Source organism: Alphaproteobacteria bacterium, assembly GCA_018662925.1.
Lineage (GTDB): Bacteria > Pseudomonadota > Alphaproteobacteria > 16-39-46 > JABJFC01 > JABJFC01.
Map to the genome: position 1 here is coordinate 1 of JABJFC010000057.1, position 57,671 is coordinate 57,671.

Genomic DNA, 57,671 nt, shown 5'->3' on the forward strand with positions numbered 1-57,671 from the left:
ACAGAAGCAAAAGCTGAAGAGCCTAAAGCAGAAGCTAAAGCCGAAGAGCCTAAAGCAGAAGCAAAGGCCGAAGAGCCTAAGGCAGAAGCAAAAGCTGAAGAGTCTAAGACAGAAGCAAAAGCTGAAGAGCCTAAGGCTGAAAAAGCTGGGTCTTAAAGAAAGAGTTTGCGCGTAGCTATGTCCCCTTCATTGTCCAAACCTTCTGATCAAATTTGCCTTGGCATGATCACAGGCTGTTGTGGCTTGAAGGGGGAGTTGCGTCTCAAAAGCTTTACCGAAGATCCCAAGGATATCCTGTCCTATGGAGATTTGACCGATGCTTCGGGAGAACAAGTGTTTTCCCTTTCTTTTATACGGGCAACAAAGTCAGATATGATTGTTCAGATTCCCGGGGTTCAAGATCGGACAGGTGCTGAAGCTCTGAAGGGGGTTAAGCTATATGTTTCTCGTGATCGCCTTTCTGAACTCCAGGAGGAAGAGTACTTCCATGCGGACTTGGTTGGTTTGGAAGTGCATTCTGCTGATGGCTTGGTTTTGGGGGCGATTCAGGCGGTTCACAATTATGGTGCTGGGGACTTTTTGGAGTTTCAAAAAGAGGGGGAAACTTTCACAGTTCCCTTCACCAAAGAGGCTGTTCCAACGGTGCTTTTGAAAGATGGCCATGTGATCGTTGATCCCACCATGATTCTTTCAACCAAATCGGGAGAAAATCATGTGGAAAGTTGATGTTCTCACCATTTTTCCGGACATGTTTCCCGGGCCTTTGGCATATTCTTTGCTTGGAAAAGCCCTGGATAAGGGCCTTTGGGGCCTAGATGCGATCAATATTCGTGACTTTGCCACCGATGCACATCAATCGGTTGATGATACGGGTTATGGTGGTGGCCCAGGTATGATCATGCGGCCAGATGTTCTTGGACGCGCTTTAGAGAGTGTTGAACAGCGGAAAAACGGGCGTCCAATCATCTATTTATCCCCTCGTGGAAAGCCTTTATGTCAAAAAAAGGTAAAAAAACTTGCACAAGCCCCTGGACTCATCCTATTGTGTGGGCGATATGAAGGGGTTGATGAACGTGTGTTGGAAGCACACGGGGTAGAGGAGCTCAGCATTGGTGACTATATTCTAACCGGTGGAGAGATCGCGGCCCATGTTTTGATAGATTCCTGTGTTCGTTTGCTTCCAGGTGTGGTACATGAACAGGAATCGTTGGTAGATGAGAGTTTTGAAGGGGGACTTTTAGAGTATCCCCAGTACACACGTCCTCAAGAGTGGCAAGGGCGCAAAGTACCGGAGGTGCTTTTATCTGGGCACCATGCGCAGATTCGGAATTGGCGGCGGACTGTTGCAGAGAAATTGACTGAGGAAAGACGCCCAGATTTATGGGCCCAGTATGTAACACAAGAGATGGCGTAGGCACATCAAAGGTAAGATAAAGGTAAGACGATGAATATTATTGAAAAGCTTGATAAAGACCAGATTGCAAAGTTAACAGAGACCAAGAAGGTGCCTGATTTTTCTCCAGGAGATACGATCCGTGTTAACGTGACCGTTGTTGAAGGAAGTCGCAAAAGGGTACAGGCTTTCGAAGGTGTTTGTATTGCGCGAAAGAACTCAGGGATTAACTCATCCTTTACAGTTCGTAAGCTTTCTTACGGAGAAGGCGTTGAGCGCGTATTCCCACTTTACTCTCCTCTTATTACCATTGACGTGCTGCGTTGTGGTGACGTTCGCAGGGCCAAGCTTTATTATCTCCGTGGATTGACGGGTAAGAAAGCACGGATTAAAGAGCGCTCTAATTATACATTGCCAAAGACAGGAACAGCTTCAAAAAAAGACGCTCCAAAGGCAGACGCAAAGTCGGCTGCAGCTAAGCCAGCAGAAGTGAAAGCTGAAACACCTAAGAAGGAAGAAGCCAAGGCGGATGCTCCTAAGAAGGAAGAAGCCAAAGCTGACAAGCCGAAAAAGGAAGAGGCTGTAAAAGCAGCAGCTCCTAAGAAGGAAGAAGCTGCAGGTACGCCTAAAGAGGAATCTCCAAAGAAAGAAGCTTAACTTTTACGGGCACCAGCATTAGAGGGTTCCACCAGAAGGGCGAAGCCATAGATTTGGCTTTATCAAAAGAGGGAGCGTTTACGTAGATATATGTGCGGAATCTCTGGAGAGCTTAATTGGAAAAGTTGCCCGTCTGAGCAAATAGTCGAAGCAATGTCTAAGGCTCAGAGCCATCGTGGCCCAGATGCTGCGGGGGTTAAGGCTTTGGGTCCCATTGTAATAGCCCACAGACGACTGTCCATTCTCGATACATCAGAGTCAGCCAATCAACCCCTGTCAGATCAGACGGGGAGGTACTGGCTTACCTATAACGGTGAGATATATAACTTCAAATCTCTGCGGCGAGAGCTGCAACAAATGGGAAAGGTTTTTAGGACCGGAAGTGATACGGAAGTCGTTGTTGAAGCATGGTCTGTTTGGGGCGTCGATTGCTTACAAAAGTTTGTCGGTATGTTTTCTTTTGCCCTCTGGGACAATCAAGAGAAAGAGCTCTTCTTGGTTCGTGATCGGATGGGAGAAAAGCCCCTATTCTATGCGTATGCGACGCCCTCTGATTCCGAGTCCGGTATTATCTTTGCCTCGGAACTAAAGGCTCTTTTGCGGCATCCGCACATTCAGAGGAATATTTCTCAAACAGCCGTAAGTCAGTTCCTTTCCTACAGTTATATACTATCAGATCAATGCATTATCAAAGATGTTTATAAGCTGCCTCCTGCACATTATCTTCACGTCAAACAAGGAGCTCAGCCAAAACAGAGATCCTATTGGAATCTTTCAGAGTTTTATCTTAACAAACCAAATTGGAATTCGGAGTCCCAGGCCACCGAAAGGTTCAATGAACTATTGGAAGAAACTATTGGAGGGCAAACCATAAGCGACGTGCCTTTGGGAGCGTTTCTAAGTGGTGGCATTGACTCATCTACGGTTGTGCGGGCCATGTCTCAGCAAGGCAAGGCACACAATACCAAAACCTACAGCATTGGCTTTAAAGAACGCTCCTTTAGTGAAATAGAAGAAAGTAAGCTGGTCTCGGATTTCCTTGGAGTCGATCATCACACCCAATTCGTAGATGCAGATATGGCAAAGAGCTTGCCCAAAATAGTATACGCCATGGATGAACCCTTTGCAGATACATCCATGATCCCAACTTACTTTTTATCCCAATTTGCACGCAAAAACGTAACTGTAAGTCTCTCTGGAGATGGGGGAGATGAGTTATTTGCTGGATATGAAACCTATGTAGCAGACAAAATGTATAGAGTGGCGTCTCGATTTCCGAATGCTATGTTGAATTCAATGAGTTGGGCTGCCGATCGTTTCGTGCCCACTTCACTGTCCAAAGTGAGTTTCGATTATAAACTTAAACAGTTTTTAAAGGGGTGTAGCTTACCCTATGATCAGGCCCACTGTTTTTGGAGAACAATTTTTTCTGAGAGTGACAAAAAGAGACTCTATAAATCAGGGAAATCTCCTTTCTCGTCCTTTGGGGAACATTTTAAGGAAGTATCCAATTGCCATCCCCTTGATCAGGCACTTTATGTAGATACGAAGACTTGGCTAGTAGATGATATTCTTGTGAAGGTTGATCGTACGAGCATGGCCCATTCACTTGAATGTCGCGCGCCCTTTTTGGATCACAGAATTGTTCAATTTGCAGCGGGTTTGCCAGTGGAATGGAAGCTCCGAGGGTTTCAGAAAAAGTATCTTTTGAAGAAGAGTCAGGAAAACAAGCTTCCGTCAGAAGTCTTGTATAAAGCTAAAAAAGGGTTTAGCGCTCCTGTGGGGCACTGGCTTAAAGGGGACTTGAAAACCCTCGCCCAGGAAGTCCTATCTGACAGTGTTTTGACAAGTTGGTGTCACAAAGGGGAACTTGAGAATCTTTGGCGTCATCATATGGGTGGAAAGGCTGATAATAGCTATAAGATTTTTGGGTTAATGTGTCTGGGGCTGTGGCTAAAAGAATGGAAGCTGAGCCTTTAAGTAAGTCATGTATATATGACAGTGAGCGCTTTTGTTTTCCTACAAAAAGTAGACTTGTTGGAAAAAATTTAACGAAGTCTTTTTACCTCCCTATGAACTTAGCTTAAAGAATGCTATACAAATTTCGTGAGAAGAAATTGGGGAGATGTGTTAATGTCAAGTCAACCGATTCGAATAGGAACACGGGGTTCTCCGTTGGCCTTGGTACAAGCTGAATTTGTCAAAAAGAGTTTACTGAAGGCACATAAAGGCTTTGACCGCTCCATCGAGATTGTCCCTATTAAAACAAAAGGGGACTCACTTCTGAACAGCACTTTTGCAGAGCTCGGAGGGAAAGGAGTTTTTACAAAGGAGATTGAAGAGTCTCTTTTGGCAGGCGATATTCATATGGCGGTCCATAGTATGAAAGACATGCCGCCCAAATGTCCTCCTGGCCTTGAGGTTCCCTGTCTTTTGCCTAGGGAAGATCCCAGAGATGCCTTTGTTTCATTTCATTTTAACAATCTAGAAGATTTGCCAGAAGGAGCGCTTTTGGGAACGGCCTCCGTCCGGCGACAGGCACAAGCCTTGCATGTGAGGCCAGATTTAGAAATTACGCTTTTGCGGGGGAACGTAAATACTCGGCTGGAAAAGATCAAAAAAGGAGTGGCAGATGCCACAATAATGGCTTATGCGGGCTTGAAACGCTTAAAGATGGAAGAAAGTGCTCGGCATGTTTTCTCGACGGATGATTTTCTACCGGCCCCTAGTCAGGGGATCATTGGTGTGGAAATTAGAGAGGATGATGAAGAGATTCGGAAGCTATTGGAGCCCATAAATCACCCTCCTACGGAAGTGTGCTACCACACAGAGCGTACTTTTCTGGATGTAATGGAAGGAAATTGTCGTGTGCCCATTGGTGGGTATGCCCTCTTGCTAGATGATTCAACTATTAAGTTTCAGGGTTTAATAGCCCGCCCTGATGGGAGACTTTTGCTTCGCCATGAAGAGGAGGCACCCTTGAATCAGTGGGAAACTCTTGGAGAATCAGTAGGACGTGTTTTAAAGGAACAAATTTCTTATGGCCAAAGTACTCATCACGCGTCCTGAGCCTGACGCTTCTGCCTTAGCAGAAATTTTGCGAGGGAAAAGTTACTCACCTCTTTTGGAACCTTTGCTTACTATAGCTCCTGTTGAGGTCGGCGCTTTATGTCTTCAGGACGTACAGGCGGTCTTATTGACGAGCACTAATGGCCTTCGGGCATTCGCCTCCTTAACAACTGAAAGATACATATGGCTTTTCACAGTAGGTGAAAAAACGGCTGAAGAGGCTAAGAAGTTAGGTTTTTGCAATGTTATGAGTGCGGGGGGTAGTAGCGCATCCCTTATAGAGCTGACAGAAAAGTTTTTGGATCCTTGTGCGGGTCGCGTTCTACATATTTCTGGGGATGTGGTGCGTCAGGATATGGTTGGTCCGCTAAAGCAAAAGCGTTTCCAAATAGAACGTGTCATTGTTTATCAAACGCGTCAGCGGATCGGTTTCAACCCGGAAACTATTGAAGGTTTCAAGAATAATGCCATTGGTTCCGTTTTGTTATATTCACCGCGTACAGCAAGGATATTTATAGATTTACTGAAATATCATAGGCTTATTTCTTTTTGTGATAAGGTTCAGGTGTTTTGTTTAAGTGCGGAAGTCGCAAGAGAAGTGAGAAGTTGCCAATGGAAGAAAACTTTTGTAGCCTCAGCACCAGTACAAGCAGATCTTTTAAAGCTTTTAAATGAAAACCATAGGCAATGTGCTTAGGACAGAATTAGATGCAAGATAAGCGTAAAACGGAAGCGAAAAAAACCACTGAGAATGTGGCATCGCCAAAGAAAAGTGCAGGAATTCCTCAGAAGAAATCTCGAAGAGGATGGTTCTGGTGGGTCCTTTTTATAGTCGTTCTGGGGTTCGTGGGCGTCTATGGTTTTCAAAAGCGGGAAACTTTAACTTCCATATTTAGCGGAGAAAAATATAGTCAGCTATCTGAAAATCAGAAACTTTTGGAGAAACGACTCGATCGTCTAGAGGCGATGATTCAAAGTTTTGGTTCAGAAAAGAGAGAAGTTTCTAGCATTGCGGGAGATAATTTGCATCTTCAGACAGAATTATCGGCTTTTAATACGCGCATTGGTATTATTGAAAGCAAGTTATCTGATTTAGAAACTAGAGGGAATGTTGTTGGCGTTAAGTCCCATGAAGTGGTGGGTCTTAGGAATCAGGACAAGGTCTTTGCTTCCAAGCTATCAACCTTGGAAATGCACATCTCTGCTCTTGAAAAAGAAGCTGAAATGAGGCGAGTTGCTGTAAAGAAAATTCCTCAAATCTTTCAGGACCTGTTGTCTCTAAAGCGTGCTATTCTTTCTGGCACTCCCTTTAAAAAAGAATTGGCTGTTCTTAAAAAAACTTTAGGCAAAGACAGTAGCATTTTACCATTGGCGGATGCCCTTAGTAAGGATGCTGCGAGTGGGGTGCCCTCCGTGGCGCATTTGGTGGAAATGTTTCCCAATGTGGTGAATCAAATTTTGAAGGAAAGCAAATCTGAAGAGGTAGGAGTGCTGGCTAAACTTGAGGATTTCTTGCGAGATTTGGTAATCATTCGTAAAACGTCAAGTTCTCTAAATGAAGAGGATAAATCTTCCCTAGAGGCTGTTTTGAGTTTGGCAGAGAGTCGACTCAAATTGGGAGATTTGTACGGGGCTCTCAATACTTTGGATCGTTTACCAGTTGATACGAGTGAAGCTCTGATGAAATGGCTAGAAATGGCGAGAGCGCGTGTGAAAACTGAAGAAGGTCTCATGGCAATAGAAAGCATCATTCTTATTGAAGTTACGAGTGTTAAAGGGAGACTGTGATGCTTCGGGGCCTATTTCTTTTTTTTAAACTGGGTCTTATTGCTGCTGTTGCTGTCTGGATTGCTAGCAATCCCGGTATGGTTTCGGTCCAATGGCTGGGATATCAGATGGATACCTCTGTAGGCGTTCTTATCTCAGGAGTGTTGGCTTTGATGCTTGTCTTCGGCTTGTTCATTTGGCTGTTGAAGTCGCTCATAAAATTCCCTTCAACTGTTTCCTTGGCCTATAGGTCTCGTCAACTTAAGAAGGCTTTAGATGCTCTTGTTGAAGGAGGAATAGCTTTTATTGCAGGTGACGAAAAAGAAACATTGAAACAAGCCCAGCGCATGAATATTACGAGAGCCACGGCTATTTATGGGTTGTGGTTTCAGGCGCGACTCGCTGTTCGTGCCGGCAATAGAGAAGAGGCCATGGCTTTGTTCACGAGGATGGGGCAAATGCCAGAAGGAGAATTTATGAGCCTTCGTGGGTTTACAAAGCTTGCTCTTTTGGAAGGGAAGAAAGCGACTGCCCTTCAATATGCTGAAAAGGCTTATGCTATCTATCCAACTTCGCCGTGGGTTTTAAAGACTCTTTTCCATTTATATTTAGAAAAAAAATCTTTTGATAGGGCGGAGTTGATGTTAGATCAATGGAAGGCTCGCAAGGGAAAAGAGAAAGACTTGAAGAATGATTTAAAGTCCTCGCTTTATTTTGAAAAAGCCCAGCAGGAAAATATGTCATTGGATTCAAAACTTGATTTACTGGGGGCAGGGTTTGATTTAGCGCCTCAAAATGCCTCTCTTGCAGAGGCCTATGCAAAGTGTTTGCAAGACTCAAGTAAAAGCAAGAAGGCTCAAAAAGTTTTGGAAAAATGTTGGGAACTTTCGCAGGATTACAACGTAGCTCAGGCCTATATTTCCTTGGCCCCCGTCGGGCGGAGTATAGAACAGTACACATTGGCCCAAAAGCTTATGGCTCTTACGCCAGCGAGTAAATTTGCAAATATCATTATTGCCGAGGCAGCCTTGAAGGCTAAATTGTGGGGAGAAGCCCGCGCCCATTTGAAAAAAATACCCAGTGTTCAGGAAACGCCTTATATATACGAGCTTTGGGCGAAACTAGAAGAGGCTGAGAAAGAAAGTCCAGAAGTGGTGGCTAAATGGCGTGATCGAGCATTGAAAGGACTCTCTGATTTTACTGAGAAACGCCACAATTCAGAGGCTAGAAGGAGTGATGCCGGAAGATATTGCGGGTCTTTATCATGTATCATGGCTGATGACGTTCTTAGTTTCCCCTCTAATGAAAACGATAGTAAAGATGAAACGGAAGCTTCTTGAGCGGAGGATCCAGCGCTAAGAAGATGTTAGATCCAAGTTGCCAGCTAAAGTTGGACAACAATGAGTATTTCTAGTAACCAACATTTTTATTCTGGCATGTGACAAATTCTGGATCTCGCGATACCAAGTCACTCTATGCACCGGCTTAAGACGCCGGTTCGTCAAGAGTGCCTAGGTTCCGAGATGACGGGTGCTCTGCGTATCCATGCACTCTGAGACATCTGACCAAAAACCGTCTTCTCCCGGCCATTAGGTCCAAAAGTCGTCTTCCCTCGCCATTAGATCCAAAAACCGTCTTCCCGGCCATTAGGAATTCTTAGCAAGCCGGAGGCGCGCGTTAGAATTGCTTATGAGCGCGGGATCCAGATCATAGTAGATGGCTGAAAAGTGTCTCATAGTATTGCCTACATCTTTATACTTGCAACTTTTTTACCTGGATCCCGCGATGCCAACTTACTCTATGGCTCACCGGCTTAAGACGCCGGTTCGCCAAGAGTTCCTAGGCTCCGGGAAGACGGCCATTTGCGAGCGGTTAAGAAGTGGTTCTTTGGATTCTGGAAATGGGGGTTGGAATGATGTCAGAATATGTTTTCTTGGCTTCAGAATGTACAATATCAGCCTAGTTTCCGCTGTCCTTCAGTTTTTTCTCCCCAATGACCTTTCGAACCATTTCGGTGAGTTCTTTTAGGCCATAGGGCTTGGGAAGGAAAAATGTTTTTTCATCAGTCTGGATATTAGCACGTATATTTTCCTCGGCGTAACCAGATACAAAAATGATGCGAAGTTCGGGATATTGTTTGCGTATCTTTTTTGCCATGGTTGGACCATCCATTTGTGCCATCACCACGTCAGAAATAAGAAGATCGATTTTGTCTCCTTGCTTTTCAATTATTTTCAGACCAGTTTCAGGGTCACTTGCTTCGTGGACAGCATACCCTTTTTCACGGAGGGCGCGAGTGCTGAAGATTCGACAAGGTTCTTCGTCCTCTACGACGAGAACGACGCCAGTACCTCGTGGGGACTTTTTAGGGGTAGTGTTCTCGGATGGTTTTAGCAAGTCAGTCGAGGTGGGAAGGCTTCGGGGCAAATAAATATTAAAACTTGTCCCTTCATGACGGATACTTTCAACATCAACCTGGCCTCCCGATTGGGTGACAACACCATAGACGGTGGATAATCCTAGACCTGTGCCAGAGATTCGCTTCAGCTCTTGATCCTGAATTTTTTCTTTTGTGGTGAAGAATGGATCAAAGATCCGGCTTATATGCTCTTTTTGGATCCCACAACCCGTATCAGTCACCCGAATGAGAATATAATTTCCGGAAGAAAGCTCTCCAGAGGCCGTTTCCAGAGGTGTTTTTTGAACATGATTTTTAAAAGTGATGCTCAGTTTGCCACCCTTTGGCATGGCGTCCCGTGCATTTATTACCAAATTGAGGATGACTTGGTCATATTGGCTCTTATCCGCTTTCGTAAACCATATGTTGTCATCGTGAGTGATCGTAAATTTGATGGTTTCGTCGATCAGACGCTGAATAAGAGGAGACAGGTCCTTGGTGCATTGAACCGGATTGAGCACCTTAGGTTGCAACGTTTGTTGGCGCGAAAAGGCCAGCAATTGTCGCACGAGGGTCGCGGCTCGTTCGGAGTTTTCTTTAATATGCATAAGATCCGAATGATCCGAGCTGTTCTCTTCCTTGCGTTCTAACATTAAATCGGTGAACCCAATGATCCCCGTTAAAAGATTATTAAAGTCATGGGCAACGCCACCAGCAAGTTGTCCAATGGCCTGCATTTTTTGAGATTGAAAAAACTGAGTTTCCAGATGTTTTTTGTCGGAAATATCGATAATATAAACGAGATATGAATTCTGATGCTCAATACTTTTAGCAATCAGCTTTACATTGATTTCCTTGGGGCCTTGCAGACGTGCTTCAAGAGGAACAGGGGACTTGAGAACACTTTGCAGATGGGCTTTATCATCATTGTGGAAAACGGTAGAAAACAGTGATCCAACGAGAGATGTATTACTTTTCCCCACCATTTGACAAAAAGTTTCATTTACCTCTTGGATCTTATAGTCCTTGTCCAAAAACAAAATACCCATGGGAGCATTTTTGATCACATGTTCTTGGTTCAATGGAGAAAGTGGGATAGTTGCCTCGGAAGTTTTTGCCATTAGGTTAGCTCCTTTTACATCTTCTCTTGAGAATCCAATCCACTGAAATAGGGCCAGCGCCCTTTAAGATCAAAAGGCTCAGAATCATCATCCAGAAAAAGTGTAGCTGTAGGTCAAGGTAAGTGAATTGAATAACCACTGCCATGGCCAGCATGGGAAGCGCGGCTAGGCGCGTCATAAATCCGATGGTCAGGAGTATGGGGCAAGCCAGTTCAAAAGCGGTTGCCAGATACGCAGCTAGTTCATGGTTAAGCATTGGGACTTTATACTCATATTCAAACAACATGAGCGTACTTTGCCAGCTTTGGATCTTCACCTGGCCCGATTTCCAGAAAATATCGGCCATCCATAGACGAACCCAAAGGAGGAGCAGAGGGAAAAGCCACTTATCTAAACCGTGAGTGATACATTTATACTTAGAACAGGCACGTTCAAGAATCGATTTTGCCATAGTAACGAAGTCCCCTAGTTTGTTTTTATTGTAGCCTTAGAAAAAGTCCCCAACTTCAAGCATTCAACAAGAGCCCCCTGAATATCGAACGTGCGCTCGATTTCCAATACCTTATCACAAGTTTCCCCTAAAGTATTTCCTTTTGAAAGGTTATGTAGAAAGTTGTATTTTTCGGGCTCTATTGCGGCGAAAAAAGGCTTGTCATCCTCTAGACTTACGAGGAGAGTGCACCCAGATTCTTTGGAGAGATCTAGTTGGTTGTCAGAATCTTCTCGACACAGCTTCCATATGCGATCGATGGGGAAGGGCGACTCGAAAAGCCGAAAGGCGGGATGAATCTCAAATTGAAGCCTAGAATATTCTTCGGGCGAAATTTGTGTGAGCGATTCCGCAGTAATGGACGGCGTTTCTTCGGCATAAAAGACTTCGTTAAAGAGCCAATCTAGCTGGGCAGCATCAGAAAGGTATGTAATCTCCTTTGTGTGCTCAAAAGTTTTTAAAAAATCGGGGAAAGTATTCCCGAGCTTGTTGAGAGTGGGATGAACCATTGGGCCACTCTCAAGATAGGCACGGGCTGTTCCCTTAAAAAATTCTTCTCCGACCAGCTTTTCGATGGTTGGAAAAACACCTTTCAGACACTCGCTTAAGGAGACCATGGTATTGTTTCGGTAAACCTTCAAGCGGGCTTCTACAGAGATGCCATTCGTCTCAATATATTGGGAAAGAGTATTTACGGGTGCATTTTTCAAATCAGAATTGCGTTTCTGGAACACGAAATCTTTGAAGGAGTTTTGAATTTTACGCAGCGTGTTCACTGGTGTGTTCCTTCAAAGCTTTTTGAGCATGTTCATCGGCTTTATGAGCTTCGGCAACCAGGACAGGCAATTCTGGAATATCTAGATCCCATTCAATAAGTGTTGGCGTTGGGCCACATAATTTGAGCGTCTTTTCGTAAAGTTCCCAAACCTCTGGGAGAACAAAATCACTGTGTGTATCGATACGTAGGGTTGTACCTTGAATTTCTTGGCAAGAATGGCCTGCTAAATGGATTTCCCTAACATCTTTGTGGGAAAATGAATCGATATACTCGTCAGGATCGAAATCATGATTTTTTCCTGAGACATAGACGTTATTTACATCCAGTAAAAGTTTGCACCCGGTTTTATCCACGATTTCCTTCAGGAATTGCGGTTCTGCATAAGTATCTTGTTTGAAAGTCAAATAGCTGGAGGGATTTTCAATGAGGATTTCCTGTCCGAGAGCGTCTTGGGTTTCCGATACGTGGTTGCAAAAGAGAGTAAGCGTTTCATCCGTATAAGGGAGGGGGAGGAGATCGTTGAAATAAGTTCCGTCTACACTGCTCCAGGACAAATGTTCGGAAATTAGAAAAGGATCTAATCTTTGAACAAGAGACTTAAGTAGGGCTATGTGATCCTTCCGCAGTTCATCCGTCGTTCCTAAAGAAAGTCCGACACCATGGAGGCTAAAAGGATATATCTCTCTAAGTTTCCCCAGCTTTTTGAGATTTATGGGCCCCCCACAATTTTCTGAGTGAACCTCAAGAAATCCCACAGCTGGTTGTAACTCTGGGAAAATATCCAAATGTTGAAAACGTAAACCCACACCAGCTTTCGTTGATGTGGGTTCAATCGTTGTTTTCATACTTCTATATCAGAGAAAAAAATTATGATTTTTCTTTACCAGGTGTAAGCGAACCACCAACGATTCTTTCACAATTTCCTTCTATGACCATGAGAAAGTCATTTGGATCGCCAGCATCTTTATTTTGCCCAGCACAGCTATGTCCTGCTTCTTTACTACCACAGTCGCCTTGGAAAGCGATAGCAATACCGTAACATTTTTCCATCTTAGATTTGCTGTCTTTCGCGGCAGCATCATTACCACTAGCGAGCGTTAACGCCAAAGCACCTGCAACAGCAGACGTGAGGATTGTTGTCTTTTTTGAACTCATAAGAAACTCCCAATTTATTTTAATTCTTATTGTGTATTCCCTGTACCTAAGGAATCTATCATATTTTTCAATCGATTCAAAGTGCTGTCGCTCATTATTGGTTGCAAAAAGCCAACACGCTTCTTTTCCTGGGCTTGTCAAATGGGATGAATCAAGGTACACGAGGATGTCTTCCCCAGAGGGGTTGATTGGCAGGAAGGAAACGTTAACAATAAGGAGACTGCATGTCTGCTGTTGCCAAACAAAAGGAGTTAAATGACGTGTCCCAGGGACAAAAGGCTGATCCCTTTAATTTAAAGGAAGCTTATCGTCAAATGTTGTTGATTCGACGCTTCGAAGAGCGTTCGGCACAACTCTATGGGATGGGACTCATTGCTGGATTTTGTCATCTTTATATTGGCCAAGAGGCAGTCGTTGTAGGTCTTCAAATGTTGGCCCAAGAGCATGATAGTATTATTACAGCCTATCGGGATCATGGACATATGCTGGCATGCAATATGGATCCCAGAGGCGTAATGGCAGAACTAACGGGACGTGCTGATGGATACTCCAAGGGAAAAGGCGGCTCCATGCACATGTTTAGCCGGGAAAAGAATTTCTTTGGAGGGCATGGCATTGTGGGGGCCCAAGTACCTCTTGGATCTGGCTTAGCGTTTGCCCATAAATATAAAGAAGATGGCGGGATTTCATTTACGTATATGGGAGAAGGGGCTTCAAACCAAGGACAAGTATACGAGGCGTTCAACATGGCGGCTCTGTGGAAGTTGCCGGCCCTCTATGTCATTGAGAACAATCACTATTCTATGGGGACAAGCTCCAAAAGGCATACAGCCAATACAGAGTTCCATAAGCGAGGTTCTCATTTTGGGATTCCCGGAGCTCGCGTCGATGGGATGGATGTTTTTGCCGTTTATGAGGCGGGTAAAAGGGCTGTCGAACATGTGCGTTCTGGCAAAGGGCCATTTGTTCTTGAAGTAGATACTTACCGGTATAGAGGGCATTCCATGTCCGATCCAGCCCAGTATCGCTCTAAGGAAGAAGTGGAAAAAGTTCGTGGAGAACGGGACCCCATAGAAACATTCAAAGGGACGATCCTTGAGAAGAAACTTGTATCTGAGGCAGCACTCAAGAAAATAGACCAAGAGGTTAAAGAAATAATGCTAGAGGTTGTGGCTTTTGCAAAGGAAAGTCCTGAACCGGATCCCTCAGAGCTATATACGGATATATACGTAGAAGGGGAGGCAGAATAATGTCAGCACCTGAAACCATTACTGTTCGCCAAGCCTTGTGCGATGCTATGGCTGAAGAAATGCGCAGCGACGAAACGGTTTTCCTTATGGGAGAAGAAGTTGCCGAGTATAATGGCGCCTACAAAGTAAGTCAGGGACTCTTGGACGAATTTGGTGCCAAGCGGGTGGTTGATACGCCCATCACGGAGCATGGATTTACGGGACTTGGCGTTGGCGCGGCATTCGGTGGACTTAAGCCTATCGTTGAATTCATGACCTTTAACTTCTCCATGCAAGCCATCGACCAAATCATTAACTCTGCTGCCAAGACGCTTTACATGTCTGGTGGACAGATGGGATGCCCAATCGTCTTTCGCGGTCCCAATGGGGCTGCTTCCCGTGTTGGCGCACAGCACTCCCAATGTTTAGCAAGTTGGTACGCTCATTGTCCTGGACTGAAAGTTGTCTCTCCCTATAGTGCAGCGGATGCAAAGGGACTATTGAAGGCGTCCATCCGAGACCCTAATCCAGTGGTGTTTTTGGAAAACGAGCTCATGTATGGGCAATCGTTCGAAGTGTCTTCCGATGAGGATGTGCTTCCTCTAGGAAAAGCTCATATTGAGCGGGAAGGCACCGATGCTACGGTTGTTGCTTTTTCTATTTGTGTTGGATATGCGCTCCAGGCTGCAGAACAGTTGGCAGAGGAAGGGATAAGCGTTGAAGTCATTAATCTCCGTACCCTGAGGCCACTGGACACAGAAACCATTCTTGAGTCGGTCCAAAAGACTAACTGTCTCGTGAGCGTCGAAGAAGGCTTTCCTTATGCAGGCATTGGGTCAGAAATTTCATCAGTTATCATGGAAACGGCCTTTGATTATCTAGATGCCCCCGTTTTACGCGTTACTGGCGAAGATGTGCCCATGCCTTATGCGGCTAACTTGGAAAAACTAGCTCTTCCAAATGTAGAGAAAATAGTAGAAGCTGTGAAATCAGTAACATACCGATCTTAGTGCTGAAGGAGAAGCCCCTAAATGCCCATTGAAATTTTAATGCCTGCATTATCTCCAACCATGACGGAGGGAAACCTGATCAAATGGTTGAAGAAAGAAGGGGACACCGTTGGCCCTGGAGACACCATTGCAGAGATTGAGACGGATAAAGCCACCATGGAAGTTGAATCCGTGGATGAGGGGACTCTGGGCAAAATATTCGTGGCGGCGGGAACAGAGGCTGTCAAAGTGAATGAAGTGATCGGGCTTCTTTTAGAAGAAGGGGAAGACGCAAAGAGCCTCGAGAGCTATGCCCCTAAAAAGTCAGCAGCTCCCGCCAAGGATGAGGGCAAGGCGCCTACACCTGCCAAAGGAATTCCCGCTGGGACTGGCCCAAAGTTAGCAACAGCCCATGGTGACCGTATATTTGCGTCGCCTCTTGCAAGGCGCATTGCCCAGGAAAAGGGTGTGGATCTAAGAGTTATCACTGGAAGCGGTCCTCGTGGCCGCATTGTTAAAGCGGATGTGGAACGAGCTCCCGTTGGCGGTGGTGGCATGGTTGCTCAGACGGCCGTTGCTTATGACGGTACTGAATTCGAAGATGTGCCCCTAACCACCATGCGAAAAGTAATTGCATCGAGGTTGGTGGAGTCTAAGCAGCACGTGCCTCATTTCTATGTCACCATGGAATGCCAAATCGATGATTTGTTGAGGATGCGAAAGAGTTTAAATGAGGCACAGCAGGAAACCAAAGTTTCAGTCAATGATGCGATCATCAAGGCTTGTGCCATTGCTCTGCAAAGGGTGCCAGCGGCAAATGCCTCGTGGCTTGGCAATGCTATCCGTCAGTTTAAAACCTCAGATATATCTGTAGCTGTGGCTATAGAAGGGGGACTCATTACACCAATCGTGAAGTCTGCGGAAGACAAGGGCATTTTAGAGATTTCCAAGGAAGTGAAAGACCTTGCCGCGCGGGCGCGGGAAGGGACCCTAAAGCCAGAAGAGTTTCAAGGAGGTACCTTTAGCCTTTCCAACATGGGAATGTATGGTGTTAAAGAATTCTCGGCCATTATTAATCCTCCACAGGGATGCATACTGGCCGTAGGAGCCGGAGAGCAACGCCCTGTTGTTCGAGAGGGAAAGATAGAAGTGGCGACTGTGATGAACTGTACATTGTCGTCTGACCACCGGGTGGTGGATGGCACAACCGGGGCTGAGTTTATGGCAGCCTTCAAGAATCTCATTGAAAACCCATTGCTTATATTGGCGTAAGGAAAGCTCATGTCTAAGTTTGATTTAATTGTCGTAGGTGGTGGTCCCGCCGGTTATGTGGCTGCCATAAGAGGCGCCCAGTTGGGTCTTAAAGCAGCGGTTATTGAGAAAGAACATTTGGGCGGCATTTGCCTCAATTGGGGATGCATTCCAACGAAGGCTTTGTTGCGAACGGCAGAAGTGGCTCATTTGTTAGAGCATTCGGAAGATTTTGGATTTAAAGTTTCGGGCGTCAAGTTTGATTTGAAGAAAGCCGTGGAGCGCTCCCGGAACATTTCAAGTCAATTAGCAAAAGGCGTGGCCCATTTGCTGAAAAAAAATAAGGTGACGGTTATAGAGGGTGCTGCAAAACTCGCCGGCAAAGGAAAAATTGATGTCACCAAAAAGGATGGGAAAAAGGAAACGGTTGAAGCAAAGAATATTGTTTTAGCAACCGGTGCCCGTTCAAGGACTTTGCCGGGACTTGAGTCCGATGGGAAGCTTATATGGACTTATCGCGAAGCCATGGTGCCAGAGAGCATGCCAAAGTCTTTGTTAGTGATTGGTTCGGGGGCCATTGGCATCGAGTTTGCTAGCTTTTATCGATCTTTGGGTGTCGAAGTCACGGTGGTGGAAATGCTGGATCGCATTTTGCCCGTAGAAGATGAAGAAGTTTCCAAATTTGCGCAGAAGGCCTTTGAAAAGCAGGGCATTAATATCTTAACGAGTGCGACAACTCGTTCCCTTAAAAAGGGTAAGGATTCTGTAGAGGTGACCATCGACGTAAAGGGTAAGACCGAAGAGTTGACTGTAGATCGGGTTATTGTTGCCGTTGGTATCGTTGGCAATGTGGAGAATCTCGGTCTTGAAGAAGTTGGCGTGAAAGTTGAGAAGACCCATGTGGTGACCAATGAGTGGTGCCAAACGAAAGTGCCAGGTATTTATGCCATTGGTGATGTTGCAGGCCCCCCTTGGTTGGCTCACAAAGGAAGTCATGAAGGCGTTTTGTGTGTAGAAAAAATTGCAGGGACGCGTGGGGTTCATCCTCTAGATCCAACAAAGATTCCCGGTTGTACATATTCTATGCCGCAGGTTGCAAGTGTGGGCTATACTGAGGCGGCAGCGAAGAAGAAGGGCATGAAGATAAAAGTCGGGCGTTTTCCCTTTAATGCTAATGGTAAGGCCATTGCGTTGGGTGAAGCTGAAGGATTTATCAAGACCATTTTTGATGAAAAGACAGGAGAACTCCTGGGCGCTCACATGGTAGGAGCCGAGGTTACCGAGCTGATCCAAGGATTCGTCATTGCTCGAACCATGGAAGCTACGGAAGCCGATATCATGGCGACAGTTTTCCCTCATCCGACTCTTTCTGAGATGATGCACGAAGCCGTCCTAGATGCCTATGGCAAAGCGATTCACTATTAAACCAGAAATTGAGCAGCGGTGTCTCTGGGGTGTGATAATTCAATAAGTTACCCCAAATATCTCCTGTTGCTGGTAGAGACAAAATCACGAAAACTGTGTGGTAGTGTTTCAATTTTCATGAAATTAGCTCTTTATGAATCATGAAAAATACATCCCAAATGTGATAGACTATTTCCGCATAGGGAGTATCAAATGGCCATATCACGTAAGAAGCTATCTTTTCCAGGATCACAAGGGCATGCCTTGCAGGCGGTATTGGATCTTCCAGCAGAGTCTCCGCGGGCCTATGCGCTGTTTGCTCACTGTTTCACCTGTTCCAAGGATGTTCATGCGGCCAATCGCATTAGCGGTGCATTGGCAGAAAATGGTATTGCAGTATTGCGCTTTGACTTTACGGGTCTGGGGCAAAGTGAGGGAGCCTTTGAAGAGACTCACTTTACGTCCAATGTGGGGGATTTGATCGCTGCGGCAGATTTTCTGCGAAAGCAATATGAGGCCCCACAGATTCTCATTGGGCATAGTTTAGGGGGGGCAGCAGTCCTTTATGCCGCGAGTGAGATCCCAGAGTTAAAGGCCTTGGTGACTATTAATGCTCCTCGGGAGCCGCTTCATGTTAGTCACCACTTTAAGGAAACGCTGGAAGATATTCGGGAAAAGGGCGAAGCGGAAGTTTCTATTGGCGGGCGTCCCTTTCGGATGCGGAAATCCTTTATAGAGGATTTGGAAAAATACCAGGGTTTGGACTTTTTCAAAGGCAAGCATCCGGCACTTCTAATTTTTCACGCGCCAACGGATCAGACGGTCAGTATCGACAATGCAGCTGAGATTTTTGGTCTCGCAAAGCATCCCAAAAGCTTTGTGTCTCTAGATGGGGCTGATCATCTGTTGAGTCGTCGAGAAGATGCGGCCTACGTGGCGGATGTTTTACAGGCCTGGGTGAGTCGGTTTATAGGGGCTGAGTCTCAAGAATCTGCTTCAGTTGAGGATTCAGAGTCAGCTTCAGTTGAGGGGGTTATGGTCGAGTCCACGGAAAGCAAGTTCACTCAAGATATCTCAACGGGAAGGCATCATCTATTGGCCGATGAGCCGAAAAGCTTTGGCGGAAATGATTTGGGGCCGTCTCCCTATGATTATCTCTTGGCGGGACTGGGTGCTTGTACTTCCATGACCATCAGGCTTTATGCGGATCATAAGAAAATTCCTCTCAAAGGCGTGCGGGTTCACTTAAAAATTGATAAGATCCATGCTCAAGATTGCGAAGACTGTGAAACCAAAGAAGGTAAAATCGATCTAATAGAACGGACCGTTGTTTTGAAAGGTGATCTGACCGAGGAACAACGCCAAGGATGTTTGCGCATTGCAGACAAGTGCCCCGTTCATAAGACCTTAACCAGCGAAGTGAAGATTCAGACACGTCTGGAGGAAGAGTGAATATATTTCTTGAGTATAAGGAGGACCCTATTTCATCGTGAAACAATTCGTTTGTTTGGCGATCGGTATTTCCTTTTCAAGAAGGGCTAGACTTGTCTATCACTCTATATCTTGTCGCTTTTCCTTGACCGATCCTGGCTAGGCATTTCAGGGCAACTAACTTTTTGGTGCTTTCTTCTATGGTGCGAGCAGGAAAACCTAAAGCTTCTATGGCATCCTTTCGACTAAATTCGGAATCTCTGGTGGTTGCCCACTGCCATAAAGAGAGTTGCCTTTCCGAAAGGACATATTCGATATTATCACTCTCGATAAGTTCTAGAGCTTGCAGGCTTTGATTTCTAACAACATCTAGGAAGAATAATAGCCAAGGACCAATATCCTCAGTTTTACTTTTCCAAGTTCTTTGCGTCTTATTGAGAGCCAGATAATACTCTGCTTTGACTGACTCTATCACTCTTTCATGGGAAACGAGGGGTGTAAAAAGGTACCCCTGTTGCAAGAGCATGAGGTTTGTCAGTAATCTACTCGTTCTACCATTGCCATCTTGGAAAGGATGGATGGCTAAATATTCGAATATAAAGTTTGCTACTAGAATTAGGGGATGTTTCAGCTTTTTTTCAATAGCCCAGTTGTACCAATCGACCAGTTCATGCATCTCTTTTTTTACTAAGTATGGTGGGGTCGGATCAAAAATTACTCCCACAACATTTCCAGTATGATCCTTTGCTTCAACGCGGTTGGAGCCAAATTTGTACTCGCCTTTATGGCGGTCATCTTTTTCACTATGAATCAACATATCATGATGCAGCTTGAGTATGAATGACTCGCTAATTGAGAGGTCTTGATAGTTTTCAAGGACGAGCTCAAGACATTGCAGATATCCTGCAACTTCCTGCTCATCACGTGTTTTCAATTTTTTGATGCGCAAATTTTTGTATAGATTTTCCACTTCTATATCGGACAAGCGGTTGCCCTCAATTCGGTTGGAGGCACCTGTTGACGTTATAATCACTGAGTGCGTCAATCTTTGAATCGTTTGAGGGAGTAATTTTCCCGTAATGGCCCAACTATTCTTTACGGCGTCAATTTCTGCAATAGCGGCATACACCTTCTCGACGATAGAAGAATCTAAGTTTAACCTCACAGAAAGGCGAAATGTATCCCAGGTCATGTATTTACTCACATTTACTCTATGTGAGATTATGTGAGATTATGTGAGAAAAGTCAAAAACTTTTCACATTTACTCTATGTGAGATTATGTGAGTATATGTGAGAAAAACTTTAGATGATATATTTCTGAAAAGTTTGGGAGGTCTTTCTGGAGGATAATCCTTGCATTTTTGATGCCGAAGAGGGTAAACATGGGGGACTTCAGATTTACAAAGGATTTAGACTGTGACTGCACTTCGTAACATTGCCATTATTGCCCACGTGGACCATGGAAAAACAACACTTGTGGATGCCATGCTGCAACAGAGTGGGGCCTATAGAGAGAACCAAGCTGTTACTGAGCGGGCCATGGATTCTGGGGATCTTGAGAAAGAGCGTGGCATAACCATTCTGGCTAAGTGCACCTCATTAATTTGGGATAAGACCCGTATCAACATTGTAGATACACCAGGCCATGCCGACTTTGGGGGCGAGGTAGAGCGGATCCTGGATATGGTGGATGGCGTGCTTTTGCTGGTGGACAGTGTGGATGGTCCCATGCCGCAGACCAAGTTTGTGTTGACCAAGGCTTTGAAACTGGGTCTTAAGCCTATTGTTGTGATAAATAAATCCGATCGTCCGGATGCGCGTGTTGACGAAGTTCATTCTGAAATATTTGACCTCTTTTCAGCATTGGATGCGACGGAAGAGCAACTAGACTTTCCAGTTATTTTCGCTTCTGCTAAGGAGGGCTGGGCCGTTGATGATATGGCAGATGAAAAGAATGGTGTCGGGCCCTTGTTCGATATGATCCTAAAGTATGTTCCGCTTCCAAAAGAATCCGTTGAAGAGCCCTTTTCATTCTTAGTATCTATGATGGACTATGATTCCTATTTGGGACGAGTTTTTACAGGCCGGATCCACGGTGGAATTGCAAATATAAATATGCCTCTCAAGGCATTGAACTTAAAGGGTGAAGTGGTAGAAGAGGGTCGTTTAACAAAGCTTTTAGCTTTTAGGAACTTGGGTAGGGAACCCATAGAGCACGCGGAAGCGGGTGATATTATTTCTATCGCTGGACTAAAGAATGTAACGGTTACGGATACCCTGTGTGCCATGAGTGTTGAAAAACCGTTGCCTGCGTTGCCCATTGATCCTCCCACATTGATGATGACTTTTTCGGTTAACGATTCGCCCTTTGCGGGACGGGAAGGATCAAAGGTTACCTCACGTATGATTCGGGATCGTCTCTTCCAAGAGAAAGAAGGAAACGTCGCGATCCGCGTTAAGGAAAGCGAAGGCAAAGATTCATTCGAAGTTGCTGGTAGAGGGGAACTACAATTGGGTGTTCTGATTGAGACCATGCGACGTGAAGGTTTCGAGCTCTCCATTAGCCGTCCTCGTGTTCTCTTTATGGATGATCCTGATACGGGCGCCAAACTTGAGCCTATGGAAGAGGCTCAGATCGATGTGGATGATGAATTCACAGGTGTTGTCATTGAAAAGATGGGGCTTCGAAAAGCAGAGTTATTAGACATGGCACCCTCAGGGGGCGGAAAGACGCGCTTGAAATTTATCATTCCAACACGTGGACTCATTGGATATCAGAACGAATTTATGTCTGACACGCGGGGAACAGGCGTAATGAGCCGCCTTTTCAGTGGATTTGCGCCTTACAAGGGAGAGATAGGATCCCGTCGTAATGGGGTGCTGATTTCCACTGAAACTGGAAAGGCAGTGGCTTATGCTCTTTGGAAACTAGAAGATCGTGGATTCATGGTCATTGATTCGGGGATGGATGTTTATAAAGGAATGATCATTGGAGAAAACAGTCGTCCCAATGACTTAGAAGTGAATCCCATCAAAGAGAAACAACTTACTAACGTTCGAGCGTCAGGAAAAGATGATGCGATTCAGCTTACACCACCCCGTAAGATGACTCTGGAGCAGTCTATGTCTTATATTGGTGACGATGAGCTGATTGAGGTTACACCCAAGAACATCCGTTTAAGAAAACGTTATCTGGAGTCACATATTCGTAAGCGGGCTTCTAGGGAGCAATAAGCTTAATTCAACTAGAGCGACTCTCAATTTTTGAGTTTCATTTTTTGCAAAGTGGCATTGCTAATGCCATAAACGCAGTAAAATTGGCCTTTGCGACGCCATAAATGTAGTGATCATTTCATGTTTCCTAGGCATTTCGCGATGGTAATCCCTAGACTCAGCAATGTTAAGCGGCATTGTTAAACAGAAGACTAATGGCCTCAGATTCCACTATAGAGTTTAAATATCTTCAGCCGTTACAGGTACAAGCGTCCCAGAATCTGGGTCTTGCTCCAGTTCCTCAGGGGAGTCTGTTTCCATCTCAGCTTCTTCATCCAGTTCCTCGAGAACTGGATGTGGAAGAATCATGTCGGGTGCAGTTGGTTTGTTAGTCCAACGCAAGACCACGGCCTTTTGCTTAATATTATTTGTTGCTACCCCGCCCTTCCATATTTTATTTTCATTGGGAGGAAAATTCTGGTCAACGTCTTCAACTATAATGACATCACCTCCCATTTTTCCCGCATCATTTCGGAGTTTATTATGGCATGCCTTGATGTTTGCTTCGATATCTCTAGCGTTTAATCCTACCTCACAATGTACGTTTCCAATTTCCTCCAGATTATCTAAGTCATCTTCGCCGAGGCCCTCAATTTTTGAGATTTTCACAGATTCACCGTCGGAATTAAGGTCGTGCATTGGCGAATGTGAACAAGCGTTTATGACAAATAGGAGACTGATAAATAAAAGAAACCTGACGTTCATTGGATACATTCTTATACTCCCGTGCATGCTGTGCAATTCTTATAATTCTTTATCCTACATCTTACTATTTATGCAGAGAAACGCAAGGGAGATTTGGTTTTGAAATCTACGATAGGAAATTAAAATCATTGTGAACAAAATCATAGAAACAATGAAGGTTATCCTATATGATCGCGGCGAAGCCCAAGGAGGAGAGAATTGTGACCCATACGAAAGCTGTGGACACGCAGAGGACCATACAAAGAAAGCCAGATTGGATCCGTGTGAAAGCGCCCGTATCTGAGGAATATCACAATACTCGTAAGTTAATGCGTCAGCTAAACTTAAACACAGTTTGTGAAGAAGCGGCTTGTCCTAACATTGGGGAGTGTTGGGCAAAGAAGCATGCGACGGTGATGATCTTGGGGAGTGTGTGTACGAGGGCTTGCGCCTTTTGTAATGTGAAAACAGGCCGACCCGATCTCTTAGATCCTCACGAACCTGAGAATGTGGCCATAGCAGTGGGCAAAATGGGGCTCTCTCATGTGGTCATTACGTCGGTGGATAGAGATGACTTAGATGACGGTGGCGCGGACCATTTTGGGCAAGTTATTGAGAAAATAAGAGAACACGCTCCCAGGACGACCATTGAAGTCTTGACCCCTGACTTTTTAAGAAAAGCAGGTGCCATAGGGCGTGTAGTGAAAGCACGTCCAGATGTGTACAATCATAATTTGGAAACTGTACCAAGGCTTTATGCCACTGTGCGTCCTGGTGCTCGTTATTTCCATTCGCTGAAGCTTTTAAGTCAGGTAAAAGAATTGGACCCAAGAATGTTTACCAAGTCAGGACTCATGGTTGGGCTTGGAGAATCGAAATCAGAGATCTATCAAGTTATGGATGATCTTCGTGCTGCAGAGGTAGATTTCTTGACCATTGGTCAGTATTTACAACCTACTCCTAAGCATCATCCAGTTGAAAGGTTTGTCCCTCCAGCTGAGTTTGAGGAGTACGCAAAAATGGCTCGTGGAAAAGGATTTTTAATGGTATCTGCTTCGCCATTAACCCGTTCTTCTTATCATGCTGGAGATGACTTTGAGCAGTTAAAAGCGAATCGTTTGGCCCAAGAAGAGGTTTCGTGAGTGCCCACCCATCGTGAGAAATACTTCCTTCCCTATACGGTCGAGCAGATCTATGATCTTGTGGTTGATATAGACCGTTATCCTGAATTTTTGCCATGGTGTCTGGAAGCCCATGTTCGGGAAAAATCGCGAAAAAAGATCATAGCTGATCTTGCCGTGGGCTATTCAATTTTCAAGGAGAGATTTACATCTCGTGTTCTGTTATCTCCACCAAATCGAATTGATGTGGTCTATGAAGAAGGGCCGTTTGAACATTTGGATAACCACTGGATTTTTACGCCAATCAACAAAAAGCATGGGAACAAAACCCTATTGTGTGAAATAGATTTCTATGTAGACTTCGCTTTCAAATCCCCTACATTCGAAAAGTTGATGCAAGGTTTTTTCGTACAAGCTGTTCATCATATGGTTCAGGCTTTTGAGGAAAGGGCCAAAACTCTTTACGGATAGCTATTCATAGCCATGTTGGGTGAGAATGTAGGTCGATCAGACTCCTGAAAAAAATACTCGATCACTTCTGACTTCGTTTTGCATTTGAATTTTTTCTTTACATTTACGATATACTGTTCAACGGTCCTCGGTGATAGCCCCATATCACAGGCTGTCTCTTTCATGGTTTTCCCTTTGGAAATATGAGAGATGCATTCATGTTCTCTACAGGAAAGTTGTGCCCCAACACCTGGGGTGTGAGCCTCAATGTCCCTGAAGAAAGAGAGCCTGTTTTCGGAGTTGTGCTTTGGGATGCAGAGATTTCCGAAATCAAGCATTTTAGCCGGCACTGTTATCACTTCGTTTGGTGGATTGATGATAAAATCACTCGCTTTTTCTTTGAAATAAAAGGAGTACTGGGTAAGGAGGGCTTGATGATTGACGAAAAAGTCAATTATTTGATGTGAATCACGTGTGCTGGAAAAATAAAATGCCTCGGCATAATTTTTATACCTTTTATAGATGCTGAGACCATTCCATATATTTGATTCATATAGAGAAGAAGTGAGCTGAGATTGAGGAAGCGTTTCCCACAAAACGAAATTGGAATCATCTACCGGAATTTTTTCCAGCATATTTCGATAGTGAGATTCGTTATCATAAAACTTTTTCTGAAGATAAAACTTCAGCCAGTCCGTATTTGTACACAGCTGTAAATGAGTGCCGTCTTCAAAAAATCTGATGTAAGAAAAAACAGTTATTCCGAAATTCTTGAAGAGAGGCTCGCAAAGTTCAACGAGCTGCGCGTTTATTTCGCAATTATACTTCCACGTCGACTTATTCATCGCATTGGCAGAAACTGTCATACTTTACCCCTTAGTTAGTATTTGACTTTCTTTTAAAAACATTGTCAACATTTTTTGTAAATTGGGCATTCCAGGTTTTGTACATTGTTTTGTTTCAATGAGTTAAAAGAGGAAAGTGGTTATGAAAAAAGACTTTTATTATTTATCTCATCCCTATAATGGGACCGATTCGGAAAAAGAAAGTAGAGTTTCGGCTGCAAAAAGCGCCTGTATCCATATGCTAGAGAATAATATTCATGTTTTTAGTCCGATTCTTCACAACCATACAATCATTGCTTCTTTTGGGACGTTGAGTTTGGAAGATCGGCGGCGCATGTTTTTGTCATTTGATTTTTCCCTACTGTCGGCCTCTGCCGCAATGATCTTATTAAAACTTGATGGTTGGAAGAACTCTTATGGAGTTCAAAAGGAAGTTGAGTTTTGTGAAGAACAGCAAATTCCAATCTTTGAATATTCTTTGGAAGAATTGTTGAAGGTAAAAAGCTTTTCAGATGAGGTGAGGTCCGTAGGGTAGGGGGTTGCTATAGGGGTTGTTTCTTGTTAAAAGGCGACCAAGAGTTCAGTGCAAACAAAGGGAGATAACTCCATGTTGGTAACTCCACAACGTTTTAACCCACCCATTTCGTCGGTATTTCCGCAGCTTGGCAATTTGTCTATTTTGCAGCAATTCGCGCTAGCGATTGTTGGGACATTGTTTCTGACAATTTCTGCAAAGGTACAAGTTCCCATTTGGCCAGTCAAAGTCAGCATGCAGACTTCGGCGCTGGTCCTCATTGGGATTCTATATGGTCCTAGATTAGGGATCGCAACTGTTTTTCTCTATATGTTGGAGGGAATTAGTGGGTTCCCCGTTTTCCAAGGGACACCTGATCGCGGGTTAGGGATATCTTACATGATGGGCCCTACTGGCGGCTACCTTTTGGGCTTTTTCGCTTTAACGTATTTCATGGGAGTGTTTTTTGAAAAAGGATACGGTTCTAAACTTACGAAGGCGCTTCCCGCGGTCTTTGTAGCTTTTTGCTCGTTATACGTACCAGGGGTAGCTTGGTTGAGCTATCTCATAGGCGTTGAGAAAGGCTTACACTTAGGACTGTATGTTTTCCTCCCTTCGGCTTTTCTCCAAATGGGATTGTGTGCAACGCTGTGGTTAATGTTTTCTAGAAAGTGTTGTAAAGTTGAAAACTAGAGGATGTTCTGAACTTTTTTTGCATGTTTCTAACAAATATTTGTTGACATTATAGTGTAGGGGCTCCTTTAGTGTATTTCGCAACTTGTATTTCTACTGCAGTAGGGCTTTGTTAGTTACCGATGCAATTTTCAGATCTTGGGTTAGATGAAAAAACGTTAAAGGCTGTTGATGAGGCCGGGTTTAAGTCACCAACACCCATTCAATCAAAAACGATTCCCATATTTCTAGATGGGAAAGATGTTCTTGCTTCAGCGCAAACTGGAACGGGAAAATCGGCTTCTTTTTTGCTCCCGCTTATGTGTTTGCTTTCCCAAGGTCGTGCTAGGGCACGGATGCCGCGCGCGTTGATACTAGAGCCAACCCGAGAATTAGCGGCGCAATTGGATTCAGAATTTAAAAAGTTAGGAAAGCACCACAAACTGAATAGTGTTCTTATCGTTGGCGGAGAGTCAATGGAGGAACAAGAAAGATTGTTGGCAAAGGGCGCCGATGTCCTTATTGTGACGCCCGGACGTTTATTAGATCTTTTTTCCAGAGGGAGGATCCTTCTGACGGCTGTGAAGTATCTGGTTATTGATGAAGCAGATAGGATGTTAGATATGGGATTTATTCCCGATCTAAAGGAGATTGTCAGAAAGTTACCTGCCAAAAGACAGACGCTTCTATTCTCAGCGACGATGCCATCTGAAATTCGGAAACTTGCTCATGGCTTTTTGGTAAATCCAGAAGAAGTCGCGATTGAATCCAAGACGACAACAGCTGAAACCATTGACCAATATTTGGTTAAACTGGATTTTCTCTCGAAAAAGGCTACCGAACAGCAAGTAGGTGTCGTTAAAAGGGCTGCTTTGAGATACCTTTTAGAGAAACAGCATATTGAACAAGCTATTATTTTTTGTAATCGAAAAAGAGACGTTGATAGTCTTAACCTTTCTTTAAAAAGACATGGTTATGACAGTGAAGCTCTTCATGGGGATTTCCCTCAATCTAAGAGGCGAGAAATACTAGATTCGGTTAAATCTGGTGATGTTCACATACTGGTTGCAAGTGACGTAGCTGCACGAGGTCTCCATATAGACGAAATTAGCCATGTTTTTAGTTTTGATGTCCCAACAAACCCTGAAGAGTACGTTCATCGTATTGGTCGCACAGGTCGAGCAGGGAAGTCTGGTGAATCTTATCTTTTTGAGACGCCAAAGGACCATAAATTAATGCAGGCTGTTATTACTGCCATCGGTCATCCGATAGACGCTGTGGATCTCTCTGGTTTTTCGGCACCTGACTACTTAGCACCAGCTAGTAAGAAAAAGATGCCTGCTAAAGGACAAGGAGCTAAGGTAACTGAAAGCCAAAAGCCGTCTGTAGATGACCTGCCTCGTAAGGATGAGAGTCAGCCAAGAAAAGAAGCCTTAGAAGACAGACGAGAGAGGCGACACAACTGGAATAGGATTGAAACCGAAACTTTGCCAGAAGTTGGTTTTGGCGAGACAATCCCTGCCTTTATGAAAGTTATTCCAGCAAGTACAGGGCCTGATGCTAAAAAATCTCCTGAGAAATCAAAAAAGAAAAAGTAAAAAAGAATATTTAAGGGGCAATTTCTGCTTTTTTAGTGCTCTAGCGTGTGAAAAATACTTGCTTTTTTTATTGTGGCGGGTTAAATCCTTTAACCGAAGTCCCCATCGTCTAGCGGTCTAGGACATTGCCCTTTCAAGGCGAAAACACGGGTTCGAGTCCCGTTGGGGACGCCATCCGTCTTCGCTTCGCTACGACGTGATAATCCGTTAGGGTTAGAGAAGCTAGACGGGCTGATCAATACATTTTCGCTACATCCGTCTTCGTTTCTCTACGAAGTGATATATCGCTACGATGGGCTACGCCTTTCCACAAGCAGCACTACGTAAAAATCTGCTGCCCTGTATCATTCCTTGCATTAGCAATCATTGGCTAAGCCTTAGGCTGCCATATGATTCCTTAGGATCTGGATTCCAGGCACTCTACTACTCACCGGATTAAGACGCCGGGTCGCCTAGAGTGCCTAAAGGTTCTGACATGACACCATTGTGCTCGAGGCTCATCTCTCTTTCCAGTCATCTGTTACTAGCCAAACAAATATTCTGATTTTTCAAGCCATTAAAACCTATTTCGTGTAATAAAAACGAACATCTAATAAATAGAACGTAAAGGGATAGTTTTATTAATATTACACTACTTAAGGTTATTTGGTCACCGCATATAAAGGCTGGATGTGGAAAACTCTGTTGAAAAAATGAAATTCCTAATATTTATAGCTTTTTATTTGGGCCAACTTATCCACAGACATCAAAAAAGTGTTTTATATCAAAACGTTACCCTCTTCTTCTTTAGGTAAAAATTTTATTTAATTTTTTTAAAATTTGCTATTGATTTTTTTTTTGAGCATGCTAGATTATAAATAACAATAACAAAAAAATTAGCACACATGACCACAGTGCATAACTCTTGGGGTGGACGTAATGTCCACCATTTTATTATCAGCAGCTTTTGTATTCGGAACCGAGAGGATCAACCAGAGTTGATTACTTCTTAAGTTGGTTTTGTTTCTTCGCATTCAGAACAAAAAAAATGCCCCCATAAAGGGAGCATTTTAGTTGATAATGTAGCCTTACCTATGCTGGCAGCTTTCTGTGCCATAGTATTGGGGCTGCGCTCTTTAAATTCACACTAAAAATGGTGTATTCGGGGAGCTTCGTGGTTGGATTTATGCAGCTCAGATTGAATGTACCATTCTTTCGGCCCTTGGTGACACGCCTAACGTAGGTGGCACCATCTTCTGTTTCAACAATACAGTTATTATTGAGAGCAGCTTCAGAAAGGTCGTTACCTGACTTTCTAATACCACCAACATAATCTCCAGGCGCATAGAAGGGGAGCATGGCATCGTCAGAAACAAGACGAATATCAGCATCTTTATTTGCCTTTTGAAAAGTGCGGACCTCTGTCATCACACCAACTTCTTTCTGCAGATGCTTTAGGTCGTTATTTACAATGCTATCCACGGAGGAATCAATAACTGACTCTATTTCCTCAATGGGGCGCGGCGAGATACCTTTTCCAGACAGAAGCCACTCTACTGTACAAAAAACTTTCGCTTCCTTAAGCATTGTGACAATTCGTTTCGCGATCTTATCTTTGATTGGGTTCCTTCCAAGTTCCCAAGCATAGTAAGTATGCTTACTTATTCCAAATGTGTCGGGTATATCATTCAACGTTATCCCCGATAATCGTCGAGCAAGACGAAGTCGGTCCGCCCTTTGCTCAAATTCTAGTTCTGTTACATTAGTCATTTGCCCATTCTCCTATATTACAGCAAATTGGATACATAAAACTTGCTCTTTACTATACCAAAATTCCGTATCCATAGAATACAAATAAATAATACTTGAGCGTATTTCAAGTCAAATTCGTATAAAAATGAAATAAAATACACTTTTTATCTATTATTATGGCGGGGTTCGGCTTAACCCTTTGTTATATATTAATTATTTTTGCGCCTCAAAAAGGCTGGAATTTCCAGAGATTCTGTATCAATTTCATCCAAAGGAGAGTCGATTTGGTTAATCTTCGATGAGGAAGCCTGATTTTTGTTTCCGGAACTTTGGTCATGCCCTTTTTGTACGTGCGAAGAAGCTTCTGATTTGCGTGCCATGCCGGCTAATCTAGCAAAAAAGCCAGGGCGGCGAGTTTCTTTCTTCGCTGGAGCCTCTTCAGTTAGTTCTGCAAAAGCAGGAGGCGTTTCCTCTTCCTGGGGGAACAGGACAGTTTGTTCATTATTTCCCTCAATAACGCCCTTTTGAGCTTGGGATTCTTCGTCATTCTCTAGTATATGATCAAGATCTAGAGGATCTATTTCATCAGGAGAGGACAAGTCTGCTAAATCTTCGTTGCCTCCTTCTGTTTTATTTGCGGCTATTGAGCCCTCGAAAAGAGAAATAGTATCTGGAACTGAAGTTTGGGTTTGGTTTGATACAAAACCTTGATTTTGTGGGAGCGTAAAGCTCTCAGGAGATTCAATTCCAGTTGCAACAACGGATACACGTATTTTTCCACTTAATTTTTCATCGAAAGTGGATCCAAAAATAATCTGTGCATTAGAGTCAACTTCATCCCTAACTCTATTTGCGGCTTCATCGACCTCAAAAAGGGTCATGTCATGGCCACCTGTTATGTTAATCAGAACGCCTCTTGCGCCCTTCATGGAAACATCGTCCAGAAGTGGATTAGAAATGGCCGCTTCTGCGGATTCAATGGCTCGGTTGTCGCCTTCGGCCTCTCCCGTTCCCATCATGGCTTTCCCCATTTCACTCATGACAGATCTTACGTCTGCAAAATCCAGATTAATTAACCCAGGCATAATCATGAGGTCTGTGACCCCTCTGACACCAGAGTATAAAACATCGTCGGCCATTTTAAAGGCATCAGCAAAGGTCGTCTTTTCATTTGCAACGCGGAAGAGGTTTTGGTTGGGAATGATGATGAGTGTATCAACATGTTTCTGGAGTTCGTCGATCCCTTTCTCAGCTAAGCGCATGCGCTGGGCCCCTTCGAAGTGAAATGGCTTGGTTACAACGCCTACTGTAAGGATTCCTTTTTCACGGGCTGCTTGGGCAATTACTGGCGCGGCACCTGTTCCAGTTCCACCACCCATTCCAGCCGTAATGAAGAGCATATGAGCACCGCTAATGTGCTCTTTGACCGTTTCGAGAGCTTCTTCTGCCGAAGCGCGCCCAACGTCTGGCCGAGAACCTGCTCCAAGTCCCTGTGTAATTTCAAAACCCAACTGAATTTTCTTTTCGGCTAGGGACTCACCTAAAGCCTGTGCATCCGTATTGCAGGCTGAAAATTCTGCGCCTTCTAGTTTAAGGCGAATCATGTTATTTACAGCATTGCCTCCTGCACCACCGACGCCGATCACTGAGATACGCGGTTTCAGATCTTTTAGATTTTCAACATTTGATGAAGTCGTTAAATCAAGGGGCTCAGTGGTGGTAGAGGTAGTCATTCTATGTTCTCCATGTTTATCAAAAGACCTGAGGGTCAACCTACACTATTTCGTACTATTGTCCTAAAAATATTTTTGTATCCATGCTTGTAATCGTTCCACTACTCCCATGGACATTTTTCCTTCCGATAAGTAATAAGATCGAGATTGCAAAGCGAAGCTCAAAAGTCCGGCACTTGTTGCGAAAGAGGGCCCCGAGGCTGTTTCGCTTAATCCTTGTATATGCAGAGGTTTTCCCAGTCTTACCTGACGATCTAAGATAAGACTTGCGAGCTCTTTGATGCCAGCAATTTGACTGCCTCCTCCTGTGATCACCACGCGTCGGCTTGCTGCCTTTGCTAATTTATTTTGATCCAAATGATTTTTGACAATCTCAAGTATTTCTTCAAGTCTTGGGCGAATAATTTTGTTAAGGGTCGCTTTAGATATTTGAGTTGCTTGAGTTGGGTGGTCCTCCCCTATTTGGGGGACTACGATGGTTTCTTTTTCATCCTTTGGTGTGGAAATGGCACTTCCATAGAGTGTTTTAAGCCGCTCTGCTTGTATTACAGGGGTTGAAAGACCTTGAGCAATGTCATTGGTGATATGGATTCCTCCAATGGGGATGTTATCAATGTAGACACAGTGGCCTCCCATAAACGAGGCAATATTTGTGCTCCCTCCTCCTAGATCTAAAACTGTTACGCCAAGATCTCTCTCATCTTCTACCAGGATTGCGAGACCCGAAGCATAGGCGGAGGACACAAAATCACACACGTCAAGATGACAGTGTTCTATACATGTGGATAAATTTCGAATGAGTCCTGTAGGAGAACTAATAACATGCAGACTGACACCCAATCGTTCTCCATACATGCCTCGAGGATCTCTTATGCCACGATTCCCGTCAATAGTGTATCCGATAGGAAAGGCGTGAATTATTTTCTTTTCTCTCGTGCTAGAAATGGCTTGTTGGCTTTGACTCAATACCTTTTGGATATCTGAATCGGAAATCTCGTGTGAAGTGATCGGTGTATCAACATCTATAATTTGTGATGCTACTTTTCCGGAAATACTCACAAAAACGTCGTGAATGGTTTCCTTCGCCATTTCCTCGGCATTCTGTACGGCATTTAGGGTCGCATTTACAGCGGCCTCCATATCAACAATGAAGCCATTTTTGAGCCCTTTTGATAACTGATTTCCAAGGCCAATGACTTTTAAAGTATTATCTTCTTCGACGCGTGCAATAGCGCAGCATATTTTCGTCGTTCCAATATCCAGTGCGGTAATTAAGTCATTCTTAGAAAAGGTTTTTTTCATGATTGTTTGTGTGCTTTCTAGGCTTCTTTCCCACGTGACTTTCCAATCCCAGGTTTTCTTGAGTTAGGGCGCGCTGGTATTTTATCTTTCATCTGTAAGACTACATGAGGCAGAAAACGTAAATCAACAACAGAAATGTCTCTTGTCCCTAATTTTTGATTTTCTTCCATAGCAACAAGAGATTGAAGGGCATCGGCAAAATTTTCTTCTGGGAGTTTAACCAACACTTCGTTTGAAAGATGAAGATTCCACCTGCGTTTATCCACATAAACGGCAGCCTTTAGCTTTTTTTTCATAAAGGGGACTTTCAAAACAACTTCTAAAAATTTTGGAGCTTTTTCAGCTGATCCTTCTCCAATAATAATGGGGAGATGCCGGAAAGGCGAAACCGGTATCGTATCCATTGTGAGCCCGCGATCATCGAGGAGAGAAAGTTTTTTCTTACTCTGCCAGAGTGCAAGAGGCTTTCGCTCAGAAAGTCGAATATAGAGTGTATCTGGCAGGCGTCGCTGCACCATGGCAGAGCGCACCCAAGGGAGGCGCTCCAAGTTATCCTTTATCTCACTGGGGTCGCACAAAAGGATGGAATCGCCTTTTTTTCTGTTGAGAGCAGTATATATTTGCTCCTTTTCTGTTTTGTTGCGACCTTCAATGAGTATGCCTTCGATTATGAATCCAGCCTTTTCTGACAAATTGACAATACTGTTGTGTACGAGAGTCATCCCTTTGTCCAAAACATTTTGAGACTTTAACCAAATAAGTCCGAGGGTAATAAGCAACAAGACAAACGGGACTCGTCCTTTCCGAAGAGAGACTTTCCAGAGAGGGGCTTTTTTTCTGCGGGTTTTATTTCTTGGTTGAGTTGCTTTCTTCATTTTTTCTCTTGCCCAAGGAGTTGTATTTCCATTCTGAGATTAATTCCAGAGTTTTTCAAGACGCGTTGATGAACTTCATGAACAAGTTTTTCCAGGTCGCTGGCTGTGGCAGCACCCGTATTTATAAGGAAGTTGCAGTGTTGTTCAGATATAAGGGCGCCACCTATCTTCAACCCACGGCATCCTGCTTGATCTATAAGTTCCCATGCTCTTAGCCCTCCCGACTCAGAGGGATCCGGATTGGTAAAGGTACATCCTCCCGTTCTCGCACGTGTAGGTTGACTGGTTTCTCGGGTGCTCATGATTTCTTGTATTTTAGCTTTGATAACTTCTGCTTTTTCCGGGATTCCTTGAAGATGAGCATCTAGAAAAATCCATTTGTCTGGAATGCCACAGAATCTATGGGAGAAGTTCATCTCATTTACGGGAATGCTATGGATGGTACCATTAGGGTCCACGGCAGTGGCAGAAACGAGGATGTCTTTCATTTCTCGACCATAGGCACCTGCATTCATACGGAGGGCGCCTCCAATTGTGCCAGGTATTCCTGAAAGAAATTCGAGTCCTCCCAATTCTTGCTCCATGGCATACTGTGAAACAGAGCGATCGAGACAGCCTGCACCAACCAAAAGCGTATTCCCCTCCTCACGTCGGCACTGGATAAATCCTCTTCCCAGACGAATAACGACCCCTGGAATACCTGCCTCACGGACAAGTACATTTGAACCAACCCCGAAAATGGTAATGGGAACGTCTTGGGGCTTTCTTTGCAGAAAGGCAATCAAATCGTCCTTATCTTTTGGTTTAAACAGGACTTCTGCAGGTCCTCCTACCCGAAGCCAAGTGATGGTTGCCATGGAGGTGTTTTCTGTATAACGACCTTGAACGGGAGGCAGTTGGTTTAGTAAAGAAGTTTTGGACATTTTAGATCGCTGTAGAAAGGGGCTTGTCGGACGCAGAATTTTTCAATTCCTCAGAGATTGCATATGCCCATTGAGTAATGTTTCCAGCTCCCATGAAAATTAGGTAGTCATCTGGGGCAAGTCTACTTTCTAAGAGCGGAATAATTTCCTCGGGAGAATCAATGGTATGGATGCAGTCCTTAGGAACTTCTGAGATGGATTGGGCGAGAGTTTCATGATTGATATTTGGGATTGGAGTCTCTCCAGCGGCAAAAACGGGCGCGACGATGACTTCGTCAGCTCCTTTTAAGCAGGTTGAAAATTCTTTAAAAAGATCTTCTAAACGGCTGTACCTATGGGGTTGAAGCACAGCGATAACGCGACCTTTGCAAACTTCTTTTGCAGTATTCATCACGGCAACAATCTCTGTGGGGTGGTGGGCATAGTCATCAAAAACATGGACCCCATTTATGTGCCCAACTTTCGTAAATCGTCGTTTGACGCCGGAAAAAGTCTCAAGACCTTTTCTAACAAGTTTTTCAGGGAGGTTCATCTTTTCGGCAATAGCGATGGCTGCTAACGCATTCTGGATATTATGCTTACCGAGCATAGACAGTCGTACGTCTTTTAGGACCTTTTCCTCTTGATCGGGCAGAGAGATGTGAGCATCAAAGATGGAGAGGGTTTGATCTACAGTCCTAATATTAGTTCCTCGAATCTGGGCTGGGTTTTCCAGGCCATAGGTGACTAAGGATCGATTTTCAATGGTTGGAATGAGTTCTTTCACAACATCATTGTCTGTGCACATTGCGGCAAAACCATAAAAAGGAATGTTTTGGACAAAGGTGCAGAAAGATTTTTTGAGAACGTCAAAGGAACCATAATATTCCATGTGTTCAGGATCGATGTTTGTGACAACACCTATGGTCGCAGGAATTTTTAGGAAGCTTCCATCGGATTCGTCAGACTCAACAACCATCCAGTCGCCTTGTCCAAGATATGCATTGGTGCCATGGGAATTGATGATTCCACCGTTGACGACGGTAGGATCTAGATCTGCTGCCGATAAGACGGCTGAGACGAGGGAAGTAGTGGTTGTTTTGCCGTGACTTCCCGCAATGGCGATTGTCCATTTGAGGCGTGTAAGCTGTCCTAACATCTCAGATCGATGTACAATAGGGATCCCACGCTTTTTTGCAGCAACGATTTCAGGGTTGTCATCTTTAATAGCTGAGGAAACAACAAGGACGCTTGCAGAGTCAATATTTTGGGCTTTTTGTCCCAAAAATATTGGGATCCCAAGGTCTTTAAGTCGTTTTACATTAGCACTTTCAGATGCATCACTTCCTTGAACCAATTGGCCCAGGTTGTGAAGAATTTCTGCAATGCCACTCATTCCAATTCCCCCAATTCCTACAAAATGAAGGCGTCCAATGGAAAGGGGGGAAAGCGCAATACTTTTCATAATAATACTTTCAATAGGTGATATTCCTCTTCTTATCCAATGGTTTTGCAAGTGAGTCAACCACTTTTGCAAGCCTTTCAGCTGCCTTTGTATGCTGCTGAGAATCTAAGCTTGAAGACATTTCATTTAAGGTTGCTGGATTGGATAACAGGAAGGACAATTTTTCTGCTAGCGCCTTGGGAGAAAGAGATTTTTCTGGAAAGACGTATCCACCTCCAACAGTTTCAATATGGCGTGCATTTTTGGTTTGGTGATCATCTGTTGCATGGGGTAGGGGAACAAGAATACTTGGACGTGAAGTGACAATAAGCTCCGTTACACTAGAGGCGCCCGCTCTGCATATGACAAGATGGGCTTTGCCTAGTTTCTGAGTCATGTCACGAAAAAAGGGGGAGATTTCGTGTGAAATTCCAAGCTTCTCTATATCTGTGCACGTTGTTTCTAATAACTCTTCTCGGCATTGTTGGACAAGATGAATACGAGATCGCAGAGAGGCGTCCATAAGAGAAAGTGACTTGGGAATGAGTTGGCTAAAAACACGTGCTCCTTGACTCCCACCAAGAACGAGTAGATTAAATGGCCCCTCTTTTTTAGGGGGAGAATAGCGAGTGTTGGAGAGCTTTTTAATTTCTGGGCGGACTGGGTTTCCAGTCACAACACATTTAGCTTTTGACTTTTTCCCAATTCGATCAGTGTGCTCAAAGGAAAGTGCAATACTTTTTACGTAGGGAGCAAAGAGACGATTTACCTGACCAAGTACAGAGTTTTGCTCATGGATAATTGTGGGGATTTTCATTAAAATAGCAGCTAAGAGGGGAGGTGTTGATGGGTATCCTCCAAGTCCGATAACACAAACTGGATTGAGTTTTTTGAGCGTTTGCCGGGCACGTCTTGCGGCCTTTAGAATGGGAAATACTTTAGCTAATTTTGCAGTGATGGATGTTTTGCCAGAGAGCTTATTGAGAATTGGAATGATTGTCACACAATCGGGGAGATCGCTGTATCGTTGGCCACGATGATCTGTCAGGAGAGCCACGTCATATCCGCGTTTCAAAAGCTCATGGGCAAGGGCTGTGGCTGGAAAAATATGTCCTCCAGTTCCACCTGACGCCAAAACCACGCAGGGCTTTTTCATTCCTCCCCTCCTTTTCCTCTTTTGGTCAGGGCTAAAAGCATTCCCATTCCGAGAGACAGAGCAAGAAGAGAGGATCCCCCATAGCTCAAAAAGGGAAGGGTCATGCCTTTCGTGGGAATCAGATGAAGAGAAGAAGCCATGTTGATCAAGGCCTGTAGGGCAAATTGTGTGGTAAGTCCAGCAACGGCCAAAATATGAAACAAGTTGTTTTGACCAAAAACCCGCGAGAGGCTTCTTAGAACAATAAAGGAAAAAATGCCCACGACAATCAGGCATAAAATAAGTCCAAATTCCTCTCCAGCAACGGCAAAAATAAAATCTGCATGTGCGTCTGGAAGATGTTTTTTTACAATCCCTTCTCCTGGGCCCATGCCAAAAAACCCTCCATTCATGAAGGCATCTAAGGACTGGCTAATTTGATACTGATCTCCAGCATTCGGATCCAAAAAGCGGTCAATGCGGCTTGATACGTGTGGAAGGAAGATGTAGGCCCCTAATAGGCCTGTGACACCCAAACCAGAGCCAGCGACAACCCAGATGAGAGGGAGACCTGCCAGGAAGAACTGTGTGAACCATATGGCAGAAATAACAAAGGTCATTCCAAGATCTGGTTGCAGGAGGATCAGTGCAGCAGTGATGGCATAGAGCCCTCCAGCGATGAGCGGAAAAGGTGTTTCTGGGTTTTTGTGCTTTTCGGAAAAAAGCCAAGCCATGACAATAGCGAGTGATGGTTTTATAAATTCTGATGGTTGGAGTGAGAATCCGCCGAGGCTGATCCATCTGCGGGCTCCTTTTATTTCCGTTCCAAAGAGTAGTGTTGCAACTAACAGAAATAGACAGACGCCAAATAGAATAATAGATATGCGGCGAATTTGCTGTGGAGACAACAGGGATACGGAAATGAGAAGGATAAAGCTTGGGACCATCATCGCAAATTGCCTTCGAACAAAATAATAGGAATCCAAATTAATTCGTTCGGCAATGAGAGGGGTTCCTGCAAAACTCAAGATACCTCCTATAGCCATAAGAAGGCACAGTGCAGTGAGGCTCCAACGGTCTACAGTCCACCACCAACGTCCAAGGATACTTGTATCTGTTCTAAGAAACATGAGAGGTCCTTTTCTCAATTTTAAGGAGCTCATGAACTTGACGTTTAAAGGCGTCTCCCCTTGCCTCAAAATCCTTGAATTGATCAAAGGCTGTACAGGCTGGTGACAACAGGATAGTCGGATTCTTAGTTCCAGAAGAAAGAGCCGTAGAATGGGCTTCTAACAATGCTTTGTCGAGGGTTTGCACTTTCGTGAAGGGGATTTTTCCCTCTAAATCCTTTGCAAAGCTATCGGTTGCTTCTCCAATTAAATAGGCGTGGAGGATGTTGGGAAAATAGGGAGAAAGTGTGTTTAAGGATTCTTCTTTTCCTCTGCCGCCGGCAATCCATAAAATGTTTTTGTAAGTGGCAAGAGCTTGTGATGCGGCGACAACACTTGTGGCTTTGCTATCATTCACATATCGAATCCCATCATGAACGCAAATGACTTCTTGCCGATGGGGGAGTCCTGGGAAACTCTGGAAAGCCTTTTCAACAATTTTTTGATCAATTCCAAGGGTCTTGGCAACATGATAGGCCGCTGCGGCATTTTGCTTGTTATGACTGCCTTGCAAGGCGGGATAAGATGAAAAATTCAATATTTGATCGGGAATAACATTTGCAATGACGTTGAGGGATTTTCTGGATTGAAGATCCTTCAGAATTGTGGCTGTTTCTGTATCATCAGATCCAATGATGGCCGTATTTTTTACATGATTGAATATCAATTTCTTTGCTGCCACATAGCCTTGTAAATTATGATGCCGATCTAGGTGGTCAGGTGTAATGTTTAACAGGAGGGCAATTTCTGGATGAAGGGAGGGCGTCAGCTCCAGCTGAAATGAAGAGCACTCAATGACATAGAATCCATCTTCTGGAATAGGCGCAAGATCCAACACGCAGATCCCTATATTACCCCCAATGCGGCAAGGAATTTTTGCTTCTTGAAGCATGTGGCCAATGAGGGATGTCGTGGTGGATTTGCCATTGGTACCCGTAATGCAAATAAGATGTGCCTTGGGATTCCCTCTAACAAATAATTCCATGTCTCCGATGATTGGGATTTGTAAGTCCTTAGCTTTTTGAGCCACAGGATGGGGCTTTGGAAATGTGTGTGGAATCCCGGGGCTGAGCACAAGAGCGTCTATCTTCTCTGTCTCCCATGAAAATTCCATCAAGTCTTTTAGGGGGATACCCCTGCTTGCGGCTTTCTCTCGGGTTTCCTGGTTATTGTCCCAAGCGATGACATTAATGCCCCGCTCTAGAAGCCAAAGAGCTGAGGCAATTCCTGAGCGTCCTAGGCCTAAAAGGACGACGCTCTTTGGGAGAGGGGGAATATTGAATGACACGTTATATGGCCCCCTTTAGCGCAGTTTTAAAGTGGCAAGACCAATCAGTGCTAAAACGACTGCAATGATCCAAAATCGGATAACGATGGTGGGTTCTGCCCAGCCTTTCTTTTCAAAGTGATGGTGGAGGGGCGCCATTAAGAAAATACGCTTGCCGCCGGACATCTTAAAATATGCCACTTGCAGGATAACTGAAACAGTTTCAACAACGAATAACCCTCCAATGATGGCAAGAACCAGTTCGTGTTTGGTAATGATGCTGATGGCGCCAAGGGATCCTCCTACGGAAAGAGAACCAGTATCTCCCATAAAGATCATGGCAGGGGGAGCATTGAACCAGAGGAAACCAAGCCCGGCTCCGATGAGGGCACCACAAAAGACGGCTAACTCCCCACTTTGGGGCACAAAGTTGATCTGAAGATAGTGGGCGAAAATATTGTTTCCAACCAAATAGGAAATCAGAGCAAAGCAAAGGGTTGCAATGATGATGGGGCCAATGGCCAAGCCATCCAGGCCGTCGGTCAAATTAACGGCATTGGAAGTGCCGATGAGCACTAGGATCGCAAACGGAATGAAAAGGACACCAAAGTTTATCAGGAGATTTTTCACAAAGGGAACGGCTAGATGGCTTTCCAGGGTTTCTGGCATTAGATAGCTGATCCAATAGGCGCCAATCCCTGCGATGATAAGTTGTAATAAGAGTTTGAGTTTTCCAGATAGACCCTTCGTGTTCCGGCGGGTTAATTTGAGATAGTCATCGATCCAACCGATACCACCAAATCCGGTGGTAATGAAAAGCGTTGCCCAAACGAAACCATTGGTCAGATTCGCCCATAAAAGCGTGCTGATAACGAGGGAGAAGAGGATTAAGCTTCCTCCCATGGTGGGCGTTCCTTGTTTCGTGAGAAGGTGACTTTCTGGGCCATCTTCACGGATAGGTTGCCCCTCTTTTTGAATACTTTTGAGCCAACGAATCAGGGAAGGGCCTACAAAAAATGAAATAGCCAGAGCCGTAAGAATCGCTCCTCCCATCCGAAAGGTAATGTATCGGAAGAGATTTAAAAACGTTACATCCTGAGCTAAATTACTGAAAATATGGTAAAACATTATCTATGCACTTTCTCTAATGGCTTTTTGAGCAACAAGCTGATCTTCAAATGGAAGAATTTTATCCATCACTATTTGGCCCTTCTCATGACCTTTTCCAGCAATGACCAAAGTGTCCTTCTGCTCAAGTCCTTGAATCGCTTCATAGATGGCCTCAGCTCGGTCTCCTATGTCAAGGGCTTTGGGACATTTTTCGATGATTTGTTGACGGATTTTCTCAGGATTCTCGGTTCTAGGATTATCATCTGTTACAATAACCCGATCTGCACAAAGTTGAGCAACGGACCCCATGAGAGGACGTTTCCCAGGATCACGATCGCCACCACATCCAAAAACCACGGCAAGTTTTCCATCGGTATGGGGACGTAGTGTCTTCAAAAGCATCTCTAGGGCTTCGGGTGTATGGGCAAAATCTACATATACTTTGCTTCCCTTCTCAGTATGCCCCACAAACTCAAGTCGGCCGATGGGAGCCTTCAAATGTTTGATAGATTGAATTGCTTTTTCAAGGAGGACCTGATCCTGATGGGTTCCATACAAGATGGCAAGAGCGCACATGAGATTCATGGCTTGGAACTCTCCAATAAAAGGCAAGATGATCTCATGGGTTTTTGAGAGAATCTCACACCGAATAGCAAGCGTATTGTCAGAAGGTTGTAGGTCAAGAATTCGGAATTCTTTTCCCTGCTTTCCATAGGTCAATACTTTGTGGCCACTCTGTTCACATAGTTCCTTGAGGGTTTCGAATTCTGGGATGTCTGCATTGAGAACAGCAGTCTTTCCTTTTGGAAGACATTCCGCGAAGAGGCGGCTTTTAGAGACAAAGTAATCTTCGAAAGTGGCGTGATAGTCCAAGTGATCCCGGCTAATATTTGTGAATGCGGCCACTTCCAACGCCAGGCCATCGGTTCGGTACTGTTTCAAACCGTGACTAGAGGCCTCGAAAATAAGGTGATCTATCCCTATATTACCCAACTTTTGGACAATTTCGTGGAGGCTAATTGTATCTGGAGTGGTCAGAGTGCTTTTTGACAAATCAGGGGGGAGGGGAAGGCTGGTTTGGAGACCGATGGTTCCCAGACTTGCACAGCTATAATCCAAGGATTGCCATAGTTGCTGTACAAACGAAGCAACAGAAGTTTTACCATTGGTACCCGTTACAGCGGCACAGTGTTTGGGCTGCTTTCCATAAAAATTCGCGGCAATCTGGGAGAGGATTTTTCGAGGGTCCTCAGAGGTAAAAATAATCTCTGATGATTGGGAAAGTCCCTCTTTTGGTTGCGCTAGAATAGCACTAGCTCCCTTTGACAGCGCTTGCGGAATAAAGTCTCGGCCATCAACTTGTTCTCCATTGATGGCAACGTAAAGGGCTCCAGGCACCACTTGGCGAGAGTCTGAAACGATACGTGTGATTTCAAGATCTGCCTTCCCAGTAGCGGGAGAAAGAGAATCTGGCAAGAGATTAATAAGACGCATGACGGAATCCAGTGGAGGGAATATCAATATGGAGCGCATCTTCAATGGCGGAATCTGACTCATTTACGGGATTCACCCCAAGGATGGGGGCGATTCTGGCAATAACATTGGCGCCCAGAGGTGCCGCTGTCCAGCCACCGCCGGTATATCCGAATGTCTCTGCTGATCCTTGAGGGCGGTCGAGCATCGTGAGGACCACATATTTAGGATCATGCATTGGAAAAGCGCCAACAAACGAGGATAAGGTTTCTTTTGTGTTATACGTTTTACCGTCAGTTCTGTTGGCTGTGCCGGTTTTGCCTCCAACAACGTAGCCATCAACGTTTGCTTTTCGAGAGGTGCCGTCAGTTACGGCAAGTCTTAATAGTTGGCGCATTTGATGGGAAGTCTTTCTTGAAATAATCCGTTTTCCTTCTGGGGTTTCCGCTCTCTTAAGGAGAGTAGGTTCTACCATAATGCCATCATTTACAACACTTCCTACGCCCATTGCAAGCTGAAGGGGGCTAATAGAAAGGCCATACCCATAAGAAATGGTCATCATATTTATATCTCGCCATTGTTTTGGCGTGAGAGGGGCCCCAACTTCAGGAATTTCTACGCTGACTGGCTTCAAGAGTCCGAACTTATCCAGATAGGCAATATGTCCTTCTGTTCCGACGTCCTGGGCCATTCTAACCATGCCAATATTTGAAGAATACTGAAAGATCTCGGGAACGGAGAGCCAACGGTTTTTTCCCCGAAAGTCGTTGATACTAAACTTAGCAACACGAATGGGATTGGAGGCATCGTACCCATCTTGGAAGGTAACCGTTCCTGTTTCTAGCGCCATTGCTGTCGTAAATATCTTGATGGTAGATCCCATTTCATAAATGCCCAGTGTATTGGCATTAAAGCGCTCTTCCGACTTGGCCTTTTGCGGCATATGAGGGTCAAAATTTGGTTGGGAGACCATGGCCAAAATCTCTCCAGACTTTGCGTCTAGAACAAGGACACAACCGCCTTTTGCTTTAAAGTGTTCGATGGTTTTTGTCAGCTCATCATTGACAGCATGTTGAACACTGAGATCTATTGAAAGTTGGACGTTATTTTTAGATAAGTCTACGTCGAAACCATATTCTATTCCTGCAATGCCCCTGTTATCTACGTCTGTAAATCCAAGAACGTGAGAAACGAGGCGTCCGTGAGGGTATACCCGCTTTTCTTCTCGATGGAAATGAAGTCCAGGAAGTCCCATGTGGTGGACCAGGGCTTGCTGCTGGGGGGTGAGATTTCGGGCAATCCAGACGAAGTTTTTGTCAGAGGATAGTTTTTTCAAAAGGTCCTTTTGATCCAGTTGGGGAAATATTTTAGTCAACTTTTCAAAAGCGTCTGTTGTGTCTAAGATTATTTTAGGGTTGGCGTACAAGGAGGCAGTGATGAGATTTGTGGCCAGAGTCTTTCCATTTCGATCGAGAATGTTGAATCGAGCAACGCTGTGGCTTGAATGGGAGAGGAAATCGGAAATGCCTGGTTCATCCTGCCCTCGCAAGAGGGTCACATCAATGAGCCTGTAAGAAACTGTCAAAAAGCCAATGGCAAAAAACAGACTCACCATTAGGAGTCTATTCCGGGCCATTTCCAACCCTTTAAAGAGGGAACCTACAAATTCTAGGTTCTGTTTTTTAGAAAGGTCTACCGAGGAGTTTTTTTTCGGGTTATTGGGGAGATATATCATATGTTTGGTATTTAATGTGTTGAATAGTTTGAAAGCATCAGGCGTGATGTGGGCTTTGTTGGGGGATTTTCGGGTTCAAATGAAGGATCGTTGACCCTATAGGGCAATCGGTTGAAGGCGAATATTTGGTTACTGGAAATAGGTTTAAGTTTCAAAAGTTGCTGCGATAATTTTTGGAGAGTGGAAGGATCATTGAGATGGCTCCATTCAGCTTCCAAAATGTGGATAGTTTCTTCGTTCTTGAAGATTTGTTTGTGAACCGTTATGAGTTCTTGCTCAAGCTCGAGCACTCGGTACTTAATATGAAACAGAGCAACGCTTATGCAAATTGTGAAAGCAATGAAAATGAGGGTAGAACGTCTCATGGCATCGTCCTACTTTGCGAAGGGAAAATCCGTTCAGCCACCCGAAGGCGCGCTGAACGGGATCTGGGATTTTGGGAGATCTCAGACTGGGAAGGGGTAATGGCTTTGCGTGTAAGAAGCTTAAAGGTTTTATGCCCTTCTTCGGCTTCAGGCACATAACGGGAGAGCCCTTTATGTTCACTTCGATTCTTTAAAAAATGCTTTACGCATCGATCTTCAATGGAATGAAAAGAGACCACAGCAAGTTTTCCTCCTGGAGCGAGGATATTTTCAGCGGATTCAAGAGCCCGCTGGAGCTCTCCCATCTCGTCGTTGATGTATATCCGTATGGCTTGGAATGTCCTGGTCGCAGGGTCAATTTGGCCCTTTTTAGCTGGAATGATACGACGGACAATCTCAGCCAGTTGTCTCGTGGTGGTAATGGGCGTTTTGGCTCGCTCTCTTACGATGGCCCGCGCAATGGGGCGAGATTTCCGTTCATCTCCAAACTTATAGAGTATGTCCGCAATTTCTGTCTCTCCCAAAGTGGCCAAAGCGTCCGCGGCCGTTTCTGAAGATTCGCCCATGCGCATGTCTAAGGGACCATCCTTTTGAAAGGAAAAGCCTCGCTCAGCCTCATCAATTTGGAAGGAAGAGACGCCCAGATCTAAAGCGATGCCATTTATTTCTTTGGCGCCGTTTTCCTTGAGGAGCTGCTCCATATCGCCAAACTTTCCTAACAGAAACTTGAATCGCTGAGGAAACTCTTTTTTTAGGGAGGCAGATCGTTTGATGGCATCTTTGTCGCGATCTATGGCCCAAACAGTGCACTTGGCGGCGTTGAGTATGGAGCGACTATAGGAACCAGCGCCGAAGGTTCCGTCTACGTAGGTCTTCCCGTCCTCTGGGGCAATGGACTCTATAATCTCGTTGAGGAGGACGGGAATGTGCTGGGAGGCACATTGGGAAGGAGAAAAGGGAGGAGGGCTCATCGGGCACCCTCCTCAGGGGAAGAAGTATCAGTTAATTTGAGTGTTGCCTTCTTTTCGTGGATACGTTTACGAGCCTCACTCTGATGTTTTTGGAAGATTTCTGGCGACCATATCTGAAAAGTAGCTCCGCGACCCACGAATGCAGCATGGGATTCGATTTGAGCATGGGCCAAAAGTTCTTGTGGGAGCATGATGCGCCCCTCACTGTCGAAGGGCAATTGATGGGAGTCAGCAAATATCGTGGAAGCAAAGTCATCTTGAGTCTCCGAAAATAAGTCGAGTCGATCAACGCTCTGAGAGAGTTGCGTCATACGATCGATCCCGCAGGCTTCAATTGAGGGAGATTTATAAGAACGAAAGGCAACAATCCCGAGGAATGGTTGTCCCGCAAGGGCCGTCCGAAAGGTAACAGGTACCGATACTCGACCTTTCTTGTCGATCTTATTTGTAAATGTGGAGAGAAATAGGGCCATTTATACGTATCCCATACCTTTCAACATTACTCCCTACACACTGACCACAAACCACACTATTATGGGATAGCATGGGATTCTATGGGAGTCAATGGGAAAATAGCATTTCCAGGTGGGATTATAGCCTACTTTGACGGGCTAGTGCTTTTAAATCACTGTGGATAAAGGCAAAAAAGAATTCGGCAGGCGAATATGTTTTTTCGCCCTCCATAATTTCAGCCAAGAGGAAAGCTTTAGATCCATCGTGACGGGCACACACTGGATGCATCGTGAGGGGAAGGCTCTGGATGCAATCATATACTGCGTTATCCGGCCCATACTGCGTTATCCGGTCCAAAATTCGTCTTCCCGGCCATTAGGAATTCTTAGCAAGCCGAAGGCGCGCTTTAGAATTTCTTATGAGCGCGGGATCCAGGGGCCGGGAGTAAGAGCTTTGAGATCAAATCCATATTATTGGGCACTTTTGGCACACTGATCTCTGGTTACTAATCCCTGAAAGCTGGATACCGAGATACCAACTCACTCTAAGACTTGCCGGCTTAAGACGCCGGCTCGCCAAGAGTTCGTAGGTTCCGGCATGACGGCTATTTAATTCGTTCCCTTAAAATAGTTGCCCACCCTATCCTTCCTCTTAAATGCCTGATACTGTCTCAAAAAAAAAGAGGGTGGCAAGGTGGAAGCTAAACAATCCAAGATAATTCATTTCATTATTTTTTTGTCTCTATTTCAGGCCTTATTATTGGCACAGGCCCCAATTTGTAAAGCATCCATCTGTGAAGAGCTTCGTTCGGAAGTGGATATTGACTTGGAACAGGCAGAGGTACTTTACACGAAAGAAAATGGGTATGTGGTATTAAAGGAGGGTCCTTATTATGCTTTATCCTTTAATGGAGGAGAGGATGTGCAGGGAACAAAAGATCCTTCAGACGTTACTGAGTTGCCGCTTTTGTTTGCACGCTTGATGTCTATGGGGGTTTTGTATCCCAAGCATATCAAAAGAGTTCTTATGGTGGGTTTGGGGACAGGTATGTTGAGCAGTTACTTGCACCACTATTTCCCCGAGGCACACATTACCTGTGTTGATCACAATCCATTGGTTATTGAGGCGGCCAAGGCATATTTTGGGGTGCCAGATACAAGTCGGCATAAACTCGTTCTTGCGGATGGATTGACGTTTTTGAAAGACACCCAAGAAAAGTATGATCTAATCTTCTCTGATGCTTACATGGAATTTATTCCAACCCATATGGCAACTGCTTCCTTTTATGCACTCGCTAAGGAGAAGTTGGCACCAAACGGTGCCTTGGTCCAAAATGCTATTCCCTCCAAGCATCTCAATATTCAGCAAGTGCGGGAGAAGCTGAGTCAAAGTTTTGCACATGTGGATACGTACAATGAAGATGTGGCAGGAAATGCCCTGCTAGGAGAGGATGAAGAAGGGGATAATACAATTCTCATTGCTTATAACGGTCCCAAAATATCCAATAAAAGTTTCAAAAAGAGAGCAATAAGGCTTCAAAAGCAACATGGATTTCGTTATGGTCTGAGAGAGTTGTTGAAATGTTGGATGTAGGTGGGAGAAGCATTTTTACGGAGATGTTATTGTAGAGGGGCAAAGGTGAAATTGAGAAGAACTAAACTTTTCTTTGCAGGGGTTATTATTTTTCTAGGTTGTCATGGGAGTGTCCAGGGACAGTTTGATAAAACTCTTTGTAAGAAACAAAGTAAGGAACTACACTTTGATATTAAAACGCAGGATTCTTTGAGTGGAGATAGGTCAGGAAAAAGCTCTTTTTCGGTTTCAAAAAAAGGAAAATATATAAATTTTTCTTTTGGTGATAATGTCCAGCGAATAAGAAATTCAGAGGATCCCACAGAACTATCACAATTTTCGGCTCGTTTGATGACGCTAGGCCTTTTATATCCAAAAAAATTAGAAAAGATTCTTTTTATCGGTTTAGGAAGTGGGCAAATAAATTCCTACCTTCATCAATTCGCTCCAGAGATAGAGATAACCTGTTTAGAGGTTAAATCTGAGGTCGTTAAGGCTGTGGAGAATTATTTTGGTTTGTCTCCGGATCAGAAAATCGTGACCGAGGATGTGTGGGAACACCTCCAAAATACGAAAGAAAGATACGATATTATAATTTTGGATTTTGACGTAATATCTTCCCTAGGCAAACATTCCGGTGATCTGTCTCTATATAGGCTGATACGAAGTAAATTGGTAACCGGCGGTGTTTTTGTTGGAAATTTTCTCACAAAAATTGATCGTTCTCCCAGTGACATACGAGAAGTCCTTTTGAAGGTTTTCGATCATGTTGATGGATTCAATGTACGGGAAGAGCCTAGTAAATTTGAGGAACAAAGAAGTGATGATGCAATTTTAATTTCATACAACGGCCCTCCTAAAACAGAAGAAATACTTTTAAAGCGAACGTTGGGTCTTCAAAAAAAATATAACTTCCGATACAATATCAGTGAACTTTTTTTGTGTTGGTACTAATGAGGTTAATAATGAAAAATCGCAAAAATGAAGGTGGTTTAGAACGCTATAGCTGCTTTGTTAAGTACTGTTTTATTGTTTTTACTATTGTTACTACTTGTTTTCAGTTGGCAACAGCATCGGATACTGCAAATCCCTTAGCTTGCTATCAACTTTCAAGCCAACCAAAATTCAATCTGAAGAAGGCTGACGTCATTGATGTAATTCAAGGAAAAGATATTTCGGTATATGTTTTAGAAGTTGGTCCCCATATAGGAATGTCATTCGAGAGAAAACATGATATTCAGTCTATGTATAACCCCTTAGATAGTACTGAACTGGCTATGAGTTATGGGCGGATCATGACTCTAGGAGTTCTGTATCCTACGACAAAAGAGATTAAGAAAGTTCTTATGATAGGCCTAGGAGGGGGTAGAATTACCAGTTACTTGAGTCAGTATATGAAAAACACACATTTCACTGGGGTTGAGCTTAGTCCTGAGGTTATAAAGGTTGCTCAGCAGTATTTTGACGTAAAACCTTCAGAAAAAATTAAGATCGTAGAAAGTGAAGGTTGGAAGTTTTTGAAGGGGAGTAAGGAAAAATTTGATTTAATTTTCTTAGACGCATATTGGAAGGAAATTCTTCCTGAACATCTTAAAGGTGAAGCGTTTTATAAAGAAGTGAAGAAGCATCTTGTTTCTGGTGGAGCGGTTGTTCAAAATGTATTCAATAAAAGGTATTTTTTGTCAGAGGCGGAAGATGTAATGACAAAGCTTTTTGATCATGTGGATATTTTTGAGAGGGGACATAATTTTATTTTAATTGGGTATGATGGGCCTCTAAAAACAGAAAGTGAGAAAGTAACACTAGCCGAGACATTGCAGAAAAAATATGACTTTCGATATAACCTTAAGGATTTATTTGAATGTTTTTTCTACGAAAGTATTCCAGACGCGCCGAGGAAGAACTAGCAGTTACTATTCATAAAAGTTTTAAAACAAGTCTTTTGGGTTTATTCCATAATGCAAAGCCAATTTGAGAGTTTTTGCTTTATCTTTCGGAGTTTTCTTTGTATAAATTATATAAAAATTGGTAGTTTCAAGGGAGCTACAGAGTGATCTGTTTTTCGGTACAAAACTTCTTCCCGTATTTTTTCCGTAAAATAGGGGCTATTCCAAAGATCAATTTATGCTGAATGGATCCAATACAAAAACAATTATAGCTCTATGTTTTAAGAGTCTGACAATATTCAATTATTATTTTTTTATTGTCGCTTTCTTGCTGATTCCTGAATATTCTCTCAGCACTCGTATTGGAATTTTTGAGGAGTCAGACGAACCTCCCCCAGGCTTCGAAGCTGTAGATGTTGCTGAAGAGACTAACTATGTGGAAGCCTATTTTTTCGGGAATTTGCTTGGTAGTTCTCTAATGACATACCAAGATAACAAGGTAGTTATTAAAAATCCGGGCCTACTTGTAAAGAAAATGAAAGGGCTTAAAGATCCTGAAGCTGTCCTTAAAGCATTAACAGGAGAAATAGCTGGCAACTCAGAGTTAGCATGTAGTAATGAAAATGCACGACAACCCTGTGGAATTTTAAGTCCCAAAGTAGCTGCAGTTATTTATGACAGATTCAAAAGAGAATTGTCTATTTTTGTTAATGCAGATCTCTTAGACAAAAAAGAACTTGAATTTGATCAACTGCCACGATCAACGAGTAATTTTTCTTTCCTGAATAATGTTTTTGTGAATTCGACAGGGAGTAAACGAGAAAGGAACTATACTGTTAACAATAGAAATGTTTTTGCCTATAAAGAGGCATTTATAGATATTGACTCGAGTTATTTCCTGGATGAAGGTGATACGTCTTTATCTACTGTTGGTGAAAAGCGTTTTCGTTTCAGTACAATTACTGGAAATTTGAATAGATGGAATAAGACATTTCAGATTGGAACTGTGAGAAATGAAGGAAGTAACTTTCTATCATCTCAGCTTCTTATAGGAGGTAAGTTTTTTACCACACTTAATCAACTTACAGACCTAAATAGCGCCCAGTCGACTCCAATAGAGGTTTTCCTAGCTTTACCCGGGGAGGTCCAAGTTTTTAGGGATAAAAAACTTCTGTACGCTCAAAACTATACGGCTGGCAATCAGTTCATCAATACTTCTAGTTTTCCAGCAGGAAATTACGATGTTCAAATCAAAATTATTGACATAAATGGCAACGTAACGGAAACAACACAGGCTTTTGTTAAGACGGAAGTTATTCCTCCATTTGATTATCCATTTTACTATGGGAGTTTTGGATTTATTGAAAATACAGCAAATAGAACTCAAGAGCTGTTTCCTCAGTTTTTTAATGATTTGGTTGGGCAGATGGGGACGGCTGTAAGAGTAGCTAACTCTTGGGCCTTAGCTGAAAATGTTCAGTTGGCTCGGAGTGTTGCTGCATCAGAGTCTAGTGTAATTTTTGTCGATTCTGACATAACGTTAAAGGTTGGTGGGTTAATTACAACAAAGAAAAATTATGGATACTTTTCGGATCTACGTTATAGAGCAAGTTTTTTTTCTGGAGGCGGAAATTTTCTTAGTATGTTTGGTCCAACAAAGGCTCAAAGGAACAAAATAGCTTCTGAATTTGACCCTGTTTCTGGGACGCGTGTAAGATATTCAGCCTTTCTTAATTTGCCTCTATATAAAGGAAATTTTTTGTTCAACACTAGTTATGGAAAATCAGATGTTGGGACAAAGAATAGAGCTTACACTGCCACCTTTAGTTATCCTCTTTACAGGGAAAGTGGCATTTTTGCAAATTGGTTAACAAGCTATAATGTTAGAAATAACGACAGGCTCTATATATTTGGTATAAATGTGAGTTTTTCCCATGATAATTGGAGACACGCGTTTCGGGGGACTTACAATAGGGAGCAAGATATTGAAAATCAGCTTAGTGAACGTGATACACAGGATTATACTTTAAGTTCTGCTTGGACAAAATCTGAATCTGGGCGCTATGATTTGGGAGCAGGAGTGACTGGGAGTCATACTTCAGCGTCTGATTCTTTAAGGCCATCCGTATCATATAGCGATAATTTTGGGCGCTTTCAAAGCAGTGCGTCTTATAGCAAACCTATTTCTGGGGCAATTAGTCGGCAGTTTAGTTTTTCGGGGGACACAAGTTTTATTGCTGCAGAAGAGAAGAGCGGTTTCTCGAACTCTTCCCGTAATACTACGGGGATTTTTGTGGATGTAATATCTTCTGAGGCTGACCAGGAATTTGAAGTGCTCATTAATAACCGCCCTGCTCAAGTTATTAAGTCAGGAACTGCTGCATTCATACAACTGTCACCGTTCAAGACTTATATGGTTTCTATTAACTCCTTAGCGGGTAATCTGTATACGTATAATCCTGAACCAAAGTTTGTCACTTTGTATGAGAGTAATATTCAACCACTTTCGTGGGAAGTGCAAAAAGTGTTTTTGCTTATTTCACAGTTTGTAAGGCCTGATGGAAGTTTTGTCCAATATGCAGGTGTGGAAGGTGGAGTTGATTTAGCCCAAACAGATGAAAATGGGTATATTCAAGTTGAAATTCCTGAGGGGACAGAAAAATTGTTTGTTGAACCCATTGAAGGAGCTTTTTGTGAAGTTAAGGTTGGCGGGTTGGCTCCGGAAGATAACTATGTATATAAGGAGAGTATAGTCTGTGTTCCTACAAAGAAGAGGCCAAAAAGAATTGATAATAAAAGAGAGAATAAATATGAAGGGGAAGTTCTTTTTGAAGAACTTAAGAAGGATGAAACTTCAGAGGGGAAAATAGAAGGTGATATACCTGTTGTTACAGAAGAGGAGATTCAATCACCATCGCAGAAACAGCCAGATCATTTGAATGCTATCGATCCTGGAAAGACTAGTTTTGAGGAAGAGTCCATGGAAGGAGTTCAAGATCAAAAAGAGATGGCAGAAGAGAGTATTCAAGAAGAAGTCGGTGCAGGAGTTTCTTCGCAAGAGAATATTCAGCCTGAAGATAATATCGAGGATCTTGATGGAATTTCTTCAAAATCGAAACCAGTGATTGAAGAATCGGTGCACAGAGAAATACCAATGATTGATATCGATAAAAATATTAATAAAACAACTGAGAACAAGAAAGCAACAAGATTTAGTAAAGAATTAGTTTATCAAGAAGGGAAGCCAGCTATTTCACCAAAACGAGCTAAGCCTATGAATAAGAAGTTTAAGAAAGAACTGGTTCATCAAGAAGGGAAATCAGAAGGAGCTGAAAAGAAGGGTACATCTACAAACAAAAATTTTGAGAAAGAATTAGTTCATCAGGAGGGCAAATTAGTTGATCTAGTAAAACAAGGCAAGGCATCGGGCAGACAGTCTGAAAAAGAACTGGTTTATCAAGTGCGTGATTCTTCAGTGAACAGGGCAAGTGGTCAAGCAGTAAATCCTACTAGAGTGACTAAATCTGTAAAACGCCTAAAGGAGCTGGTATATCATGAGGTAATTCCTGCTGTTGAGAAAGCTATGAACAAAAAATCTACGCAACGCCCTGAAGTCGGTCCGACTAAGAATAAGGTTTACGGAGAGAATAGTCTATTAGGGATAGTTCCTAAAGAAAAAGCCAAAAAAGGTATCAAAACAGGGCCCATCCCAAAAAAGGCTGTGTATTATGAAAAAGGACATCCTGAAAGTCTTGGAGAAAAGACACCTTCCTCGAATAGAAAAGAGCTCGTTTATCGAGAAGTTTCTTTTCTAGAGCGGTAGACATAAGGATTTTATTGTTGTCATTAAATAGAAGAGATGTCTTATTAAGAATTTCCTAATACATCTTCAGGTTTTTTTGTGTTACTATTTACTTGTATTGTTGTTTTAATTATTTGTTTAGTTCAATTTTAATGGTGGTAAATGATTAAGGTTACTATATTATTCTTTTCATTTTTATGTACATTTTGTTTGATAAATGAAGAGGTGTTAGCCAAAAATATAACATACGGTATTTTAGCTCCAGAATTCTCTAAAAGTCAGCATCAGAAGCTTAAGGAGTGCAACCTAACGTGTTCAGTTTACTTGGGGGGAGCGTGTGCTCAAGTGCCTAATTGCAGCTTTTGTTGTGATAGCCAGTATGGCCCAGGGACAGAAATACTTCACAATTTTAGTAGTTGAGCCAAGAGACAGCCCACTGTTATTGGGAAGTAAAATTTTTCATGCAATTCTTGTATAATGTATTAGTTTGTTTGCCCTGCACTTTTTTTATCTAGAGTCTCTGCAACCGTTTCAAAAGAGACAGGACCTGCTTCAGGGATTTCAAAAGTGTAAGTGTTTCCAGCATAGAGGCGTTTGCCAGTTACCCCTGTTTCCACACATTTATCAGCTGAAGTGCATTGTTGGATCTTCCCAAAAAGCAGATTTGTATTGCCGATATTTTTTACGGTAACAGACTTGCCATTCCGAATTGCAGAAATTTTTGCAACTGGTTTTATAGGAGGTATTACTAACTCAACTAAAAAAGCAACATTTACACGTAAAAATAGTCGTTTTTCACCTTGTGAAACTGGTGCTACACGCTTTAGTTGTCCCAAAACGGGCATCACCTTAATTCTGTAGATGCGTTCTTGTTCACCTGGCGGTTTTAAAAGTGAAACACGAATGCTTCTCCTTTGATTCGGTGCAAGGACTAATTTTGGAGGTGTCAGAAGTAAGCCAACTTCCTTTGGATTTCGACTTTCTATGGAACGTTCGTTCGGCATGCCAGGATTCTCAATAAGTTTTAGAGTAGTGCCAACGTATGACTTTTTATCTTTTTGTTGGTTGAAAACTGAAATATCTTGATACGGCTTATCTTTTAATTTGAACTGTGTCCTTAATGGAGAGACGATAATACGTGCACACGCATGATGAACACACAGCGTACACGCTAATGTCATAAAAATTACTTTTGAAAAAAAACTTCGAAGCTGCATCTTATTCTTTATTATTCATCATATATAATCACTGACCACATGATACTATTACCTAAATCCGTTGTCAAACCGTGGATGGAAATTAATTTATTATAAAATTGATATTTGCGTTTAAGGTTCATGTTAAATTTTTATATTTCCTGCTGCAAAATTTAGCTAGAATGTGTTAAAGTATGTGCTAAAATACTAACAGAGACGGGTAACTTTTAAGGATTTGCGGAAAAATGCGTTATAGTGATTGGAAAGGCCTTTGTTTTCAAGACGTGAGGGTGGCTGTTAGGGTTCTTTCAGTGGCACTTTTTCTCTGCTATTTTATTGGTATTTCGTTTTCACAAGCTGGCTCTTCTGGAGGAGGAGGTGGTGGTGGAGGTGGTGGTCCAGGCGGGGGAAGTCCTTCGAAGGTTATTCCAGTGGGTGCCTCGATAGGGCTCCAAATTTTCATTCAAGATTCTAGTATTGATGGACTCACTTTTGATGAAATATTAGATTCAACTGCGGGTGACGTTACGGCTCAGGACAAAATATGTGTCTTTAGCAATGTGAATTTTGGAGGTTTAGCTAGGGCGTACACAGTGACTGTAACGAGTGATAATGGGGAGTACAAGCTGTTGAATGCAGATGCTGCAGCTGCGGCAACGCCTGGTGGGCAGATGGTATATTCGATCCAATTTGCCGATAATGTGAATGGCGCTGGTGCACAACAGGTGCCCGAGGGCGCAACATTGACGGGGTTTCAAGCAACTTCTGTTGGTAAGTGTAGAGGAAACAATCCTGGAAATAATTCTGTTGTTATAGCTACAATTCTGGAGTCGGATTATCAAGCAAAGCTGGCTGGTGACTATCTTGATAATATTACTGTGACAGTTGCCTCGCCGTAGACTTTTCTTTTAAAAAACAATAGCTAATTAGAGTTTTAAGCTAAGCCTAATATAATAATCTTTGAGAATGTGTGTATTCTGAGTTTTAGAATTGAACCATAGAATAAAACTCAACAAAAACAATCGAATGTATTATTTTTGTATGGGTTTAGCATCTGACATCTCTTGTCCCAATGAAAAACAGATCATTTATCTCATTGCAACTCCTTAAATGCTTTAGAAAAATGTACCAAAAATAGTTCGGTTTATTATTTTAATTAATTCAAATAGATATTGTTATGCAATGAAAAAGAAATAATAACTTTAGACTATTTGTGGTAATATTATATTGAGATGTTTGTTTCATTGTGGTTTTAAAGTTTGTGTTTAAAGAGGTGGAGTTATGTCAGGAAAGTTTAGTAGCGTTAAACGTTTAAATGTATTTGCTGCAAGTGCTTTAGGCTTGGGGCTGCTCTTGTCTTCGTCAACAGGCATTAAGTCGGCGTCTGATAGTGATGATATAACTCTGACATTGGCTGTTGGACAACAGATCTTTATACAAGATTCCAGCATTGATAACATAGATTTTGGTACTGTTTCTGAGGTTACAAGCGGTGATTTAGATGGAACAGATGATCTATGTGTTTTTAGCAATGTGAAGTCAGGCACAGGTAATCAAACTAAGGCCTTTAAGCTTACACTTACCACAGCAGAGACGGCAACCTTTCAATTGGAAGAGGACGGTGGAGCCGGCACGATAGCCTACTCTGTGGAATGGATTGATGAAATCGGAGGATCATTTGGTGATGGTGGAAATAGTACTGTAACGTATAACACCGCTGTTGACGATCAAACTGCGACAACCATTGGTCAGTGTCGAGGGTCGGGTGGAAATGACAATACGAAGTTGTTTATCCGAATACTTGAGGCAAACTATACTGAATTAGATGCTGCAACGTACAATGGTACTATTACTGCAGTGGTCGCTCAAGCTACGGGCACCTAATACGGGATAGTAATGGCCTTCCATCATTTCGATCGTATGGAAGAATTAAGGAGAGAGCGTTTGTTTTGTGTAGGTAGTTTTGAGTTCTTAATTTTAGCCTCATCTCAAGGAAAGTTTGTTGAGGCGCTTTAAGTTGATTTTGAAGAGTTGGAGACATAATTATGTTGAGGAAACTTCGTGGTATAGAATCGAGAGTTGTGTTGGGTGCAAGTTTTTTGGCATTTCTGGTGGCTTTTTTTCCTCCCACAGGCCTGAAGACTGCATCGGATAGCGATGACCTCACCTTAACAATCGCGGTCGGGCAACAGATATTTATACAAGATTCCAGCATTGACAATTTGGATTTTGGGACGTTAATTGAGTCTACAACTGGTAATTTAGATCAATCTGACGATCTTTGCGTTTTTAGCAATGTGAAGTCAGGAACAGGTAATCAAACTAAAGCCTTTAAGCTTACACTTACCACAGCAGAGACGGCAACTTTTCAACTGGAAGAATCCGGTGGGTCAGGTACCGTTGCCTATTCTGTGGAATGGATTGATGAAATCGGAGGAGCATTTGGTGATGGTGGAAATAGTGCTGTAACATATAACACCGCTGTCGACGATCAGGCTGCGACGACTATTGGTCAATGCCGAGGATCGGGGGGAACTGACAATTCCAAGCTATTTGTGCGGATAATTGAAGCTAGCTATGAAGCATTGGATTCTGGGACGTACGATGGAACAATCACTGCAGTGGTCGCTCAAGCGACTGGGACGTGATTAGTTTGATAATTTTCATTCATTCGAATATATGAAGTATAAGAGTGGAGGCCATTCTTTTCATTTCTGCTTGGGTGTTTTATTTTCAGTTCCAAGTAGTATATAGTGACGTGGTATGTTTCCGTTTAGCAACAGGTACGTTTGGATATGTTTATTAGCCGGAATGGGTTGCAGTTTATTTTGTTTCTTCTAGCATCCTGTTTTGTTTCGCAATGTGCCCAGGGGAAAGTTGCTATTTTGTCGCAGAATGGGGATGGGACATGGATGGGGACTTTAACTTTTGGGATCAGTGGATCTGGGTACAATGATTTTTGCATATATCAAACAAAAAAAAGCAAAAAAGCTAAATCCAAAGGGCAATACCGTTATTCAGTAACCATATCGAGCGATAACAATTTTAATTTAGTAGAACCTGTTTCTGGGGAAAAGATCCCTTATCGAGTTTACTTTACCGATAAGGCCTCAGACGTTGGTCGGCGTGAAGTATCTAACCGTGTTCCTATTAATAAACTGACAACTTCGATTTCAAAGGAGAAGAAATGCAAAGAGAATGCTCGATTGCGTGTGATAGCCCCTTCTAAGGGATTTGAGCTAGCTTTGTCTGGGAGGTAC

General features: G+C 43.4%; 53 protein-coding genes and 1 tRNA gene (1 of these 54 running past the window's edge). 29 read left to right on the top strand and 25 right to left on the bottom strand.

Annotated features, from left to right (window positions below; translation table 11 throughout):
• The 9 genes from HOL16_04570 to HOL16_04610 all read left to right on the top strand — a co-directional run.
• On the top strand, nt 1-156 hold a 156-nt coding region (locus tag HOL16_04570), incomplete at its 5' end, for a 30S ribosomal protein S6e (protein MBT5389966.1).
• A 21-nt stretch (nt 157-177) separates the two neighbouring features.
• Nucleotides 178-726: a 16S rRNA processing protein RimM gene (gene rimM / locus HOL16_04575; protein ID MBT5389967.1), complete on the top strand. Its 549-nt coding sequence runs from the start codon at nt 178-180 to the stop codon at nt 724-726.
• Nucleotides 713-1,414: a tRNA (guanosine(37)-N1)-methyltransferase TrmD gene (trmD, locus tag HOL16_04580; protein MBT5389968.1), complete on the top strand. Its 702-nt coding sequence runs from the start codon at nt 713-715 to the stop codon at nt 1,412-1,414. The genes rimM and trmD overlap by 14 nt, the downstream gene beginning before the upstream one ends.
• Before the next feature lie 30 nt (nt 1,415-1,444).
• Nucleotides 1,445-2,050 carry a 50S ribosomal protein L19 gene (rplS, locus tag HOL16_04585; protein ID MBT5389969.1) on the top strand — a complete coding sequence of 202 codons (606 nt, stop codon included), beginning with the start codon at nt 1,445-1,447 and terminating at the stop codon, nt 2,048-2,050.
• A gap of 90 nt (nt 2,051-2,140) precedes the next feature.
• Entirely contained in the window at nt 2,141-4,030 is a 1,890-nt protein-coding gene (gene asnB / locus HOL16_04590; protein MBT5389970.1) for an asparagine synthase (glutamine-hydrolyzing), read from the top strand.
• A gap of 153 nt (nt 4,031-4,183) precedes the next feature.
• Nucleotides 4,184-5,119 carry a hydroxymethylbilane synthase gene (gene hemC / locus HOL16_04595; protein MBT5389971.1) on the top strand — a complete coding sequence of 312 codons (936 nt, stop codon included), beginning with the start codon at nt 4,184-4,186 and terminating at the stop codon, nt 5,117-5,119.
• Nucleotides 5,091-5,816, top strand: a complete 726-nt coding sequence (locus tag HOL16_04600; GenBank protein MBT5389972.1) for a uroporphyrinogen-III synthase — start codon at nt 5,091-5,093, stop codon at nt 5,814-5,816. The genes hemC and HOL16_04600 overlap by 29 nt, the downstream gene beginning before the upstream one ends.
• Before the next feature lie 11 nt (nt 5,817-5,827).
• Nucleotides 5,828-6,907, top strand: a complete 1,080-nt coding sequence (locus tag HOL16_04605; protein ID MBT5389973.1) for a hypothetical protein — start codon at nt 5,828-5,830, stop codon at nt 6,905-6,907.
• Complete coding sequence (locus HOL16_04610; protein MBT5389974.1) at nt 6,907-8,226, top strand: tetratricopeptide repeat protein; 1,320 nt, start codon at nt 6,907-6,909, stop codon at nt 8,224-8,226. Before HOL16_04605 ends, HOL16_04610 begins: the two co-directional genes overlap by 1 nt.
• A gap of 619 nt (nt 8,227-8,845) precedes the next feature.
• On the opposite strand, the gene HOL16_04615 is transcribed toward HOL16_04610, so the two are convergent.
• From HOL16_04615 to HOL16_04635, 5 genes are read right to left on the bottom strand one after another with little or no spacing between them, the layout of a single operon-like run.
• Nucleotides 8,846-10,405 carry a response regulator gene (locus tag HOL16_04615; protein MBT5389975.1) on the bottom strand — a complete coding sequence of 520 codons (1,560 nt, stop codon included), beginning with the start codon at nt 10,403-10,405 and terminating at the stop codon, nt 8,846-8,848.
• A gap of 4 nt (nt 10,406-10,409) precedes the next feature.
• The gene (locus HOL16_04620) at nt 10,410-10,856 is read right to left on the bottom strand and encodes a DoxX family protein (protein ID MBT5389976.1); all 447 of its coding nucleotides are present in this window, start codon (nt 10,854-10,856) and stop codon (nt 10,410-10,412) included.
• Nucleotides 10,857-10,870: 14 nt separating this feature from the next.
• Entirely contained in the window at nt 10,871-11,671 is an 801-nt protein-coding gene (locus tag HOL16_04625) for a DUF2063 domain-containing protein (GenBank protein MBT5389977.1), read from the bottom strand.
• Nucleotides 11,655-12,518 (bottom strand): DUF692 domain-containing protein, encoded by an 864-nt coding sequence (locus HOL16_04630; GenBank protein MBT5389978.1) that lies wholly within the window; start codon nt 12,516-12,518, stop codon nt 11,655-11,657. The genes HOL16_04625 and HOL16_04630 overlap by 17 nt, the downstream gene beginning before the upstream one ends.
• Before the next feature lie 22 nt (nt 12,519-12,540).
• Complete coding sequence (locus HOL16_04635) at nt 12,541-12,828, bottom strand: DUF2282 domain-containing protein (protein MBT5389979.1); 288 nt, start codon at nt 12,826-12,828, stop codon at nt 12,541-12,543.
• A 224-nt stretch (nt 12,829-13,052) separates the two neighbouring features.
• On the opposite strand from HOL16_04635, the gene pdhA reads away from it, so the two are divergent.
• The 5 genes from pdhA (at nt 13,053) to HOL16_04660 (ending at nt 19,153) form a co-directional block, all read left to right on the top strand.
• A complete protein-coding gene (pdhA, locus tag HOL16_04640; protein ID MBT5389980.1) occupies nt 13,053-14,078 on the top strand; it encodes a pyruvate dehydrogenase (acetyl-transferring) E1 component subunit alpha in 1,026 nt (341 codons plus the stop codon).
• The gene (locus HOL16_04645) at nt 14,078-15,067 is read left to right on the top strand and encodes a pyruvate dehydrogenase complex E1 component subunit beta (GenBank protein ID MBT5389981.1); all 990 of its coding nucleotides are present in this window, start codon (nt 14,078-14,080) and stop codon (nt 15,065-15,067) included. Before pdhA ends, HOL16_04645 begins: the two co-directional genes overlap by 1 nt.
• A 21-nt stretch (nt 15,068-15,088) precedes the next feature.
• On the top strand, nt 15,089-16,318 hold the full coding sequence (locus HOL16_04650; GenBank protein ID MBT5389982.1) for a pyruvate dehydrogenase complex dihydrolipoamide acetyltransferase: 1,230 nt from the start codon (nt 15,089-15,091) through the stop codon (nt 16,316-16,318).
• 9 nt (nt 16,319-16,327) lie between these two features.
• On the top strand, nt 16,328-17,722 hold the full coding sequence (gene lpdA / locus HOL16_04655) for a dihydrolipoyl dehydrogenase (GenBank protein MBT5389983.1): 1,395 nt from the start codon (nt 16,328-16,330) through the stop codon (nt 17,720-17,722).
• Nucleotides 17,723-17,920: 198 nt separating this feature from the next.
• Nucleotides 17,921-19,153 (top strand): alpha/beta fold hydrolase, encoded by a 1,233-nt coding sequence (locus HOL16_04660; GenBank protein ID MBT5389984.1) that lies wholly within the window; start codon nt 17,921-17,923, stop codon nt 19,151-19,153.
• Nucleotides 19,154-19,229: 76 nt separating this feature from the next.
• Here the strand turns inward: HOL16_04660 and HOL16_04665 are convergent, their stop codons facing one another.
• Nucleotides 19,230-20,324: a Fic family protein gene (locus HOL16_04665; GenBank protein ID MBT5389985.1), complete on the bottom strand. Its 1,095-nt coding sequence runs from the start codon at nt 20,322-20,324 to the stop codon at nt 19,230-19,232.
• A 225-nt stretch (nt 20,325-20,549) separates the two neighbouring features.
• Between HOL16_04665 and typA the strand changes: the two genes are divergently transcribed.
• Entirely contained in the window at nt 20,550-22,367 is a 1,818-nt protein-coding gene (gene typA, locus HOL16_04670; GenBank protein ID MBT5389986.1) for a translational GTPase TypA, read from the top strand.
• Between the two features lie 219 nt (nt 22,368-22,586).
• On the opposite strand, the gene HOL16_04675 is transcribed toward typA, so the two are convergent.
• Complete coding sequence (locus HOL16_04675; protein MBT5389987.1) at nt 22,587-23,045, bottom strand: hypothetical protein; 459 nt, start codon at nt 23,043-23,045, stop codon at nt 22,587-22,589.
• A gap of 233 nt (nt 23,046-23,278) precedes the next feature.
• Between HOL16_04675 and lipA the strand changes: the two genes are divergently transcribed.
• Nucleotides 23,279-24,232, top strand: a complete 954-nt coding sequence (gene lipA / locus HOL16_04680) for a lipoyl synthase (GenBank protein ID MBT5389988.1) — start codon at nt 23,279-23,281, stop codon at nt 24,230-24,232.
• Complete coding sequence (locus tag HOL16_04685; GenBank protein MBT5389989.1) at nt 24,233-24,682, top strand: type II toxin-antitoxin system RatA family toxin; 450 nt, start codon at nt 24,233-24,235, stop codon at nt 24,680-24,682.
• On the opposite strand, the gene HOL16_04690 is transcribed toward HOL16_04685, so the two are convergent.
• Nucleotides 24,673-25,527: a helix-turn-helix transcriptional regulator gene (locus HOL16_04690; GenBank protein MBT5389990.1), complete on the bottom strand. Its 855-nt coding sequence runs from the start codon at nt 25,525-25,527 to the stop codon at nt 24,673-24,675. The two genes, HOL16_04685 and HOL16_04690, sit on opposite strands and share 10 nt — an antisense overlap.
• Nucleotides 25,528-25,648: 121 nt before the next feature.
• On the opposite strand from HOL16_04690, the gene HOL16_04695 reads away from it, so the two are divergent.
• The 4 genes from HOL16_04695 (at nt 25,649) to HOL16_04710 (ending at nt 28,464) form a co-directional block, all read left to right on the top strand.
• Nucleotides 25,649-26,041: a DUF1937 family protein gene (locus HOL16_04695; GenBank protein ID MBT5389991.1), complete on the top strand. Its 393-nt coding sequence runs from the start codon at nt 25,649-25,651 to the stop codon at nt 26,039-26,041.
• A 72-nt stretch (nt 26,042-26,113) separates the two neighbouring features.
• A complete protein-coding gene (locus tag HOL16_04700) occupies nt 26,114-26,713 on the top strand; it encodes a biotin transporter BioY (GenBank protein MBT5389992.1) in 600 nt (199 codons plus the stop codon).
• A 122-nt stretch (nt 26,714-26,835) separates the two neighbouring features.
• Complete coding sequence (locus HOL16_04705) at nt 26,836-28,290, top strand: DEAD/DEAH box helicase (GenBank protein ID MBT5389993.1); 1,455 nt, start codon at nt 26,836-26,838, stop codon at nt 28,288-28,290.
• Between the two features lie 98 nt (nt 28,291-28,388).
• Nucleotides 28,389-28,464: transfer RNA gene (locus tag HOL16_04710), tRNA-Glu, on the top strand.
• 897 nt (nt 28,465-29,361) lie between these two features.
• Here HOL16_04710 and HOL16_04715 read toward each other — a convergent pair.
• The 16 genes from HOL16_04715 to HOL16_04790 form a co-directional block, all read right to left on the bottom strand.
• Nucleotides 29,362-30,039 carry a hypothetical protein gene (locus HOL16_04715; GenBank protein ID MBT5389994.1) on the bottom strand — a complete coding sequence of 226 codons (678 nt, stop codon included), beginning with the start codon at nt 30,037-30,039 and terminating at the stop codon, nt 29,362-29,364.
• A gap of 191 nt (nt 30,040-30,230) precedes the next feature.
• Nucleotides 30,231-31,754, bottom strand: coding sequence for a cell division protein FtsZ (ftsZ, locus tag HOL16_04720; GenBank protein ID MBT5389995.1), 1,524 nt, complete (start codon nt 31,752-31,754; stop codon nt 30,231-30,233).
• Between the two features lie 63 nt (nt 31,755-31,817).
• Nucleotides 31,818-33,056 (bottom strand): cell division protein FtsA, encoded by a 1,239-nt coding sequence (gene ftsA / locus HOL16_04725; GenBank protein ID MBT5389996.1) that lies wholly within the window; start codon nt 33,054-33,056, stop codon nt 31,818-31,820.
• 17 nt (nt 33,057-33,073) lie between these two features.
• Nucleotides 33,074-33,931, bottom strand: a complete 858-nt coding sequence (locus tag HOL16_04730) for an FtsQ-type POTRA domain-containing protein (protein MBT5389997.1) — start codon at nt 33,929-33,931, stop codon at nt 33,074-33,076.
• Nucleotides 33,928-34,854: a UDP-N-acetylmuramate dehydrogenase gene (gene murB / locus HOL16_04735; GenBank protein MBT5389998.1), complete on the bottom strand. Its 927-nt coding sequence runs from the start codon at nt 34,852-34,854 to the stop codon at nt 33,928-33,930. Before murB ends, HOL16_04730 begins: the two co-directional genes overlap by 4 nt.
• 1 nt (nt 34,855) lies before the next feature.
• Nucleotides 34,856-36,289 (bottom strand): UDP-N-acetylmuramate--L-alanine ligase, encoded by a 1,434-nt coding sequence (locus tag HOL16_04740; protein ID MBT5389999.1) that lies wholly within the window; start codon nt 36,287-36,289, stop codon nt 34,856-34,858.
• Nucleotides 36,290-36,308: 19 nt separating this feature from the next.
• Nucleotides 36,309-37,433 (bottom strand): undecaprenyldiphospho-muramoylpentapeptide beta-N-acetylglucosaminyltransferase, encoded by a 1,125-nt coding sequence (gene murG, locus HOL16_04745; protein MBT5390000.1) that lies wholly within the window; start codon nt 37,431-37,433, stop codon nt 36,309-36,311.
• Nucleotides 37,430-38,575, bottom strand: a complete 1,146-nt coding sequence (ftsW, locus tag HOL16_04750) for a putative lipid II flippase FtsW (GenBank protein ID MBT5390001.1) — start codon at nt 38,573-38,575, stop codon at nt 37,430-37,432. Before ftsW ends, murG begins: the two co-directional genes overlap by 4 nt.
• Complete coding sequence (gene murD, locus HOL16_04755) at nt 38,532-39,869, bottom strand: UDP-N-acetylmuramoyl-L-alanine--D-glutamate ligase (GenBank protein MBT5390002.1); 1,338 nt, start codon at nt 39,867-39,869, stop codon at nt 38,532-38,534. The genes ftsW and murD overlap by 44 nt, the downstream gene beginning before the upstream one ends.
• 15 nt (nt 39,870-39,884) lie before the next feature.
• Nucleotides 39,885-40,976, bottom strand: coding sequence for a phospho-N-acetylmuramoyl-pentapeptide-transferase (locus HOL16_04760; GenBank protein ID MBT5390003.1), 1,092 nt, complete (start codon nt 40,974-40,976; stop codon nt 39,885-39,887).
• A 3-nt stretch (nt 40,977-40,979) separates the two neighbouring features.
• Nucleotides 40,980-42,452, bottom strand: a complete 1,473-nt coding sequence (locus tag HOL16_04765) for a UDP-N-acetylmuramoyl-L-alanyl-D-glutamate--2,6-diaminopimelate ligase (GenBank protein ID MBT5390004.1) — start codon at nt 42,450-42,452, stop codon at nt 40,980-40,982.
• Nucleotides 42,439-44,067 (bottom strand): penicillin-binding protein 2, encoded by a 1,629-nt coding sequence (locus tag HOL16_04770; protein ID MBT5390005.1) that lies wholly within the window; start codon nt 44,065-44,067, stop codon nt 42,439-42,441. Before HOL16_04770 ends, HOL16_04765 begins: the two co-directional genes overlap by 14 nt.
• Nucleotides 44,068-44,177: 110 nt before the next feature.
• Nucleotides 44,178-44,531, bottom strand: coding sequence for a hypothetical protein (locus HOL16_04775; protein ID MBT5390006.1), 354 nt, complete (start codon nt 44,529-44,531; stop codon nt 44,178-44,180).
• Entirely contained in the window at nt 44,528-45,502 is a 975-nt protein-coding gene (rsmH, locus tag HOL16_04780; protein MBT5390007.1) for a 16S rRNA (cytosine(1402)-N(4))-methyltransferase RsmH, read from the bottom strand. The genes HOL16_04775 and rsmH overlap by 4 nt, the downstream gene beginning before the upstream one ends.
• Complete coding sequence (gene mraZ / locus HOL16_04785) at nt 45,499-45,975, bottom strand: division/cell wall cluster transcriptional repressor MraZ (protein MBT5390008.1); 477 nt, start codon at nt 45,973-45,975, stop codon at nt 45,499-45,501. The genes rsmH and mraZ overlap by 4 nt, the downstream gene beginning before the upstream one ends.
• 118 nt (nt 45,976-46,093) lie before the next feature.
• Nucleotides 46,094-46,312 (bottom strand): hypothetical protein, encoded by a 219-nt coding sequence (locus HOL16_04790; protein MBT5390009.1) that lies wholly within the window; start codon nt 46,310-46,312, stop codon nt 46,094-46,096.
• 378 nt (nt 46,313-46,690) lie between these two features.
• Between HOL16_04790 and HOL16_04795 the strand changes: the two genes are divergently transcribed.
• From HOL16_04795 to HOL16_04810, 4 genes are all read left to right on the top strand, one after another.
• Entirely contained in the window at nt 46,691-47,548 is an 858-nt protein-coding gene (locus tag HOL16_04795; GenBank protein MBT5390010.1) for a fused MFS/spermidine synthase, read from the top strand.
• A gap of 51 nt (nt 47,549-47,599) precedes the next feature.
• Entirely contained in the window at nt 47,600-48,481 is an 882-nt protein-coding gene (locus HOL16_04800) for a hypothetical protein (protein MBT5390011.1), read from the top strand.
• A gap of 11 nt (nt 48,482-48,492) precedes the next feature.
• A complete protein-coding gene (locus HOL16_04805; protein ID MBT5390012.1) occupies nt 48,493-49,434 on the top strand; it encodes a fused MFS/spermidine synthase in 942 nt (313 codons plus the stop codon).
• Nucleotides 49,435-49,651: 217 nt separating this feature from the next.
• Nucleotides 49,652-53,236 (top strand): hypothetical protein, encoded by a 3,585-nt coding sequence (locus tag HOL16_04810; GenBank protein MBT5390013.1) that lies wholly within the window; start codon nt 49,652-49,654, stop codon nt 53,234-53,236.
• Nucleotides 53,237-53,697: 461 nt separating this feature from the next.
• Here HOL16_04810 and HOL16_04815 read toward each other — a convergent pair whose 3' ends face one another.
• Entirely contained in the window at nt 53,698-54,396 is a 699-nt protein-coding gene (locus HOL16_04815; protein MBT5390014.1) for a hypothetical protein, read from the bottom strand.
• A 260-nt stretch (nt 54,397-54,656) separates the two neighbouring features.
• Between HOL16_04815 and HOL16_04820 the strand changes: the two genes are divergently transcribed.
• From HOL16_04820 to HOL16_04835, 4 genes are all read left to right on the top strand, one after another.
• Nucleotides 54,657-55,310, top strand: a complete 654-nt coding sequence (locus HOL16_04820; GenBank protein ID MBT5390015.1) for a hypothetical protein — start codon at nt 54,657-54,659, stop codon at nt 55,308-55,310.
• Between the two features lie 382 nt (nt 55,311-55,692).
• Nucleotides 55,693-56,295 (top strand): hypothetical protein, encoded by a 603-nt coding sequence (locus tag HOL16_04825; protein ID MBT5390016.1) that lies wholly within the window; start codon nt 55,693-55,695, stop codon nt 56,293-56,295.
• A 161-nt stretch (nt 56,296-56,456) separates the two neighbouring features.
• Entirely contained in the window at nt 56,457-57,059 is a 603-nt protein-coding gene (locus HOL16_04830; protein ID MBT5390017.1) for a hypothetical protein, read from the top strand.
• 147 nt (nt 57,060-57,206) lie between these two features.
• Nucleotides 57,207-57,671: the 5' portion of a hypothetical protein gene (locus tag HOL16_04835; GenBank protein ID MBT5390018.1), read on the top strand. 39 nt of this gene lie beyond the right edge of the window; 465 of the gene's 504 nt are visible here — the first part of the coding sequence; it begins with the start codon at nt 57,207-57,209; its stop codon lies off the right edge, out of view.

Bases quoted from the DNA above. Each gene is read 5' to 3' on its own strand.
- rimM (MBT5389967.1), top strand. From the start codon at position 178: ATGTCCCCTTCATTGTCCAAACCTTCTGATCAAATTTGCCTTGGCATG.
- trmD (MBT5389968.1), top strand. From the start codon at position 713: ATGTGGAAAGTTGATGTTCTCACCATTTTTCCGGACATGTTTCCCGGG.
- rplS (MBT5389969.1), top strand. From the start codon at position 1,445: ATGAATATTATTGAAAAGCTTGATAAAGACCAGATTGCAAAGTTAACA.
- asnB (MBT5389970.1), top strand. From the start codon at position 2,141: ATGTGCGGAATCTCTGGAGAGCTTAATTGGAAAAGTTGCCCGTCTGAG.
- hemC (MBT5389971.1), top strand. From the start codon at position 4,184: ATGTCAAGTCAACCGATTCGAATAGGAACACGGGGTTCTCCGTTGGCC.
- HOL16_04600 (MBT5389972.1), top strand. From the start codon at position 5,091: ATGGCCAAAGTACTCATCACGCGTCCTGAGCCTGACGCTTCTGCCTTA.
- HOL16_04605 (MBT5389973.1), top strand. From the start codon at position 5,828: ATGCAAGATAAGCGTAAAACGGAAGCGAAAAAAACCACTGAGAATGTG.
- HOL16_04610 (MBT5389974.1), top strand. From the start codon at position 6,907: ATGCTTCGGGGCCTATTTCTTTTTTTTAAACTGGGTCTTATTGCTGCT.
- HOL16_04615 (MBT5389975.1), bottom strand. From the start codon at position 10,405: ATGGCAAAAACTTCCGAGGCAACTATCCCACTTTCTCCATTGAACCAA.
- HOL16_04620 (MBT5389976.1), bottom strand. From the start codon at position 10,856: ATGGCAAAATCGATTCTTGAACGTGCCTGTTCTAAGTATAAATGTATC.
- HOL16_04630 (MBT5389978.1), bottom strand. From the start codon at position 12,518: ATGAAAACAACGATTGAACCCACATCAACGAAAGCTGGTGTGGGTTTA.
- HOL16_04635 (MBT5389979.1), bottom strand. From the start codon at position 12,828: ATGAGTTCAAAAAAGACAACAATCCTCACGTCTGCTGTTGCAGGTGCT.
- pdhA (MBT5389980.1), top strand. From the start codon at position 13,053: ATGTCTGCTGTTGCCAAACAAAAGGAGTTAAATGACGTGTCCCAGGGA.
- HOL16_04645 (MBT5389981.1), top strand. From the start codon at position 14,078: ATGTCAGCACCTGAAACCATTACTGTTCGCCAAGCCTTGTGCGATGCT.
- HOL16_04650 (MBT5389982.1), top strand. From the start codon at position 15,089: ATGCCCATTGAAATTTTAATGCCTGCATTATCTCCAACCATGACGGAG.
- lpdA (MBT5389983.1), top strand. From the start codon at position 16,328: ATGTCTAAGTTTGATTTAATTGTCGTAGGTGGTGGTCCCGCCGGTTAT.
- HOL16_04665 (MBT5389985.1), bottom strand. From the start codon at position 20,324: ATGACCTGGGATACATTTCGCCTTTCTGTGAGGTTAAACTTAGATTCT.
- HOL16_04675 (MBT5389987.1), bottom strand. From the start codon at position 23,045: ATGCACGACCTTAATTCCGACGGTGAATCTGTGAAAATCTCAAAAATT.
- lipA (MBT5389988.1), top strand. From the start codon at position 23,279: ATGATCGCGGCGAAGCCCAAGGAGGAGAGAATTGTGACCCATACGAAA.
- HOL16_04690 (MBT5389990.1), bottom strand. From the start codon at position 25,527: ATGACAGTTTCTGCCAATGCGATGAATAAGTCGACGTGGAAGTATAAT.
- HOL16_04695 (MBT5389991.1), top strand. From the start codon at position 25,649: ATGAAAAAAGACTTTTATTATTTATCTCATCCCTATAATGGGACCGAT.
- HOL16_04700 (MBT5389992.1), top strand. From the start codon at position 26,114: ATGTTGGTAACTCCACAACGTTTTAACCCACCCATTTCGTCGGTATTT.
- HOL16_04705 (MBT5389993.1), top strand. From the start codon at position 26,836: ATGCAATTTTCAGATCTTGGGTTAGATGAAAAAACGTTAAAGGCTGTT.
- HOL16_04715 (MBT5389994.1), bottom strand. From the start codon at position 30,039: ATGACTAATGTAACAGAACTAGAATTTGAGCAAAGGGCGGACCGACTT.
- ftsZ (MBT5389995.1), bottom strand. From the start codon at position 31,754: ATGACTACCTCTACCACCACTGAGCCCCTTGATTTAACGACTTCATCA.
- ftsA (MBT5389996.1), bottom strand. From the start codon at position 33,056: ATGAAAAAAACCTTTTCTAAGAATGACTTAATTACCGCACTGGATATT.
- HOL16_04730 (MBT5389997.1), bottom strand. From the start codon at position 33,931: ATGAAGAAAGCAACTCAACCAAGAAATAAAACCCGCAGAAAAAAAGCC.
- murB (MBT5389998.1), bottom strand. From the start codon at position 34,854: ATGTCCAAAACTTCTTTACTAAACCAACTGCCTCCCGTTCAAGGTCGT.
- murG (MBT5390000.1), bottom strand. From the start codon at position 37,433: ATGAAAAAGCCCTGCGTGGTTTTGGCGTCAGGTGGAACTGGAGGACAT.
- ftsW (MBT5390001.1), bottom strand. From the start codon at position 38,575: ATGAGCTCCTTAAAATTGAGAAAAGGACCTCTCATGTTTCTTAGAACA.
- HOL16_04760 (MBT5390003.1), bottom strand. From the start codon at position 40,976: ATGTTTTACCATATTTTCAGTAATTTAGCTCAGGATGTAACGTTTTTA.
- HOL16_04765 (MBT5390004.1), bottom strand. From the start codon at position 42,452: ATGCGTCTTATTAATCTCTTGCCAGATTCTCTTTCTCCCGCTACTGGG.
- HOL16_04770 (MBT5390005.1), bottom strand. From the start codon at position 44,067: ATGGCCCGGAATAGACTCCTAATGGTGAGTCTGTTTTTTGCCATTGGC.
- HOL16_04775 (MBT5390006.1), bottom strand. From the start codon at position 44,531: ATGAGACGTTCTACCCTCATTTTCATTGCTTTCACAATTTGCATAAGC.
- rsmH (MBT5390007.1), bottom strand. From the start codon at position 45,502: ATGAGCCCTCCTCCCTTTTCTCCTTCCCAATGTGCCTCCCAGCACATT.
- mraZ (MBT5390008.1), bottom strand. From the start codon at position 45,975: ATGGCCCTATTTCTCTCCACATTTACAAATAAGATCGACAAGAAAGGT.
- HOL16_04805 (MBT5390012.1), top strand. From the start codon at position 48,493: ATGAAAAATCGCAAAAATGAAGGTGGTTTAGAACGCTATAGCTGCTTT.
- HOL16_04810 (MBT5390013.1), top strand. From the start codon at position 49,652: ATGCTGAATGGATCCAATACAAAAACAATTATAGCTCTATGTTTTAAG.
- HOL16_04815 (MBT5390014.1), bottom strand. From the start codon at position 54,396: ATGACATTAGCGTGTACGCTGTGTGTTCATCATGCGTGTGCACGTATT.
- HOL16_04820 (MBT5390015.1), top strand. From the start codon at position 54,657: ATGCGTTATAGTGATTGGAAAGGCCTTTGTTTTCAAGACGTGAGGGTG.
- HOL16_04825 (MBT5390016.1), top strand. From the start codon at position 55,693: ATGTCAGGAAAGTTTAGTAGCGTTAAACGTTTAAATGTATTTGCTGCA.
- HOL16_04830 (MBT5390017.1), top strand. From the start codon at position 56,457: ATGTTGAGGAAACTTCGTGGTATAGAATCGAGAGTTGTGTTGGGTGCA.